The organism is Flexivirga endophytica, assembly GCF_014640635.1.
Lineage (GTDB): Bacteria > Actinomycetota > Actinomycetes > Actinomycetales > Dermatophilaceae > Flexivirga > Flexivirga endophytica.
On sequence record NZ_BMHI01000006.1, the window covers coordinates 55,349 to 113,019 of the forward strand.

Sequence of the window (57,671 nt, forward strand, 5' to 3'; positions counted from 1 at the left end):
GCCAGTGTGTCCGGCGCATCGGCGGCCCGCGCCTGCTGCAGCGCCTGTTCCCCGAGTTGTTGCGCCTCCGCGATACGACCGCTGCCCGCGACGGCGGTCGACAGGTTGGTCAGTGCGTAGATCTCGGTGATCTCGTCGTGCTCGCTGTGCGCGAGGTCGAGGGCCCGCCGCGCGGCGATCTCGGCCTCGGCGAAGCGTCCCTCCTCGGCGAGCATCTCGGACAAGTTGCTCTGTGCGTTGAGTTCACGCTGTGTCCACCCGTGGACGACGGCGAGTTCGAGAGCGCGGCGCACCAGCTCGATCGCCTCGGGGTGGTTGCCCGAACGGCTTTGCGCGACAGCGAGATTGCCGAGCGCCACGCTGAGCCGGTCCGCGTTGTCGGCGGTCATCGGCTGGTCGTCGTAGAAGGTGACGATGCGCTGCAACATGGGCAGCGCGTCGTCATACCGGCCGGTCAGGGTCGCGACGATCGCCTGGCCGTTGAGCGATGCGACCTCGCCGCGGGCGTCGCCGGTCTCGTGGTGCAGCGCAGCCGACTGCGCCAGCAACGGCTCGGCATCTCCGAAGCGAGCGGCGCGGACCAGTGTCAGGCCGAGCAGACGTCGTGCCAATGCGCGACTCGGCACGTCGCCGGTCGCTTCGGCCGACTGCAAGGCCGTGCGGTGCATGCTGGTCGTCAGGTCGAGATCGGCACGATCCCACAGCGGCCAGGATGCGGCTGCTGCGAGCCGGACGGCCAGGGCCGGTCGGTGCTCGGCCGCCCAGGCCGCCGCGGCCGCGACGTTGCGATACTCCTGATCGAACCACCGGCGTGCGTCTTCCAGGGGTTGCATCGCGGTGGGAGGCTCGTCGAGCCAGAACCAGTCACCGACTGCGTGCGGCTTGGTGGCGGCGACGGCAGCCACGCACTCGTCGAGGTAGTGGTGCAACAGGCGCTCGACTGCTCGGTTGCGGTGACTGGGACTCAGCTCCCCGATCGCACGGCGCTCGCCGAAGGCGCGGACCAAGTCGTGCATCGACCATCGTCCGGGCACGGCTTCCCGCACCAGGTGACGCTCCTCGAGTCGCCCGATCTCGCGGCGCGCACTGGGCTCGTCCACGTCCAGCATGGCGGCGCAGGCTTCGGCCGAGAAGTCTGCACCGGGGTGCAGGGAGCACAGGAGGAAGCACCGTCGTTCGGCAGCGCGCAGCGCATCGACGCTCACGCTGAGAGCACCGACCAGGTCGGCGTCCGACTGCAGCAGGTCGAGCCGTTCGCGATAGGCCAGCACATGTTCGCTCAGCTCCCAATCAGCATGTGTGCGAAGGCGATTGGCGACGATCGTCAAGGCGAGCGGTAGTGCGCCGGCCAGTGTCGCGAGGTCGGCGAGCGCGGCTCTGTCCGCCTCGGTCGACGCGCGCCGCGCGGACAGGTGGGTGAGCAGCTCGACGGCTTCGGCATCGTCCAGCTCGTGCACCGTCATCGACCGTTGCCACGGGCCGGGCAGTGCATGCCGGGAGGTCACGATGACACGAGCGCTGCCGTCGGGCGGCAGCAACGGCACGAGTTGCTCGGTCGACGCGGCATTGTCCAGGACGAGCACGACCGGACGGGTCCGCAGCGCTGCGGCGAACGCGCCCGCCCGATCGTCCACATCGGGTTGCACGCCGAGCGCGTGCAGGAACGCCCGGAGCACCGATTGCGGATCAGCGGGCTCGGGGCCCGCGCCGAGCAGATCGACATACAGGCCGGTGGTGCTGTCACCCGATGCGATCATGCGGTGTGCCGCGGTCAGCGCGAGCGCCGACTTGCCGCTGCCGGCCAGCCCGCCGATGAAGGTCGGACCCGCCGACTCGAGCAACTCCTCGAGTTCCTGCGCCCGTCCGACATACGCCTCCGGCGCTGCTGGCAGCGCCACATCGGGCGCGGCCGAGCGCAGCGCCCGAGCGGGGGACATAGCGCGGCGTGTCGCCTGGCGCCATACGGAGGCCTGCTGGTCCGACGCCCCGAGAGCGCGTGCGATTTCGACGACCAGATCGACGTCCACCCGCCGCCGCCCGGGGCGGAAGTAGTCGTAGACGGTCACGCGGCCGATGGCCGCTTCATGTGCGGGTACGCCGCGTTCGAGGCGGGCCGCCCGCATCCGCGATGCGATCTGAGCGTATGACGGCAGGCCCGCCCAGTCCCGCAACGAGCCGAGGGCGGCGGCGATGTCGTCCCAGGAGGTCACCACGCCGGGCGTCGGCGGACGATCGACGCGCTCCTCGGTCATCGGATCCTCGATCTGTTCGGGTTTGTTCGGGGAAGCAGCCGGCTCGGGTGTTGGTCGCGATGCTAACGACTCAGGGGCCGAGGTGTCGGCCGGCTTTCGACAATCGCTGGAACAAGGGGAAACACATGTCTGCACTGTCACGTCGTCAACTCGCCAAGAGTGCCGCCTGGTCCGTGCCTGTGGTCGCGGTAGCGGCAGCGGCGCCCGCCGCATCTGCGTCGACCGCCGAGTTCGACCTCGCCGTCGCCGCGGGATGCCTACCTACCGGTGACATGTTCGGCTCCGTCTTCGCCTACTTCGAGCTCACCGTGGGAGCGACACCGGTGCCTGCCGGGCGCAGTTTCGTTCTGCGCCAACAAATTCCGGGGCGGGCAAGCAACCTGACCGTGGGGTCGATCATGACGGACCTCAACGGCGGCACCGACGGCATCGCCGACGTGGTCGTGTCGGCCGACGCCTCCCAGGCGACCTTCGTCACGACACGCGAGATCACCGCCGCGACGCGGTTGCACGTCTACGTCTACAAGATCCTCGGCACAGAGGGGGAGACGACCACGTTTTCCATGACCAACCCCGACGCGAACACGGCGAACAACACCGCGGGCGTCGAACGGACCTTCAACGACCCCGACGCCGTCTGCTACCTGAGTTGAGCCGATTGGGTGGAACGAAGAGCGAAGGAGTGGTGACTGGCCACGAGAAGTGGACCGTATGACGAGAAGACACCTGCGCAGCTCTGCGAAGAACTGAGAAGCACAAGGATCAGGCCGTCGGCTCACGCCATTTGCGCTCGAAGGGTAGTCGCCACGCGTTGGGGGCGATGAGCTGGTGGATCTGGTTGGGACCCCAGGAACCGGGTGCGTAGGGCCGCACCGGCTGCGGGTTGTCCAGCAGCGGCTGGCTGATCTCCCACAGCCGCTCGATGCCGTCGGCAGTGGTGAAGAGGGTGCGGTCACCGCGGACGGCGTCGTAGATGAGACGTTCGTAGGCCTCCAGCACCGAGCCCGCCCAATCGGTGTCCTGCACGGCGAACTGCATCGACACCTTGTCCAGCCGGAAGCCCGGCCCGGGCCGCTTTCCGTAGAACGACAACGAGACTCGTGCCTCGTCGGCGAGGTCGAAGGTGAGGTGGTCCGGGCCCTGCTGCGCAACGCCCGACCCGGCCGGGAACATCGACTTCGGCGGCTCCTTGAACGCGATCGAGATGATCCGCTGGCCCTCGGCGAGCTTCTTGCCGGTGCGCAGGTAGAACGGCACGCCGGCCCAGCGCCAGTTGTCGATCTCGCACTTGAGCGCGACGAAGGTCTCGGTCTCGGACTCGGCGCCGACGCCCTTCTCGTCGCGGTAGCCCTGGTACTGGCCGCGCACGACATTGGCCGGGTCGAGCGGCAGCATCGACCGGAAGACCTTGTTCTTCTCCTCGGTGATGGACTCCGGCAGCAGCGAGGTCGGCGGCTCCATCGCCGTGAACGCCAACACCTGGAAGAGGTGGGTGACGACCATGTCCCGGTAGGCGCCGGTGCCCTCGTAGAAGCCGGCGCGGCCCTCCAACCCCAGCACCTCCGGCACGTCGATCTGCACGTGGTCGATGAAGTTGCGGTGCCAGATCGGCTCGAAGAGACCGTTGGCGAAGCGGAACGCAAGGATGTTGAGTGCTGCTTCCTTCCCCAGGAAGTGGTCGATGCGGTAGACCTGCTCCTCGTCGAAGACCGCGTGCACGGCGGCGTTCAGCTTGACCGCGCTCGCCAGGTCGGTGCCGAAGGGCTTCTCCATGATGACCCGGGAGCCCTTGACCAGGTCGGCGGCTTCCAGCGTCTGCACGACGTCGAGCGCTGCCTTGGGCGGCACGCTCAGATAGTGCAGTCGCTGCACCGGCGGCGCCATGTCCTGCTCCGCCTCGGTGATGACGTTGCGCAACGCCGCGGGGCCGGCCGACCCCGGGACGTAGTAGAGGCGCTTGGCGAACGCGTCCCACACCTTCGTGTCGGTCGGATGCTTGCCGAACTCGGCGATCGCCTTCTTCGCGAACTCCACGAACTCCTCGCGGCTCATGTCCTCCAGTGAGGTGCCGATCACTCGCAGGTCGGCGAGCAGGTGCGTGTCGAAGAGGTGGAACAGCCCCGGTAGGAGCTTGCGTCGCGAGAGGTCTCCGGTGGCACCGAAGAGCACGAACGTTGTCGAGTCCTGCAGAGCGTCTGCCGTCATACCCCCACCTTGTACCCTCTGCGACCGGCCTGGGAAGTCGCCCCGCACATGTCCGTGACCCGACCGACGGGTGGCGTTATGCCGCGCTGGCGTTGCCGCGGCCCCGTTTGATGTAGACCCACCCGAGGCTGCCGAGGACGGCTCCGGCGACGCACGTCCACGGCCACCAGTCCCGGCCGTCACCGTGCAGCGCGGGTATGACGAGGGTCGACACCAGTGCGATCACCCACAGTGCGGTGCCGATCTCCACCACCCGCAACACATCGACCTTGACCGGGAGCAGGTCGTCGGCGGAAGGCCCGGTGGGCTCCTCGGGCGTCGGCTCGTTCACGACAGGAAGCCTATGGCACCCCCGAAGCCGTCGACTCGCAGCCGCCGAACCCGGCGACGTCGCTATAGGCTCGGATTCCATGTGGTTCGGGGTATTGGGCCCGCTACAGGTCCATGACGACGGAGGCTCGCCGGTCGAGATCCCTCCGACCAAGCCCGCGCGACTGCTCGCCATACTCCTCGCGGCCGATCGGCACGAGATGTCGGTGGACCGCATCATCGAGGTGCTCTGGGCCGGCCGCCCGCCGCAGTCCGCGCGGTCCAACGTGCAGGTCTACGTCCACCGGTTGCGCCGGTTGCTCGGGGACGGCCGGCTGGCGCACAGCGACGGCAGATATCGATTGCTCGTGCAGCCGCACGAGATCGACTCGAGCCGCTTCGAGGCGATGCTCACGGCCGAGGAAGCCCGCGAAGGGATCGCGCTCTGGCGCGGCGAGGCGTATGACGGCATGACCGACCTCGAGGTCGTGCGCGAGGAGGCCGATCGGCTCGCCGAGCTCCGCCTCGGAGCGCTCGAGGCACGCATCGACGACGACCTGCGCCAAGGGCTGCACGCCCGGCTGGTGCCCGAGTTGCAGCAGTTGACCGCGCGCCACCCGCTGCGCGAACGCTTCGTCGAGCAGCAGATGCTCGCGCTGCACCGCTCCGGCCGGGTGACCGAGGCGCTCGACGCCTACCGCGGCCTGCGGTCGCAGTTGGTCGAAGAGGTCGGCGTCGAGCCCCGCCGGCCGGTGCAGGACCTGCACCAGCGGATCCTCAACGAGGACCCGAACCTCGCCCCGCCGGCCGCCGCGGCGACAAGCAGGACGCGACCCGTTCCCGCCGAACTGCCGCCCGCCGACAGCAGTTTCACCGGCCGGACGGGAGACCTCGACGCCATCGGCAAGAACCTCGCGGGCGCTCGCGGCCGCGCCGTCCCGATCGTCGCGGTGGCCGGCCCGGGCGGCGTCGGCAAGTCCGCGCTCGCGTTGCAAGCCGCGCACAGCGTCTCCGCGGACTTCCCGGACGGCCAGCTCTATCTCAACCTGCGCGGAGCCACACCGGGGGAGCGGCCGCTGGGGGTCTGGGAGGCACTCGACCGTCTGCTGCGCTCCCTCGGCGACGCCGACTTCGAGACGCCCCGGGACATCGCCGAGGCATCGGCCCGGTTGCGCACGCTGACCGCCGACCGCCGGCTCCTGGTCGTCCTCGACGACGCGGTCGACGAGGCGCAGGTGCGCTCACTGCTGCCGGGCGGCACCCGGTCGGCGGCGCTGATCACCAGCCGCAGCGTGCTGACGGCGCTGGACGGAGCGTCCAGTTTCCAGCTCGGTGCCCTCAGCGGACCGGACTCGGTCGACCTGCTCGAACGCGTCGCCGGCGCGGGGAGGTTGCGTGCCGAGCCGGCGGAGGCCGAAGAGCTGGCCCGGTTGTGCGACTTCCTGCCGCTGGCCCTACGGATCGCCGGCGGCAAGCTGGTGCGTCGACCGCACTGGCCGGTGGCCGAACTCGTGCGTCGTATGTCGGACGAGCAACGCCGCCTGGACGAGCTGGAAGTGCCGGATCGGGCCGTGCGCACCAGTTTCGAGGTCAGCTACTCCGACATACCCGCCAAGCCGGCGCGCGCGTTCCGGCTGCTGGGGTTGCTGCCCGGGGTGGACGCCGGGGTGCCGGTGACCGCCGCGTTGGCCGGCTGCACCGAGCGCGAGGCGGAGGCGACCCTCGACCAGTTGGTGGACGCGCAACTGGCCGAGTCGCGGACGCCGGGCAGATACCGATTGCATGATTTGCTGCGGCTTTTCGCGCGTGAGCAGGCCGAGCAGCAGGACCCGGAGGAGGCTCGGGACGGTGCGGTGCGGCGAGCCCTGGAGTGGTATCTCGGCACCGGGCTGAGTGCGGAGCTGCACCAGTCGCCGGAGAGCTGGCGGTGGCGGTTCGCGCCCTCGGGGCTGGAGAACACCGGGCACCGGCTCACCGGCGACGCGCAGATCGGTGAGTGGCTGTCGCGCGAGATCACCAACCTGGTGGCCGCGGCGCGGCGGGCCGCGACGCTGCCCGGGGACGGTCCACGACTGGCAGCGGCGTTCGCCGCCGTGCTCTTCGCGCCGATGAACACCCGCGGCCGGTGGTACGAGCTGCAAGAGCTGATCGTCGCCGGGCTGGAAGCTCTCGGTGATGACGACGCGAGCGATCACCGAGCGCTGCTGGAGAACGACCTGGGCTGGATCAATGCGTTGCTCGGCAGTCCCGCCCAGGCCGTGCCGCATCTGGAGCGTGCGCTCGCGCACTGGCGGAAGGTCGGCCAGCGCAGGGGCGAGGCCACCACCCTGCGCGTGTTCGCCCGTGCCCTCAGTGGCACCGGCCAGGGCCTCGAGAGCATCGAATGTGCCCGCAGCGCGCTGGCGATCTTCCGGGAGCTCGAGGTCCGCGAAGGCCAACTCGACTGCCTGATCGCGATCGGCCTACAGGCGGCGGCGTTGGGCGATCTCGAAGCGGCGATCGCGGCGCATGAGGAAGGCATCGCGATGGCCGAAGGGTATGGCGACCTCTGGCACGCCGGGGTGCTCGTCGGCAACGTCGCGGACCTGCACCGGCGATCCGGTGATCTCACGCGAGCGGTCACTCAGTTCGAGCGAGCGCTGCGGATGGACCGCGACTCCGGCAACGCCCGCACCTATTTCGAGGCCGAACACCTCTGGGGCCTCGGCCGCGCCCGGCACGAGCAGGGTGACGGCCGGACCGCACGCGGGTGCTGGGACCGGTCGGCCAAGATCCTCTACGAGCTCGGCCTCATCGGCAGCGAGGAGTACGACTCCCTGCTGGCCGAGCCGGTGCCCGCCACCCCGGACGTAATCGCCCGCCAGCTCTGAACGCCGCCGGTGTAGCGCGGATGAACCAGCGATAAAGCGCCTCCTCTCAGGCTGCGTGGATCACCACACGGAGCCACAGGGGGACTCACGCATGACCACGAGCGACACCACGACCACTGAATACGTCTTCGACAGCCCGTCGGTCCAGGGGCGTCAGCAGTTGAACCACCTGCAGACACTGCTGGACCCGATCACCACGGGCGTCCTCGACGACATCGGCGTCTGGCCCGGCAACCGGTGCCTGGACCTGGGGTCAGGAGGAGGATCGATCGCCCGATGGCTCGCCGACCGGGTCGGGCCGACGGGTCAGGTCGTCGCCGTGGACCTCGACACCGAGCAGATTGATGTGCCGTCCAGAGTCCAGGTCCACGGGCACGACATCAGGGACGGCCTGCCGGTCGACGGCCCGTTCGACCTGATCCACGCACGACTGGTGCTGATGCACCTGCCCAACAGGGAAGGCATCCTCCGCGACCTCGTCGACGCACTCGCTCCCGGCGGCTGGCTCGTCCTGGGCGAGACGCCCGACCGACCGCAGGAGGTCCTCGCCGCGCCCACTGCAGCCGACGCCGAACTGGCGGACCGCGTGCTGCGCACCGGCCTGCGCGTGGTTTCCGCGGCGGGTGTCGCACTCGACTGGGCGTATGCCGTCGAGCAGCGCATGGCGGCCGCCGGTTTGGTGAGCATCCGCGGCAACGAGTACAGCCCGATGGTGACTGGCAGTGACGCCGGTGCACTCCTCATGGGCACCTACGTCGCACAGGTCAAGCCGTTGCTCCTGGACGCGGGGCTGACTGAGGACGAACTGTTCCGCTACCACGCGTTGATGCGCGATCCGCGGTTCCGGGCCTGGCCGTTCCTGCGCCTGGTCACGACCGCCGGCCGTAAGCGGGCCGGGGACGCGGAGCAGACGCGATGACGGGAGACACCATGACGAGCGACTACATCTTCGACAGCGCGTCGCCCCAAGGTCGGCAACAGGTCGGCCACATAGAGCAGATCTTCGACCCGATCACGACTCGATTCCTCGACGATGTCGGGGTCACGCCAGGCGCACGGTGCGTGGAGGTCGGGCCTGGGTCGGGATCGATCTGCCGTTGGCTGGCCGATCGGGTCGGCGCGGCTGGTCGGGTCGTCGCCGTCGACGTCGCCCACCGCGCAACTCGACGTACCGGCACAGGTGGAGGTCTATCGGCACGACATCGGTGCGGGTGTGCCCACGGACGGCCCGTTCGACCTGATCCATGCCCGCTTCGTGTTGATGCACCTACGAGACCGGGAGAACCTTCTCCGGATGCTGGTCGACGCGCTGGCGCCCGGCGGGCTGCTCGTTCTCGGCGAGTCTCCCAATCGGCCGCAGGAGGTCCTGTCCGCGCCGAGCGACGCCGATGCGGAACTGGCGCACCGCGTCGTCGGCGCGGGAGTGAGGCTCACCGGACGGGTCAGCACCGCCTGGGAGTGGGCCCACGAGGTGGAGCAGCATTTCGTGGCTGCTGGGCTGCGAGACATCCGCGGCTTCGAGTACACGCCGATGGTGACCGGTGGCGACGCTGCGGCGCTGTTGGTGAGCACACATGTCGCACAGGCCGAGCCGCTACTGCTCAAGGAAGGCGTCACCCGGGACGAGATCAGCCGGTTCCATCTGTTGATGCGCGATTCACGGTTCCGGGCCTGGCCGTTCATGCGGATGGTCATGACCGCCGGCCGTAAGCCGCTCGACACGGAGGTGGGCCGATGAGCGAGCGCAGCGAGCGACACATTGGACTGAGCCGGCGGATGTTCTCGTTGGTCGCAGTCCTGGCACTGGCACTCACCGCCGCCGTGTTGCCTGGCTCGGGCCGAGCCACTGCGGTGGCGAGTCCCAATCGTGGTCACCTCGTCACAATGTGCTTGGCGCCCAAGGCTTTTCCGAGCTTCGAGCACACCGTGCGCGTGCCGGCGTTCCTCGTGGCGACTCTGCTGCGGACGACGGCGTCATACCGAGGGCCGTGTGCGGCGTATGGCGAGTCGGCCCCGCGCGGTGACGGGCGACTGACGGCATACAGCCAGCAGGAGCACGGCAAGCCCGCCGCGATCGGCGTCGTCCTGCCGACGTCGACGCTGCGCGGGTTGCCGCACGATCCGCCGACCGACGGCAAGTGGTGCTACGACAAGAACGGCGACGGCACGGTCGACCCGATGATGGAGTGCGCCAACGGTTACGGCAGCGTGCTGGACCTGGACGGGAGTTTCCGACGTGACGTCGAGACGCCGTTCAAGTACCTGATGATCGACTGGAACCCGCACGGGCACGGCCCGCCGAACGTCTATGACCGGCCGCACTTCGACGCCCACTTCTACCTGCAGGCCGACGCCTCACGCCGCGCCATCCGTCCGGGGCCGTGCCCGGAGCTGGTCAACTGCGAGGACTTCGAGCTCGGCAAGAAACTACCGGCCGCGAAGTACCGGCCGAGTGATTTCGAGGATCTGGACGCTCAGTCACCCGGGATGGGCAACCACCTGATCGACCGGACCGGGCCGGAATTCCACGGCAAGCCCTTCACCCACACGTTCATCTACGGCACCTGGGATCGCGACGTGACCTTCTACGAGCCGATGATCACCGAGCAGTACCTGGACGAGCTCGCGGACGGGACACGCGATGACGCCTGCGTGCCGATCAAACAGGCGGAGGCGTTCCAGCAATCCGGTTGGTATCCAACGCGATACTGCATGCGCCATCGCGACAATCGGGACGAGATCACCATCTCGCTCGAGGGGTTCGTCCACCGCGCGGCGAGCTGAGTGTCATGGGGGATGTGATCGCACTTGGGGGAGTGCGCGGATGCCGACCAGCAACACGTTGATCACCTTCATGGGTGCGGCGCTCGCCGTGCTGCTGGTCCCCGGCCCGTCCGTCGCGTATGTGATGTCACGCAGCATCGCGCACGGTCGGGCGGCCGGGCTGGTCTCGATGCTCGGCCTGGAGACGGGTGCGATGCTGCACATGTGTGCCGCCGCCGGAGGCGTGGCCGCGCTCGTGGCAGCATCGCATCCGGTCTACGCGGCACTGCGGTATGGCGGGGCCGCCTACCTGGTGTTCCTCGGGATTCGCGAGATTCGAGCAGCAGTCGGGCCGGAGGGGGCATCGGCGGAAGGCGTCGTGACGAGGGGCCGCCTCTACCGTGACGGTGTCCTGGTGGACCTGCTGAACCCGAAGTCGGCGCTGTTCTTCCTGGCCTTCCTGCCCCAATTCGTCGAACCGGTGCGGGGATCCATGTCCGGTCAGGTGATGGTGCTGGGGTGCTGCTTCGTCGTGCTGGCCGTCGTCTGCGACACGAGCTACGCGTTGATCGCCGGCTCGTTCAGCCGGCGGTTGAAGGCGTCGGTGCGTGCGCAGTTGCTGGTCAATCGCGCGACCGGTTGCGTCTTCATCGCGCTCGGCGTGTTCGCGTGCGCCGCGTGAGGAAGTGAGTGTCCGGTCGCAGGTACCCTGCTGCCCATGAGTTCACCCGCCCTCGCGCCGAACGCGTTGGACCGTTTCTTCAAGATCACCGAGCGGGGGTCGACAGTCAGCCGCGAGATCCGAGGTGGTCTCGTCACCTTCTTCGCGATGGCCTACATCATCGTGCTGAACCCGTTGATCATCGGCACGGTCAAGGACGACGGTGGTCACGGCTCGTTCCTGGGCGGAGGAAGCGACCCGCAGCTGGCGAAGGTCGCGGCGGCCACGTCACTGGTCGCGGGCGTGATGACCATCCTGATGGGCGCGATTGCGAACTATCCGATGGCGATCGCAACAGGCCTGGGGCTCAACGCTTTCGTGACGTTCTCCATCGCCGCGCTGCCCGATATGACCTGGGCCGACGCGATGGGCCTGGTCGTGCTCGAGGGCATCGTCATGCTGGTGCTGGTGCTCTCGGGCTTCCGGGTCGCGGCGTTCAAGGCGCTGCCACCGCCGATGAAGACCGCGATCAGCGTCGGCATCGGCCTGTTCATCACCTTCGTCGCGTTCTTCGATTCGGGCTTCATCCGAGCGGGTGCGGGCACGCCGGTCGAGCTGGGCGTCAACGGTAGGTTGGACGGCTGGCCGTTGCTGGTCTTCTGCGTCGGACTGATCACCGTGATCGCCCTTTACGTGCGGAAGATCAAGGGCGCCATACTGATTGCGATCCTGGGCACCACCGTGCTGGCAGTCATCGTCCAGGCGATCTGGAAACCCGGCAGCCAGAACCCGAAGAACCCGACCGGCTGGGGGCTCAACGTCCCGAAGCTGCCGACCGACTGGATCGCGACGCCGGACTTCGGGTTGCTCGGCGACTTCAGCCTCTTCGGATCGTTCGGCAAGATCAGCGTCATCACCGCGCTCCTGTTGATCTTCTCCCTCGTGCTGGCGGACTTCTTCGACACCATGGGCACAATGGTCGCCATCGGCAGCAAAGGTGACCTGCTGGACGAGACCGGCACCCCGGTCGACGCGCAGAAGATCCTGGTCGTCGACTCTGTCGCCGCAGCCGCCGGCGGTATGGCGTCGGTCAGCTCCAACACCGGCTACATCGAATCCTCCGCAGGAGTCAGCGAGGGCGCCCGCACCGGTCTTTCCGCGGTGGTCACCGGCGCGCTGTTCCTGCTGGCGACCTTCCTGTCGCCGGTGGTCGAGGTGGTGCCCTACGAGGCCGCCACCCCGGCACTGGTGCTGGTCGGCTTCCTGATGATGCAGCAGGTCGGCGGCATCGACTGGCACGACTGGGACATCGCGATCCCGGCGTTCCTCATCATCGTGCTGATGCCGTTCTCCTACTCGATCACCGTCGGCATCGGCGCCGGCTGCATCGCGTTCGTGGTCGTGAAGCTGGCGCGCGGCAGGGTGAAGCAGGTGCCGCCGCTGATGTGGCTGATCGCAGGGCTTTTCGTGATCTACTTCGCGATCGCCCCCGTGCAGGACGTCCTCGACAAGATCTTCTGACCCGCGTGGTGCGGCTCCGTGTGGGCCCGACCGGACCCAACCAGCGACCGTTGCCGGTTGTGTGCACGCGGTCTCGATACGGGATCACCATGGGGGCTTGCCCTACCCGACCGGATGCTCGGGCTAGCCCGACATACAGCTGACCGGTCCACGGGATCGGTTCCGGAACGCCAGGTTCCTAGCGTTGTGGCATGGCATATTCACTGTTGATGAGCGACGAGGTGGCGACCGGGACGGAGCCGTTCGAAGACGTCGGCCGCGGCCGGCTGCCGAGGCTGGTGCGTCGGACGCTGACCAGCACTCTGTATCTGCTGATCGCCTGGCCGTTCCAACTCGCGGTCTTCATCCTGAATGTCACGCTGGTGTCGACGGCCACGTCGATCCTGTTGGCACCGTTGTCCGTTCCGCTGGCGATCGCTGTCGCGAGCAAGTCCTCGGCGATCGAGCGCCGGATGGTCTCGGGCTGGGTCGGTCTCGAGGCGCCACCGGTACGACGACTGGCTCGCGCGCAGGGTGAGCGCTTCACGGACTACGCAGTGCGCGTCGTCAGCAACCCGAACGTCTGGCTCGAGGTCGTCTGGACCCTGGTCGCCTGGGTCGTCTCCACGATCACCTGGGTGCTGACCATCACCTGGTGGTCGATCGCGGTGGCGGCCACCACGTGGCCGGCATACGGCTGGATCACCCACGGCCACAACGGCAATCAGGACCCGGCCGACCTCGTGGGGCTGCATTCCTTCCTCCCAGCTGCGGCTGCGTATGTCGGCATCGGACTGATCTTCCTGATCACCACGCCGTTGGTGATCATCGGCCTGGCACGCGCGCAGGGGTTGGTGTCCACCGCGTTGCTCGGGCGGGCCCAGCAGGAGGCGAAGATCGCCGAGCTCACCGAGACCCGGGCGGCGGCGCGGGTCGCCGAGTCCGCGCAGCTGTCCAGGCTGGAGCGAGACATCCACGACGGCCCGCAGCAGCGGTTGGTCCGGCTGAAGATGGACCTCGCCCGGATGGAGCGGCAGGTCGGTGAGGACTCGCACGCGATCCTCGGACTGCGCGCCGCGATCGCCTCGACACAGGAGACGCTGGACGAGCTGCGCGCACTCTCCAAGGGCATCGCGCCACCGGTGCTCGCCGACCGTGGCCTCGTCGCCGCGGTCCGCGAAGCGGCGGGGCGTGCGACGATCCCCGTCACGGTGGAGGCCGACCTGCGCCAGGTGGTGTTGCCGCCGCACCTCGAGCAGTCCGCGTACTTCGTGGTCTCCGAGGCACTCACCAACATGGCCAAGCACAGTGAGGCGCGCTGCGGTCTGGTTTCGTTGCAGATCAACGGTATTGACCTAGTGGTGTCCATCACCGATGACGGGCGGGGCGGCGCGCACCTGTCGAAGGGCAGCGGCCTGGTCGGGCTGCAGAGCCGAGTCCGCTCGGTCGGCGGCACGCTGACCATCGACTCTCCGGTGGGTGGACCGACCACGGTGCTGGCGGTGTTTCCCCTAACCTGACGTCATGCGGATCGTGGTGGCTGATGACTCGACGCTGCTACGAGAGGGAGTGCAGCTCATCCTCGGCGACGCCGGGCACGAGGTGGTCGCCGGTGTGGGCGACGGCACCGCACTGGTGGAGGCCGCGTTGCGGGAGCGCCCGGACCTGGTGATCACCGACGTGCGTATGCCGCCCAGCGGCACCGACGAGGGATTGCGGGCGGCCGTGCGGATCCGTCAGGGGTGGGCCGATGCGCCGATCCTGGTGCTCTCGCAGTACGTAGTCGAGGCGTATGTCGACGAGCTGCTCGCCGCCGGTGCCGGATCGATCGGCTACCTGCTCAAGGACCGGGTGGGTGACATCGACGAGTTCCTCGCCGCTGTCGAGTCGGTCGCCCACGGCGGCACCGTGTTGGACCCTCAGGTCATCTCGCAGTTGATGACGAGGCGCCGAGATCCGTTGGCATCGTTGACTCCTCGCGAAGGCGAGGTGCTGTCGCTGATGGCGCAGGGCATGTCCAACGCGGCGATAGCGGCGCGACTGGTCGTCACATCCGGCGCCGTGGAGAAGCACACCCAGCGCATCTTCGCCAAGCTGCAACTGTCGCCGGAGGACACCGCCGGTCATCGCCGCGTGCTGGCCGTTCTAGCGTTCCTGCGGGACTGACGTCGTTCAGCCGAACAGCGCCTCCTGGAAGACGTTCGGGGCTTCGGACATCTTCCGGAGTGTCGTCGCGCTGCCCTTGGTCACTGCGGCCACCTGCTCGAGCCCCTTGTAGTTCCCGCCGGGGTCGAGCAGCACCATGCTGAGTGTGACGGGCTTCTTCGGGTCGTAATACTTGGCGACATACGCCTTGACCTGTGCCAGTGTGACGTGGTTGCCGGCGTCCTCGTTGGCGCCGTCGGACAGCACGATCACGCGGTTGGCCCTGCCGGGGGTGTAGTGGTCGACTGCGTACTTGTAGGCGCGCTCGATCGCCAGATAGACGGGGGTGCCGCCGCCGGGCTTGGCCCGGTCGAGTGCCGCGTGGATGTCTTTGATGTGTGCGGGGCTGTCGAGCGCCAGCGGCACGTCGTCGAAGACCGGCCCCTTGGCGCGGTTGGCGAAGAACCACATGGTCGACCGCTGCTGCGGCGACGCGAGGGTGAAGGCGAGCTTGAGCAGTTGCTGCATCATCACCACCTTCGGCGTCTTGGTGCCGGGGAACTTCTCGGTCATCGAACCGGACAGGTCCAGCAGCGCCACCGTGGAGTTGCGTCGGTGTGCAGTCTGCCACGCGCTGCGTGCTGTCTTGAACGAATCTGCAGTGACGGCAGCTGGTTTCGCCAGATCGCTGGCTCCGTCGATGCCGGGGCGTTCTCCGGTGCGGCTGCGATAACCGCTCGCGCGCAGCGCCTGTTGACCCGCCGGCGACCGCAGGTGCGTGAGGAGCACCTGGAACTTCGACTTGCTGAAACCGTTTGCCGGGGTGGCCACGATCGGCACGGCGGCGGCCCCGCCCAGCAGTGGCACGCCGACGAGTTGGTTGGCACCGGTTCGCGCGTTGTGGGCGGCGACTTCGCGCTCGGTGCTCAGCACGGCGCTCGCGGTCTTGGCGAAGGCTGCGGTGTCGGGTGCGTTCAACAGGTCACGTGCGGCCGAGTCGGACTTCTCCACGACCGTGAGTTGCTCGACGTGGACCATGGCGAACGTCGCGGGGGTCGGATGCGTGTAATCGGGCGTCTTGCCGACAGGTTTTCCGTTGACGGCCGTCAGCAGTGCGCCATACCCGATCGCGCCGGTGGCGGACGTCGCCGGATCGGGAATGGCGAGCCGGAAGTCTCCCCACTCGGCGTGCCCCTCGGTGGACCAGGTGTTCTTGCGGTTGAACCAACCCTGCAGGTTGTCGGTGGTCGGTGCTCCGAAGGCAGTCGCCATCGCCGACGGCATCGCCAGCACGACCGGGCTCGTGGCGACCAGCGCCGGGTCGTCGTTGGACGTCCCCGGCCGCAGCTCGACGTCCGCGTCACCGGCCGTCTTTGCCGGGGCGATGCGGTATGCCGGGCCGATCGTGTCCGCCAGTCTGTTGATCAGGCTCGTATCGCTGGTGCCGGTCCAGACCTGCACCACTTGGGCGTTCGCGCCGCTGGACGGCTTCGTCGTGGTCGTTCCCGCGGTGCTCGACCGAGTCGCGGAGCGGGTGTCGTCCTGCCAGGGCCGGGTGACGGCCACCGCCGTGCCGGCGACCGCGAGCACGCAGACTGCGGCGACGATCGCTGCCATCGCACCGCGGTTGCGCGAGTCCGCCACTCGGTGCCGGATCTGCGTGGAACCAGCCGGCTGGCTCGATCGATGACGACCTTGTCTGCGGCTCATGGGGGGCCGTCCTTCAACGCGCGTGCTTTCAGGCCCACAAGTCGTTGGCCGCGATTAGAAAATAGACGACGTCACTGGAGTATGGTGCGGCGTTTCATTTTCCTGTCCGAAACGTAACCAGCCTCGGTCAGTCGGTCGCGTGGATGTCGTCGGCGTCGATGATGCGGTAGGCGTAGCCCTGCTCGGCCAGGAAGCGCTGCCGGTGGGCAGCGAATTCCGCGTCGACGGTGTCGCGGGTGACGACGGCGTAGAAGTGCGCGGTGCGGCCATCGCCTTTCGGCCGCAGCACGCGGCCCAGTCGCTGGGCCTCCTCCTGGCGGGAGCCGAACGTCCCGGAGACCTGGATGGCCACGCTCGCCTCGGGCAGGTCGATCGAGAAGTTGGCGACTTTGCTGACCACCAGCTTGTTGATCTCGCCGTCGCGGAACTGCTGAAAGAGCTTCTGCCGCTGGGCGACCCGGGTCTCACCGGTGATCAGATCGGCGCCAAGCCGCTCGGACAGTGCGTCCAGCTGGTCGAGGTACTGTCCGATGATCAGCGTCGGCTGGCCGTCGTGTTGGCGGACGAGCTTCTCGACGACCGCTTCCTTGACCGGCGCGCACGACGCGAAGCGGTAACGGTCGTCGGGTTCCGTTGTGGCATAGGCCATTCGGTCGCTGTCGGACAGCGTCACCCGCACCTCGACACAGTCGGCGGGCGCGATGTAGCCCTGCGTCTCGATGTCCTTCCAAGGGGCGTCATACCGCTTGGGGCCGATGAGGGAGAACACGTCGGACTCCCGGCCGTCCTCGCGCACGAGGGTGGCGGTCAGGCCGAGCCGACGCCGGGCCTGTAGGTCGGCAGTCATCCGGAAGATCGGCGCGGGGAGGAGATGCACCTCGTCATACAGGATCAGCCCCCAGTCGCGGGCGTCCAGCAGCTCGAGGTGGGGGAAGACGCCCTTGCGCTTGTGCGTGAGCACTTGGTAGGTCGCGATGGTGACCGGCCGGATCTCCTTGCGGGCGCCGGAGTATTCGCCGATCTCGTCCTCGGTGAGGCTGGTGCGGGCCAGCAACTCGTCGCGCCACTGCCGGGCGGAGACCGTGTTGGTGACCAGGATGAGGGTCGTCGCCTTGGCCTCGGCCATCGCGCCGGCGCCGACGAGCGTTTTGCCTGCGCCACAAGGGAGTACGACGACACCGGACCCGCCGTGCCAGAACCCGTCGACAGCCTGCTGCTGGTAGGGACGCAGTGACCACCCCTCCTCGTTGAGCGAGATCGCGTGGGCCTCGCCATCGACGTATCCGGCATCGTCCTCCGCCGGCCAGCCGACCTTGATGAGCTGCTGCTTGATGGCACCGCGCTCGGAGGGGTGCACCAGGACACTCGAGTCGTCGAGGCGGTCGCCGATCATCGGCGCGATCTTCTTGTGCCGCAGCACTTCGGTGAGCACCGCCGTGTCCGTGGTGGTCAGGATGAGCCGGCCTTCGTCGTCCTTGCGCAGCGACAGCCGTCCATAGCGGTCCATCGTCTCGGCGATGTCGATCAGCAGGGGATTGGGCACGGGGTAGCGGCTGTAGCGGATCAGCGCATCCACGACCTGCTCGGCGTCATGGCCTGCGGCGCGGGCATTCCACAGCCCGAGCGGGGTCACCCGGTAGGTGTGCATGTGCTCCGGCGCGCGCTCCAACTCGGCGAACGGCGCGATGGCACGGCGCGCCTCCGTCGCCAGAGGGTGGTCGACCTCCAGCAGCACGGTTTTGTCGCTCTGGACGATCAGTGGTCCGTCGGTCACGCGGTGTTCCCTTCAAGAAGTAGCCGATTAAAGGTAACCACCGCGAGCGGCGACTTCTTCCGTCGGGAGACCACTGTCGCTCTGCGCGGGTCAGCACCGTTCGGTCGTGTAGTGCGAGACCAGGGCCTTGGCGGACGCCTCACCCTCGTCGATCGCGACCTGATATTGCTCGCGCAACATCGTGGCCATCGTGCCGGTGTAGGCGATGAACAGTGCGCTGGCCAGTGACTTGGCTCTCCGTCCGGCGAGTAGCCGGGAGTGCTCGAGCAGCCGGTCGCGTAGTAGTTGCGTCTCTTCGGTGAGGACCGTCGTCAACTGCGCACTCGGTTGCGGTATGGCGGCAGCGGCACCACTGAACGCGCACCACCGCTCGGTCAGGTGATCGCGTTGGTAGACACGAAGCGCCGGCCAGAGCGCGAGGAGTCGCCCCGCATCAGTGGTCGCGCGGGAGATCTCGTCGTCCCAGACCGCTGTCCACACGCGCAGCCGTCGTTGCAGCGCCGCGGTGATCAGCCCCTCCTTGTTGCCGAAGTGGGAGTAGAGGCTCGGCGGCGACGCGCCGGCCCGCCGCAGGATGACGTCGACCGGGGTCGAGACGGAACCGTCCATGAAGAGGACCTCGTCGGCCGCATCAAGCAGCCGATCACGCACCGGGGCTGTTCTCACACCACAATCATAACGCGCGTTATGCTATAACGGTCGTTATCGAATAAGGAGTGCGAATCCGCCTGCGACTCGGCGGTCGAGCGCACACCGACAGCACCAGCGAGAGTCACGGAGGACACCTGTGTCGAGCATGTTCATCGATGGGCAATGGTGCGAAGCCGCATCAGGGCAACAGCGCGAGATCACCTGCCCGGCCGATGGATCCGTCGTCGCGACCGTTCCTGAGGGCGACGCCACCGACGCAGCACGGGCAGTCGACGCGGCGCGTCGCGCGTTCGACGCAGGGGAGTGGCCCGCCACGAGTTCGTCGGAGCGCGCTCGCCTACTGCACCAGCTGGCCGACCGGCTGGAGCAGGAGAAGGACGAGGTCGCCCGTCTCGAGTCGCTCGACACCGGCAAGCGGATGCTGGAGTCCCGGATCGACATGGACGACATCGTCGGGGTGTTCCGCCACTTCACCTCGCTCGCCCAGGCGCACGCCGGCCGCGTCGTCGACACCGGGATGGCGCAGGTTTCCAGCCGGGTCGTCACGGAGCCGGTGGGGGTCTGCGCCCTGATCACGCCGTGGAACTACCCGCTGCTGCAGACCGCCTGGAAGGTCGCACCCGCGCTTGCCGCCGGCAACACCTTCGTGCTCAAGCCGAGCGAGCTCACCCCGCAGACCGCCTGTTGGCTGGTCGGGACGTTGAGCGACCTGGGCCTGGCGCCCGGTGTGGCGAACCTGGTGCTCGGCAGCGGTGCCGCGGTGGGTGGACCGTTGACGACCTCGCCGCTGGTCGACATGGTGTCCTTCACCGGCGGAGTGGAGACCGGACGAACCATCATGGCTGCCGCGGCCGGCACCGTGAAGCGGGTCGCGCTCGAACTCGGCGGCAAGAACCCCAACGTGATCTTCGCCGACGCCGATCTGCCCGCAGCGATCGACAACGCGGTGACTGCGGTGTTCCTCGACTCCGGGCAGGTCTGCTCGGCCGGGACGCGACTGGTGGTCGAGGAGTCCGTGCGCGACCGGGTGGTCGACGAGATCATCCGGCGTGCCGGGCACATCCGTCTCGGGGGACCGTTCGACGAGCGCGCCGAGTCCGGTCCGTTGATCAGCGAGGACCACCTCCGCAAGGTCCACTCCTACGTCCAGGCCGCCGTGCGTCAGGGTGCCCGACTGCGTTGTGGCGGGGAGCGCGCCGGCGGAGAGCTCGCCGGAGGCTCCTATTACCTGCCGACGGTGCTGGACGACTGCAACGGCGCGATGGACTGCGTGCACGACGAGTCGTTCGGCCCGGTGCTCACCGTCGAGACCTTCTCCGGTGCCACCCGGGACGAGGCCGAGGACGCCGCCACCCGGATCGCCAACGACACCGTCTACGGGCTGGCCGGAGCCGTGTGGACGAGCGACGCCGGACGCGCGGAGCGTATGGCGGGCCGACTGCGGCACGGCACCGTGTGGATCAACGACTACCACCCCTATGTGCCACAGGCCGAGTGGGGCGGCATGAAGCAGTCCGGGATCGGTCGCGAACTCGGCATCGACGGGCTGGCCGAATACCAGGAGACCAAACACATCTGGCACAACACCCGCCCCGCTCCGGCGGGTTGGTTCGCCATACCCGAGAACGACTGAGTTCCGTTCGGCACCAGGCTCATCGACCTCCAGGAGGAAGACGCATCATGAAGCAGAGCTACGACTACGTCATCGTCGGCGGTGGGTCCGCCGGGTCCGCGCTGGCCAACCGGTTGAGCGCCGACGAATCAACCTCCGTGCTCGTCCTCGAAGCGGGGCGTTCGGACTTCGTCTTCGACCCGCTGATCCACATGCCGGCGGCGCTGATGTTCCCGGCCGGGAACCCGCTCTACGACTGGGCGTACGAGACGGAGCCCGAGCCGTTCATGAACGGCCGGCGGGTCGCGCACGCACGCGGCAAGGTGCTCGGCGGCTCCAGCTCGATCAACGGGATGATCTTCCAGCGCGGCAACCCGGGCGACTACGACAAGTGGGCCACGTTCGACGGGATGCAGGACTGGGACTATGCACACTGCCTGCCTTACTTCAAGCGTATGGAGTCCTGTATGGCGGGCGCCGACACCTGGCGCGGCGGGTCAGGCCCCCTCAAGATGGAACGCGGCCCGGCCAGCAGCCCGCTCTTCCAGGCGTTCTTCGAGGCGACCGAGCAGGCGGGATATCCCCGCACCGACGACGTGAACGGTTACCGGCAGGAAGGCTTCGCGCCCTTCGACCGCAACGTGTTCCACGGCAGCCGGATGAGCGCTTCCCGCTCCTACCTGTGGCCGGTCCGTGGCCGGCCGAACCTCGACATCGCAACGCTGGCCACGGTGACCGGGCTGCGCTGGCAGGGTGATCGGGTCACCGGGGTCGACTTCGTGCGAGCCGGGCGCCGGCGCCATACAGTGCAAGCGGGAGAGGTCATTCTGTGCGGGGGCGCATTCAACTCACCGCAGTTGTTGCAGCTCGCCGGGGTCGGGGACCCCGAGACGTTGCGGTCCGCCGGGGTCACCCCGCGGGTCGAGCTGCCGGGCGTGGGCGAGAACCTCCAGGACCACCTGGAGGTCTACCTGCAGCACAGCTGCGTCCAGCCGGTGTCGATCGCGCCGTGGCTGAAGAAGTGGAAGGCGCCATACATCGGTGCCGAATGGCTGTTCAACCGCGGCGTCGGCACCTCCAACCACTTCGAGGGCGGTGGCTTCATCCGCACCAACGACGAGGTCGCCTACCCGAACCTGATGTTCCACTTCCTGCCGATCGCGGTGCGGTATGACGGCAGCGCGCCCGAGGGCGGCCACGGCTACCAGGTGCACGTCGGCCCGATGAACTCCGACGTGCGCGGCCATGTCCGCATCAAGGACGCCGATCCGCGGCACAAGCCCGCCATTCGCTTCAACTACCTCTCGACCGAGCGCGACCGGCAGGAGTGGGTCGAGGTGATCCGCGCCGCGCGGCACATCCTCGCCCAGCCCGCGTTCGCCACGTTCGACGGTGGCGAGCTCTCGCCCGGACCATCGGTGCAGACCGATGAGGAGATCATCGACTGGGTGGCCCAGGACGCGGAAACCGCTCTGCATCCTTCGTGTTCGGCGAAGATGGGCACCGACGACCAAGCGGTCGTCGACCCCGCGTCGATGCGGGTGCAGGGCACCGAGGGTCTACGCGTCGTCGACGCGTCGGTGTTCCCGACCATCACCAACGGCAACATCTTCGCGCCGGTGATGATGGTCGCCGAGAAGGCGGCCGACCTGATCGCCGGGAACACTCCGCTGGCTCCCGAGCACGCGCCCGTCTACCGCGCCGGTGCGGGTATGCCGATCCATCCACAGGGCGACCCGCGCAACCAGGCATGGGATGCCAAGACGGCAGTGCCCAGTGCGGAGCAGGCCATCACGGGGGTGACCCGATGAGCATCGATCAGACCGACGCCCCGCAGACGTCGGCCGTCGACGAGCCCGTCGGCGGACCGATCACGAAGTGGCCCGTGCTGATCGTGTCCGGCGTCTTCACCGCGGTGGTCGCCGGGTGGGCACTGGTGGACACCGACTCCGCCGGCACATTGCTCGGTGACGCGGTGTCCTGGATCGCCAACGGATTCGGCTGGTTCTACATCGCCCTGGCCACGACCGTGCTGGTGTTCGTGGTGTATGTCGGCGTGCGGTACCCGAAGGTGCGCCTCGGCAAGGACTCGGATCGCCCTGAGTTCTCGACGTTCTCGTGGGCCTGTATGCTCTTCGCCGCCGGCATCGGTACCGATGTGATGTTCTTCGCGGTCGCCGAACCCGCCACGCAGTACCTGCACCCACCGCAGGGCAAGGGCGGAACTCTGGACGCGGCACGGGAATCGACCGTGTGGACGTTGTTCCACTACGGCATCACCGGCTGGGCCATGTACACCCTGATGGGGATCGCGCTGGGCTACTTCGCGCACCGCAAGGGGCTGCCGCTGGCGGTCCGCTCGGCGCTGTATCCGGTGCTGGGCAAGCGGATTCGGGGCCGGATGGGCGATGCCGTCGACATCGCCACCGTGCTGGGCACGATCTTCGGGGTCGCGACGTCGCTCGGCATCGGCGTGGTCATGTTGAACGTCGGGCTCGACGTGCTGTTCGGCATCGACCAGGGCCTGCCCGCTCAGATCTGCCTGGTCGCGCTCGCCGTGTTCATGGCGACGGTCTCCGCGATCTCCGGTGTCGACAAGGGAATTCGCTTCCTGTCGCAGCTGAACGTGCTCCTCGCGATCGGTCTCGCCCTGTGGGTGCTGGTCACCGGAAGCACCGCATTCCTGCTGCGCGCCCTCGTGATGAACGTCGGCGACTTCGTCTCGATGTTCCCCGGTATGACGATGGACACGATGGCTTATGACCATCCGAAGGACTGGATGAGCGCGTGGACGCTCTTCTTCTGGGCGTGGTGGATCGCCTGGGCGTCCTTCGTCGGGATGTTCCTCGCCCGGATCTCCAAGGGCCGCACCATCGGACAGTTCGTGTTCGGGACGCTGAGCATCCCGTTCCTCTACATCATCATGTGGGTGTCGATCTTCGGTAACAGTGCGGTCAAACGGATCCGCGACGGTGACGGCAGTTTCGGCAGTCGCGCGGTGAACTCGCCCGAGCAGGGGTTCTTCGACCTGCTGCAGCAGTACCCGTTGCCGCTCTTCCTCGTCGGCCTCGCCACGTTCGTCGGCCTGCTGTTCTATGTCACCAGCGCTGACTCGGGAGCGCTGGTGATGGCGAACCTCTCCTCGGACCTTCCCGACTCGGAGGTGGACGCGAAGCCGTGGATGCGGATCCTGTGGGCCACCGCCACCGGCGTGCTGACGGTCGCGATGCTGGTGGTCGGCGGGATCCCTGCGCTGCAGAACGCCACCATCATCATGGGGCTACCCTTCGCAGTGGTGATGATCCTCGTGATGCTCGGGCTGCACCGCGCGTTGGAGACCGAACGCCTGCAGGCCACCGCGTTCCGGACCTCGTTGCCCGCCACCGCGATCGGCGGCCCGGACCTGCGACGGCCGGGCACCTGGCGGAGCCGAATCACCCGGTCCTTGGGTGCGGTCAGCATCAAGCAGGCATCCCGGCGGCTGGACACCGTGGTGCTGCCTGCCCTGAACGAAGTGGTCGACGAGTTGGTGCAGCGAGGTGTCGACGCGCGGATCGTCACCGCCGACCCGGCGCCTGGTCCGATCGTGCACGCCGTGACGCTGGAAGTGCCGGGGACCGAAGCGGGCACGTCGTTCAGCTATGCCGTGCGGGTCCGGCGGGCGAAGGCACCGTCATACGGCTCGCGAATGATCGAGGCGGACGACACCACGGCCAGCCTCGAGGTGGTGCTGCCCGGCGGCGGTACCTATGACGTCCTCGACTATTCCGCGGACCGGATCTGTCACGACGTGCTGGACCACTACCAGTGGTGGTCGTCGTCGCAGGCCGCAGCCGCCGACGCGCTGGCCTGAGCCCCGCCGCCGGTCAACTGGCGAAAACGCCGACTTCCGTGGTCGGTAGCCCGGCCAGTTGGTCCGGCGGCACCAGGCACTTGCTGCGGCGCAGGCCCGAGCCGATGACCACGGGGGCCGGTGCGTTCGCGACGCGTTCGTCGACGAGCACCGGCCAGCCGGTGGGCAGCCCGACGGGGGTGATCCCGCCATACTCCATCCCGCTCAGGTGTACGGCGTCGTCCATCGGTGCGAACGAGCACTTGCGCACGTCGAGGAACTTGCGCACCGCCTTGTTGACGTCGGCGCGGGTGGTCGCGAGGACGACCACTGCGGCATACCGGGTCGTCTCGCCGCGACGGCCCGCGACGACGACGCAGTTCGCCGACAGCTCCGGCGCCGAGTCGTATGCCGAGCAGAATGCGGCCGTGTCGGCGAGCTCCGGGTCGATCTCGCTGACCTCCAGACCGGGGACGGCGTCGAGCGCCGCGACGACCGGCTTCGCCAGGAGGTCGCTGCGGTCGGCTCCGGCGTGCCAGGTCAGGGTGCCGCGTCCGTCGAGTCCATCAGCCATGCCGCCACCATAGGCGCGCCACGCCGAGAGGACAGGGGATGTACCGAGAGGAGAGGGCATTCAGCCTGAATTTGCCTGAATCGCCTGTCCTTTCGATGAACGGGTGTCCTCTCGGCGAGGGGGCTCGGCGCGCAGCGGCTCAGGCGCGGAACCGGTCGAACACCCGATACATGAAGTCCGTCCCCTTGTTGAGGGCGTCGACGTAGATCCGCTCGTCGTTGCCGTGCATCGCGACGAGCTGGTCGTTGTCGATGACGTAGGGGTAGACGCCATACCCGGGGATGTCGTGCTCGCGCCAGGGCCCGAGGCTGGTGCCCGCCTCGAACAGTGCCGGCGCGAAGACCGCCTCGGGGTAGGTCTGGGCCGAGGCTTTCGAAATCGCTTGGTAGAGAGGCGTATCGATGTCCGCGGCAGGGGTGGCCCAGGTGTCGTCGAGCTGGTCCAGGTAGTCGGCCTCGGACACGCCTTCGGGCGCTGCCAGCTTGACGACGATGCCGCGGCGCTTCATCTTCTGCCGCACCGTCGCCAGGAAGTCGCGCGGCTTCTCGCCACCGGGTATGCCGCGACAGTTGACGCGGACGTGCGCCTCCGACGGGATGACGTTCTCCTTGTAACCCGAGTCCTCGATGACGTATGCCGCCGTCGTGTGCAACAGGGCGTGGTGCAGGTAGGGGTAGTCCGAACCCTTCACCATCAGTGCCGCGGTGCGCTCCAGCTGATGCTGGTTGTGGGCGCGCAGCATCATCCGGATGGCGCGTCCCCAACGCCGGTCGTCGGTGGCGTCGGCCAACGCTCCGAAGTACTCCCGTGTCACGTCGGTGAGGTGGACCGGGGCGTCATACTCCCCGAGCTCGGCGACCGCGCGCGACAGGCCGACGATGGCCGAGTCGGGCATCGGCTTCGACGAGTGGGTCGCAGTCCCCTCGGCATACAGGTCGAGGTTGAAGTAGACCTTGTCCTGCCGGGTGACGGTGATCAGCATCGGTGTGGTCTTGTCGGACTGGGCGATGAACCAGCCGCCCTCGGTGAGGACCATGCCGCAGTCGAGCTTGTCCCAGTGGTTCTCCGCCAGCCACCCGGACCCGTAGTCACCGGCTTCCTCGTCGCAGTCGGTCAGCACGATGATGTCGCGCTCGAACTTGCCGCCTTCGCCCAGATGGCGCAACAGCGCACTGATGGTGGCGGAGTTGGTGCCCTTCATGTCGAGGGCCCCGCGACCCCAGATCTGGCCGTCCTTCACCACGCCGGCGAAGGGATCGACCGACCAGTGGTCCTTCTCCACCGGCACGACGTCGGAGTGTCCGAGGAGGAGCACCGGCGCGGCGGACGTGGTGCCCTTGATGCGCGCCAGGAGGTGGACGTTGTCCGGCTGCGGTGTCGGGATGATCTCGGACGAGACACCGGCGGCGTCCCACAGGCCTTTGACCATCTCGGCATACGGCCTGGTCTTGCCGCCCTTACCGAAGTTCTGGGTGTCGAAGCTGATCATCTTCTTCAGCAGTGCCAACGGATCGTCGTCCGCTGCGGTGGCGCCCTTCAGGCCGTTCCGCAATGTCGCGGCGGACGCGGTCTGGTCGCCGCCGAGGAGTGTCTCGCCGGAAGCGACGCCCGCAGCGACCACGGCAGCTATGCAGCCGGCGCGGGCCAGGAATCCTCTGCGGTTGAGCGTGCGTTGCCGGGTGGTTTGCTCGATGTTGTGCTCGATGTCGTCAGTCACGGTCGGCTCCTTGCTCCAGGGGGGAGAGTGGTGCAGGTCACTTTCCGGCAGGGTCCGGACCGGCAGGGTCAAGGCGGGTTCAAGTTCGGTCAGTGGTCCTGCTCGTGAGACGAGCGGTTGCTCCGGTGCGACGAATGACCGGGACCTGTCGCGTTGCTCGCGCCGAGCCCGCCATACGTGCGCCGGATCACACGGTGCGACGATGGGGGCATGGAGCTGCCACAGGTTGCGTCAATGGCGACGATGCCCGAGGCGATCACGATCTACGAGGTCGGAGCGCGCGACGGTCTGCAGAACGAGAAGACAGTGGTCCCGGTGGAGGTCAAGGCGACCTTCATCCGGCGTCTGATCGACGCCGGGCTCGAGACCGTCGAGCTGACGTCGTTCGTGCCGCCGTCCTGGATCCCGCAGCTCGCGGACGCCACGGAGTTGATGGAGCTGCTCGACGACGTCGGCAAAGGCCCGAAGCGGCCCGTGCTGGTGCCCAACGAGCGCGGCCTCGACAATGCGATCGCGGCCGGCGTCGGCGCGGTGGCGGTGTTCGGATCGGCGACCGAGACCTTCGCCCGCAAGAACCTCAACCGGTCGGTCGACGAGTCGTTGGCGATGTTCGCGCCCGTCGTGTCGCGGGCGCAGGAAGCCGGCCTGTGGGTGCGCGGCTACGTCTCGATGTGCTTCGGCGACCCCTGGGAGGGGCCGGTGCCGATCGCGCAGGTCGTCGACGTATGTCGCAAGCTGATGGACCTCGGGTGCGACCAGCTGAGCCTGGGCGACACCATCGGCGTCGCGACTCCCGGCCACGTGACCGCGTTGCTGGCGGCGTTGGACGACAAGGGAATCGGCAGCGATCGCATCGGCGTCCACTTCCACGACACCTACGGGCAGGCGCTGTCCAACACCGTGACCGCGCTGAGTCATGGCATCCGCGTCGTCGACGCCTCGACCGGTGGCCTCGGCGGTTGCCCCTACGCCAAGTCGGCTACGGGCAACCTGGCGACCGAGGACCTGGTCTGGATGTGCCGCGGCCTGGGCATCGAGACCGGCGTCGACCTGGAGAAGCTGGTCGAGACGTCGGTGTGGATGGCCGAGCAACTGCGGCGGCCGTCGCCGTCCCGTGTCGTGAAGGCGCTCGCAGGTTGAGTGGACCCGGCCACAGTCGACGCACGGACGCGTAGGTTGAGCAACAGTCAGACATCCGCGGGGGCGGAGAAAGCTATGAGGAGTTCACACATGAAGTCTGGTGTCATCGCCGACAACTTCGATCATTCGGTGCGGCCGCAGGACGACCTGTTCGGCCACGTCAACGGTGCCTGGATCGAGAAGACCGAGATCCCGTCCGACCGCGGGCGCTACGGCACCTTCGACCGGCTGCGGGAGAGCGCGGAGGAAGCAGTCCACGCGCTCATCGAGGAGGCCGCGGAATCAGCGTCCGAGCCGGGCACCCCACGTCGTCAGGTCGGTGACCTCTTCGCATCCTTCATGGACACCGAGCGCATCGAGAAGGCCGGCGCGGGAGCGCTCGCCGACGATCTCGCGCTCGTCGACGCCGTGGCGTCGACATCCGACCTCGTCCGCGTCTGCGGGCAGCTCAGCCGCCGCGGGGTCGACACTTTCCTCGGCTTCTATTCCATTGCGGACGCGAAGGATTCGGCGCACAACATCCTCTACGTCATGCAGGCCGGCATCGGTCTGCCGGACGAGTCCTACTACCGCGAGGACGAGCACGCCGAGGTGCGGGAGAAGTATGTCGCCCACATCGGCCGGTTGCTCGATCTCGCCGGGCTCGACGCCGGGCAGGCCGACACGATCATGGCCCTCGAGACCCGCATCGCGAAGGCGCACTGGGACCGGGTCGCCTCGCGCGACGCCGTCAAGACATACAACAAGCTGTCCCGTGCGGAGCTTGAGAAGCTCACCCCCGGACTGGAGTGGGACGCGTGGCTCGAGGGGGTCGGCGGCGAGGCTCGGATCCTGGACCCGGTCAACGTCGAACAGCCTTCGTTCCTGACCGGATTCGCCGAGGCGTTGAGCGAGGAGTCGCTCGACGCGTGGAAGTCATGGCTCACCTGGCGACTGGTGTCGGACCGGGCGCCATACCTGCACCAGGCGATGGTGGACGAGCGGTTCGACTTCGCCGGCCGCACGCTGTCCGGCATACCCGAGAACCGCGAGCGGTGGAAGCGCGGCGTCGCGCTGGTCGAGTCGCTCATCGGCGAGGCCGCCGGTCAACTGTATGTCGAGCGGCACTTCCCGCCGCACGCCAAGGCCCGCATGGAGAAGTTGGTCGCCAACCTGGTCGAGGCCTACCGCCGCAACTTCGAGACGCTGTCCTGGATGACCGAGACGACCCGCGCGAAGGCGTTGGAGAAGCTGGCGAAGTTCACTCCGAAGATCGGTTACCCGGAGTCGTGGAAAGACTACTCCGACATCGAGATTCGGCATGATGACCTGATCGGCAACATCGCCGCCGCGACCGCGTGGGAGGTCGACCGGATGCTCCGCCGGGTCGGTGACGAGGTCGACGCGGGCGAGTGGTTCATGACCCCGCAGACGGTGAACGCCTACTACATGCCGGTGATGAACGAGATCGTCTTCCCGGCCGCCATTCTGCAGCCGCCGTTCTTCGACGTCGACGCTGAGGACGCGGTCAACTACGGCGGCATCGGTGGCGTGATCGGTCACGAGATCGGCCACGGCTTCGACGACCAGGGTTCGCGGTATGACGGCGACGGCAACCTCGTCGACTGGTGGACCGACGACGACCGCAAGCGCTTCGATGCGTTGTCGCAGAAGCTGATCGAGCAGTTCAACCAGGTCGAGGGCCGTGACGCTCCGGGCAACAAGGTCAACGGCGCGCTGACGATCGGTGAGAACATCGGCGACCTCGGCGGGCTGACGATCGGCTACAAGGCATTGCAGGTCGCGCAGGAGACGCAGAAGTCGCCCGAGCTCGACGGCTTCACGCCGGAGCAGCGCTTCTTCCTCGGCTGGGCGCAGGTCTGGTGTGGCAAGGCCCGTGAGGCGGAGGCCAAGCGGCTGCTCACGATCGACCCGCACTCGCCGGCCGACGCCCGAGCCAACGTCGCTCGCAACCTGCACGAATTCGCCTCTGCCTTCGGTGTTTCCGAGTCCGACGGGATGCACCTGCCGGAAGAGGCGCAGGTCCGCATCTTCTGATGCCGCAGCCGGTGTTGCGAACCGAGCGGTTGCTGATGCTGCCGCTCGGTGACGAGCACTTGGAGCTCGAGGTCGAACTCGACTCCGACGCAGAAGTGTTGCGTTATCTGTGGGGCCGGGCGCGTGACCGTGACGAGGTGGTCGCTTCGCATGCGGAGCGGATGGGTCTCGGGCGGCAGGTGGACGGTCTCGGGTACTGGATGGCGTTTCGTCATACAAGCGGGGATGCTGCAGGGCCAGGCGAATTCATCGGATTGATGATGCTGCCGCCCGACCACGCCGACGGGCGGGATGCCGATCCTGAAGATGCGGCGCTGGGCTATCGGATCCTGCGGCGGCACTGGCGCCATGGTTACGCGAGCGAGGCGTCGGTCGAGCTACTGCGGCACGCCTTCGAGACCGTCGGCGTGCCGCGGGTTGTCGCCGACACGATGGCGGTCAACACCGGATCGCGGGCGGTCATGGAGAAGGTCGGGATGCGTTATGTGCGCACGTATTTCGTCGACTTCGACGATCCACTTCCCGGCACGGAGCAGGGCGAGGTGTTGTACGAGATCACCCGCAAGGACTGGCTGCGCGGCGCGTAGTGGGCGACCTCGAGCCGGTCGCTCGTGCCTCACGACCTCCTCGGCCACCGCAGGGAAACGGCCCGGTCAGCTGACGCTGACCGGGCCGCCCCAGCTGCGTCAGGACAGGTTCGTCGTGACGTCGTCCAGCACGAAGGACGTCTGCAGGGAGCTGTCCTCGGTGCTGGTGAAGGTGAGATTCACGATCTGACCGGCGTATGCCGACAGGTTGATCGTGTGCTTGGTGTAACCACTCGCGGCGTTCGCGTTGGAGTAGGTCGCGAGCGTCGTGGAGCCGGACTTCACGGCCAACTTGTCGTATGCGGTGGTGCCGTACTCATCGGTGTCGATGTGCAGGTAGAACGACAGGCTCGCGTTGCAGCCGGACGGGATCGCGATGCTCTGCGACAGCGTGTCGGTGTGCGACTGGCCGTAGCCGTCGAGCCAGGCGTCATACGAACCACCGTGGGTCGCCTCGTAGGCGCCCCACTGGCCGATGATCTGGTCGTTGCTCTGGGTCCAGCCGGTCGCGCCCGACTCGAAGCCGGAGTTCTTGACGAGTTGCGCGGTGCACGAGCCACCGCTGGAGCTGGTGATCGTCCAGGTGAAGGTCGCCGTGCCGGACTTCCCGGCCGAGTCCGTCGCCGTCGCCTTGACGGTGTAGGTGCCGGCCGTGGTCGGCGTGCCGGAGATCAGTCCGGAGTTGCTGATCGACAGGCCGGTCGGCAGGCCGCTCGCGCTCCAGGTGTATGGCGCAGTGCCGCCACTCGCCGCGAGCTGCAGCGAGGCCGCGGTGTTGACCGGGCTGCTCTTGCTGCCCGGGTTGTTGACCGTCACCCCGGAGGTGGTGCCGCCGCCGAAGCCGGCCACGCCGTTGGGGGTTCCGTTGCCGGTCGGGCCGTCCCAGCCGACGCCGGCGTTGCACAGCACGGTGCCGCAGCTGCCGTTGTTGCCGCTGGTGACGTCGTTGAAATCACCGGTGTGCGAGTAGGACAGGTCGTTGCCGTAGGTGGAGTTGCCCGCTGCGCCGGCGACGGCCGCCGTTGCGGCCAGCAACGGAGAGGCGAGGCTGGTGCCGCCATACACGCTCCAGCCGTTGCCGCCGTAGGTCTGGTAGACGGCCAGGCCGGTCGCCGGGTCGGCGTCCATCGAGACGTCGGCCTCGGCGCGCTTGCTGCACCCGGTGCTGACGCCGGTCTGGAAGGACGGCTTGGCCACGTATGCCGAGCAACCGGATCCGGTGCCTTCGGAAGTGCTTGTCTTCCAGACCGATTCGCTCCATCCGCGGCTGGTGCCGCTGTTGCGGGAGAGCGAGGTGCCGCCGACCGCGGTCACGTATGCCGACGTCGCGGGGTACTCCGCGCCGTAGTCACTGTCGCCGGTGCTCGCGGTGATGACGGTGCCGGAGTGCTTGAAGTACTGGCTGTCGGCGGTGGTGGTGCTGCTGTCCTCGCTGCCGCCGTAGCTGTTCGAGACGTACTTGGCACCCTGCGAAACCGCTTGATTCACAGCGGTTCCGAGGTCGTCCATGCTGGCGGTGTTCGCCTCCACCAGCAGGATGTGGCAGGCGGGGCAGGCCGCGCTGACGGCGTCCAGGTCGAGCGAGATCTCGCCGGCCCAGCCGCTGTCCGGCGTCGGCAGGCTGTTGGTGGAGCCGCTCTGGCTCATCTTGGTGAAGCACCCGTTGGCCGTGGTGCACGGCGACAGTCCGTACTGCTGGCGGTAGGCCGCCAGGTCGGACTCGGCGTTCGGGTCGTCATACGCGTCGACGATCGCGACCGTCGTGCCGGCTCCGGCGGACGGCAGGTTGTAGGCGGACTGGATGTCGCTCGGGCCGTAGCCCGACGGCGTCGCGTTCGGTGTCACTGCGTGCGGGACGATGCGGTTGGGTTCGAACGCGTTGGTCTGCTTCAGAGCGAAGCACTTGGCGATGCCCTTTGCAACGTGCTGGGAACACACGTGTTCGACCTTCACCGACCCCTTCACCGGGGTGCCGGTGACGGCGGTCGTGGACGACGTGGCGTGCGTTGCCTTGTGGGCCGGCTGCACGGAGCCGTGGTCCGGATGCGCATACGCCGTTCCGCCGGTCATGGCGAGAGGCAACGCGGCGACAACTCCGAAAAGTGCGACGCCGGCTGCTTTTCGCCGGTTGTGTCGCAGCTTGGTTGACGACATCAGGTGTCCTTTCAGGTAACCTTCAGACTTGTCACCACTTGGTAGTGGTGGCAACCGGGGAACTTACTCCCGACCGTTACCTGCAAGGGGTCAAGAGATGGCAAGGGTTTGGTCAAAGCTGCGGGCAGCCGGATGATGGTCGCCATGTCGTCCGACCTCGCCGAGATCCTCCGTGTGTTGCGTGACCTGGGGCTCACGTCATACGAAGCAAAGGCGTATGCCGTTCTGGTGCAACGAAATACGGCGACTGCCGTTGAGCTCGCACGAGGTGCGCGGATCCCTCGGCAGCGGATCTATGACGTGGTCGACGGGCTCGTGCAGCGCGGGCTCGCCCGTCCGGTCAGCGGCCAGGTGGTCTCGTTCGCGGCCACGGACCCACGCGTAGCCATCTCCGGCCTGGTGGCCGAACACCGCCAGCGGTTCAGCGCTCTCGCGCTGAACGCCGCCGACGCGTCGGAGGAGTTGGCCGGCCTGTGGCACAGCGGTCAGCAGGAGCAGACCCCGCTCGCCTTCGTGGAGTTCCTGCGGGACCCCGCGAGCCTCGGCGCGCGCTTCCTCGAGTTGCAGAGCCGCGCCACCACCTCGATGTTGCTCTTCACCCGCAAGCCGTATGTCGTCGAGGACAACCAGCCGGGGTTGGACGCCACGCGACGGATCACGGAGTCGGGCGGTGACGTGCGCTGCTGTTACGAGAAGGAAGTCCTCGACTCGGACGAGTCAGTCCAGGATCTCAAGCAATTCGCGGAGGCCGGCGAGCAGGGGCGCATCGTCGACAAGGTGCCCATGAAGCTGTGTCTGGTCAACGGCACCCACGCGCTCTTCTCGCTGACTGATCCCGTCGCGGGTGGCCTCACTGCCACCAACGTGCTGGTCGAGCATCCCGATCTGGCCACGTCACTGACCTATGCGTTCGAGACGTTGTGGAGCACCGGCCGACCGGTCCTCGACGTTGCGCGGGAGGCCGGCTACCAGGTCTGAGCGACCTTTCGAGACGCTCGTCCCTCGCTCCTCAAGGAACGCCCTTGTCATGCGGGTGCGACGCCGGTGATGCGATGGATCGAGAAGGTCCGCGACTCCGAGCCGCCCTTGCCGACGGATCCGGTGACCCGACCGCCGTCGGCCCGCTGCGGCCGGAACAAGGTGCGGTGCAGCACGCCGCCGGGGTCGGAGTAACCGATCCACACCGCCGACCCGTCCGCGGCTGCGTTCTGAAGCATCGCCAGCGTCACCGTCGGATCCGTCGAGGGGATGCGCGGACCCGAGCCGTTCGCCGACCGCCCGGCGGCCGCCGTCTCGCCTCGGCGGGCGCGCGCGATGACCTCGTCGATGACTTCGCTCGTGACGGCGTCGAGACGAGGCGGCCCGCTCACTGCCGGGGCAGCGGCGCGTGCGTGGCCACCACCGACATGGATGACGTGTCCGTCCTGGCCCTCCGCGACCGGTGAATAGCCGTGCTGCCGCAGCATTTCCAGCACGGTGGCAGGGTGCGCAGGCGACACCACGACGGTCGGTGCGATCTTGCGCAACTGCAGGGCAGACAGGTTGCGGTCGCTGCTCATCGCGTCGAGCATGGCGATGTCGTCATTGCGCAGGTAGCAGCCGGCCGTGCCGACCCTGGTCTGTCCGTGGCGGCGTGCGACGTCCGAGATCAGATACTCCAACGGCTGGGGCAGCGGGGTCGGGCTCGCCACCGTGAGTTGCTCGGTCAGCTCGCTCGCAGACCGCCCAGCGTCCAGTGCGCGTCGGATGCTCTTGTCGGTGAAGCGGTAAACCGTTGCCCCACCGCGGGACTCGACGTCCGCAGCCGCCTGCATCAACGAGTGCAGTTGCTCGGTCAGCGGGCCGGGGGCCACCGCCGTCAGGTCGGCCTGCAGCAACAGGTGATCGACCGGGGCCGGCATCGCCGAGTCCATCGCTGCCGCGGCGCCACCGCCGGCCAGCAGTGCCCGTCCGGGCGTCGACAGCACCCCGCGCCCGGTCACCCCGAGCCAGGCGGCCTCACGCAGCACCTCATCGGCCCGGGTGGGCGCGCCCTCCGGCAGGCGAAGCGGGCGCTGCCAGTGCAGCACGGCATCGACGTACTCGGTTGGTACCCCTACGGATCGGTCGATGCCGGCCAGGATTTCGAGGACGTCGTGACGTCGGGTCCGCATCATCGGCCAACCCACCTCGGTGCTCAGGACGTTGATCGTGCCCTGGTCGGACGACGTGCCGGCCAACGAGGGCGCACGCGAGCTGTCCAGCCATGCGGTCGCGAGGGTGGCCCAGCGGGACGCCCGGCCCGAGTCGGCCCAGTCGTCATAGGCGGCGGTGGGCAGCCAACTGGGTTCGAAGTCACCGTCGTTCGCGATGAGCCGGGCGGCATACGCGATCTCGATGACGAAGGCTGCCAGCTCGAGATCGGCATCGAGCGCGGAGGCGGCCGCGCGGTGGTCACGCACGCTCAGCCCGCCGGAGCGGAGCACACGAGGGGGCGAGGTGTCCCACGAGCGGACGAGGGCGTCGACCCGCCAGAGAATGTCGAGCGCCGCGCCGGCCGCATCCGCGTCCACGTCGTGCGCGGGCAGTTCGCGGGTCGGAGCCGTCGGCGGCGTGACCCCGTCCTCGTAGAGCTGTCCGCCCCGCAGCGCCAAGCCCACCTCGCGTGGGATGACGCCGCCCCCGTCGTCGGCGCGGACGACGATCCCGGCGGTGATCAACTCATCGAGCACCGAGGTCGCCGCGGGCCCGTCGAAGCTGGCTCGCGGATGCCGCCATCGCAACCGGTCAATGGTGGCCTTCGCACCACCGCTCAGGCTCTCGTATGCCGCTGGCGCGTCGGCGCTGCGGTCGGGAACGCCGAGTTCGCGAGCGGGCGGACCGAGCCGGGCGGGGCTGCTGAGGATCTCGGCCACGGCCCGCGCCGGGCGGAAACCCTCCGGGCTGCGCCACAGCAGGGCCTCGTCCCACAACGTGCGGCATACGGCCTGGACGTTCCGTTTGGTGGTCTTCAGCAACTTCGGCGCAGCGTCCGCGCCGTCGACGAGCACCGCTTCGAGCACGCGGAGCCGGTCGGCCGACAGTCGGTCGAGCGCGCGCTGCACGCTGCCGCGGGTGGCCGCTCGAGCCGCCAGTGACGTCAGATCGGCGGGGGCCGGGCGGGTCAGGTCCGGTCGCGCCGCGAGCAACACGCGCAACTGGGCGTCAGTACGCGCGCGAAGGTCGTCGGCGAAACTGCGGGCGGACTTCGGCACCGCACCAGGATAGGGCGGCCGGGTCTGGCGAACGACGGCGCGAGGCTGTCGGCCGGAATGTCCGGCCTTCGGCGACGCAGTGCCACGACGATGCGCTCTGACCTACTGTGAGAGGCGTCACGTCGCCAGTCGTAGGAGGTCCTCCGATGCCCGCTGCCAGTCGCCCGTCATACGCCAGTGGAACCTCGCAGGTGCCGTTGCTCGGCGACACGATCGGCGACAACCTGCGCCGCACGGTCGAGCTTTTCCCGGAACGCGACGCGATGGTCGACATGCCGAGTGGGCGTCGGTGGACCTACGCCGAGTTCGACGCTGCGGTCGACGACGTTGCGCGCGGCCTGATGGCTGCCGGGGTCGAGAAGGGCGACCGGGTGGGCATCTGGTCGCCCAACTGCCCCGAGTGGACCCTGGTGCAATACGCCACGGCGCGGATCGGCGCGATCATGGTGTGCGTCAACCCGGCATACCGATCCCACGAGTTGTCGTATGTCGTCAAGCAATCCGGTATGCGGATGATCGTCAGCGCGCAGACGCACAAGACGTCCGACTACCGGTCGATGGTCGAGCAGGTGCGCGGTGAGTGCCGTGACCTGCAGCAAGTGGTCTACATCGGCGACCCGACGTGGGACGACCTGGTTGCCGGTGCGAGCCGGGTGACGGTCGAAGAGCTGACCCGGCGAGCTGACGGGCTCTCCGCGGACAACCCGATCAACATCCAATACACATCTGGCACAACGGGATTCCCCAAAGGCGCCACGCTCTCGCACCACAACATCCTCAACAATGGCTATTTCGTCGGTGAGCTGGTCAACTACACCGAGCAGGACCGCATCTGCCTGCCGGTGCCCTTCTACCACTGCTTCGGCATGGTGATGGGCAACCTCGCGGCGACCTCACACGGTGCCTGCATGGTGATCCCGGCGCCGTCCTTCGAGGCCGAAGCGACCCTGAAAGCCGTTTCGGCGGAAGGCTGCACGTCGCTGTATGGCGTCCCCACGATGTTCATCGCCGAGCTCGCGCTGATCGATCAGGGCGAGCAGACCTTCGACCTGAGCACGCTGCGCACCGGCATCATGGCCGGCTCGCCGTGCCCGGTAGAGGTGATGAAGCGGGTGATCGCGGAGATGAACATGAGCGAGGTCGCGATCTGCTACGGCATGACCGAGACGTCGCCGGTGTCGACGATGACCCGCACCGACGACACGCTGGCCCGGCGCACCGAGACGACCGGCCGGGTGATGCCTCACCTGGAGGTCAAGATCGTCGACCCCGCAACGGGTTTGACGGTGCCGCAGGGCGGCACCGGCGAGCTGTGCACCCGCGGCTACAGCGTGATGCTTGGCTACTGGGAGCAGCCGGACAAGACGGCCGAGGCGATCGACACCGCGCGGTGGATGCACACCGGCGACCTCGCGACGATGGATGACGACGGTTACGTCAATGTCGTCGGTCGCATCAAGGACCTGGTGATCCGCGGCGGTGAAAACGTCTACCCGCGCGAGATCGAGGAGTTCCTCTACACGCATCCGAGGATCGCCGACGTGCAGGTCATCGGCGTGCCGGACGAGAAGTACGGCGAGGAGCTGATGGCGTGGATCATCATGCGGTCAGGGGAGGAGCCGGTCGACGCCGACGCCATACGGGAGTTCTGCAGTGGGCGGCTCGCGCACTACAAGATCCCGCGCTACGTGCACGTGACCGAGGAGTTCCCAATGACGGTGACGGGCAAGATCCGCAAGGTCGAGATGCGTGAGGCTGCGCGTAAGATCCTCGGTAATGACTGAGGAACAACAGATTTCGCCGTCGGGCGAGCAATGGGAGATCAGTCACGGGGAGCAGCGGCTCACCGTGGTGGGCGTCGGTGGCGGCATACGCTCGTATGACATGGGCGGTCGCCCCGTGCTGCACGGCTACCCGGTCGACGCGAAGGCCGACGCCGGTCGTGGACAACTGCTGATGCCGTGGCCCAATCGGATCGCCGACGGCAGATACACCTTCGCAGGCAAGCAGCAGCAGTTGCCGCTGACCGAGCCGGCGCGGCTCAACGCGTCTCACGGCCTGGTCCGGTGGGAGCAGTGGTCGCTCGTCGAGCAGAGCGATTCGACTGTGACTGTTGGTTTTCGGCTGATGCCGAGCCCGGGGTGGGGCGCCATACTCGATCTGCGGGTGCGCTACGAGCTCGGTGATGATGGGCTGACGGTGACCCCGAGTGCGACCAACGTCGGGTCGACGCGCGCACCGTTCGGGTTCGGCGCGCATCCCTACCTGACCGTCGGCGAGGACGCGGTCGACGAGCTGACGCTGTCCCTGCCCGCGACCGAATACCTCACGGTCGATGACCGACTGCTGCCGACCGGGACCAAGTCGGTCGAGGGCAGCGACTACGACTTCCGCGAGCCCCGACCGATCGGAGACGCGGTGGTCGACACGGCGTTCACCGGGCTGACCGCGGAGGCGGACGGCCGCTGGCGGGTCACGATCAGCACCGCCGAGCGCAGCACCACGTTGTGGGCGCAGGCCGAGAAGTTCGGCTACACGCAGGTTTTCACCGGCGACTCGCTACCTCCGGCGCGCGCCCGTCGCGCCGGTGTCGCCGTCGAGCCGATGAGTTGCCCCGCCGGCGCCTTCGCCACCGGCGAGTCACTCGTGGTGCTCGAGCCGGGGGACACCTGGACCGGCCAGTGGGGCATCGCGCACCGCGGCTGACGCCGATATTGACGGCAACCCCCATTTGCCGAGAGGACAGGCAAATGTCGACGGGACAGGGGATTGCGCCCGACTTTGGCCCGATTCCCCTATCCACTCGTTGATCCGCTGTCCTCTCGGCAAGGGGGTGGTGCGCTGCTTCGTCCCTAGGGGGTTGCCTTGGGGGCGAGGGCGGCGGCTGCGGCGGCGCCGAGCTCGGCGCGGAACTCCCGCTGCCCGGCGCGCGAGATACGCACCTCACACACGCGAATCCCCTTGCCCGGCTTGGCGATTCGATCAGCGAGCGCGTCCGCATCGTCGACATACTCGTGCTCGATGCCGTGCGCGGCGCACAGCGCGCTGATGTCGGTGTCGGTCGGGGTGGCGAAGATCCGCTCGAACGGACCGGCCAGCGCCTCCTTGCCGGGCTCTAGGGTGCCGAAGATGCCGCCGCCGTTGTCGTTCATGACCACGATCGTCAGGTCGGGGCGGGCCTCGTGCGGGCCGATCAGCAACGCGTTGGTGTCGTGCAGGAACGTCAGGTCACCGACCAGCGCGGCTGCGGGATGTGGTGCGCGGGCGAGCGCGAAGCCGATGGCGGACGAGACGACGCCGTCGATACCGGCGAGCCCGCGGTTGCCGACCGCGACGACCCCGTGGGTGATCTCCCGCGGATCGCGCGCCAGGTCCAGGTCGCGAGCGGTGTTGGAGGATCCGACATACAGACCGGCGTCCGCGGGCAGATTGTGCACCACGGTGCGGGCGACTGCCGGCCCGCTCGGCCAGCTTGCCTCGATCAGCGGTACCGCCGCGGCCGCGACGACCTGGCCGGCGGTGCGCCACTGCGACGCCCACGCCCGGTCGACGCAGGACGCGACGGCCTGGTGGCTGCGTTCGATGTCGTCCCAGTCGTGCACGCGGCGTACGACGTGGCCGGGGTCGGCCCACGAGGTCAGCGGCGTGACGGCCTCGACCGTGACTGCCGGATTGCGCAGCAGCCGGGCGACTTCGCGGTCGAGGGTGACGCGACCGCCGATCAGCACGCGCTCTGGAAGGTGATCGTCGACCCATTCGTGTGCGCGCAGTAGCAAGGGCCCGTTCGGGGTGACGCGACCGCGGCGGTAGGCGCCGAACGGCTCGGCCATGATCGGCCAGCCGGCAGCATCCGCGAGCTCGGCCAGCTCGGAGGACTGCTGCGAAGCGGGCAAGTCACCCAGCAGCACCAGGGTCCGCGGCACCGGCGCGATTCCGGAGCCGGTGACGACACCGCGCCGGGCGTGGGAGTCCGGCCGGCGCAGGCTCAGCCATGCCTCGCCGTGCGGTCGCCCGGTCAGTGGCTCCGGCCAGTCGGTGGCGTCGTCGTCCAACGTGTCCGGCACCAGCGGATCGCGCAACGGCACGTTGAGGTGGACCGGACCCGGGTCGCCGGATGGGTAACCGCGGGACTCGGCCACCGCGCGGCCGATGACCGACCGCCAGATCGCCTGCTGATCGGGCCGACGCTCCGGGGTGCCGAACTCGTGGAACCACCGGGTCGCACCGGCGAAGAGCTTCACCTGGTCGGTGGTCTGGTTGGCGCCGGTGCCGCGCAGCTCCTGTGGTCGGTCCGCGGTCAGCAGGATCATCGGGACGTAGCCGTGGTGGGCCTCGAGCACGGCGGGATAGAGGTTCGCCACGGCTGTGCCACTGGTGGTGATGACCGGAACCGGCATACGGGATGCCTTGGCCAAGCCGAGGGCGAGGTATGCCGCGGACCGCTCGTCGACCCGCACGTGCAGGCGCACGCGCCCGGCCCGCTCTGCGGCCTCGGCGGCATACGCCAGCGGCGCGGAGCGCGACCCCGGCGCCAGGACGATCTCGCGCACACCCTGGCGGATGAGCTCGTCCAGCAACACGGTCGCGATGGCAGCGGAAGGATTCACGTGTGCCATCCTCCCGCACCGGTCGGCGGCGCTGTCAGGCGACGGTGGCTGCCGCTTCTTCGGGCGCCGGCCGGTCCCGGGCGAGCACGTCGGCGGGCACTTCCCGCGCGAGGAAGGCCTCGGCCGCGCGGACGGCCGGATGCATTCCGGCGGTAGCGAACACGACGATCGCCGCGATCGCCAGCCACCCGGGACCGTGCCAGCTGAGCGCCAGGAACGTGTATGCCGCAGGTGCCCACCGACCGCCGAGCGTCGCGAAGACCTCCTGCACGCCGCCGTATTCGCCACGACGCCGCGGATCCATCAGCTCGGCCTGGAACGCCCAACTGCTGGCGGAGATCGCCAACTCCGCGCCCGTCACGGTGACATGGCCCAGCCAGACCAACGTGACGGTCAGCAGCCCGGACGTGCTGTGCGTGCCCATCGTGATCAAGCAGGACAGCACGAAGAACGCACCGGAGATCCGCACGGCCTTCAGCGCATCGGCGAGCGTGTGTATGCCGCGCGTCGTGTATGCCGGCAGGAAGATGCACATCACCGTGTTGGTGCCGAAGAGCCACGCCAGCAACCAGTGCGGCGAGTCCGTTGCCTCGACCAGCCAGAGCGGGATCACGACGTTGAGCAACACCTGGTTGGTCCACATCGTGCCGCTGAAGAAGCTGACGCCCATCCAGCCGAAATTGTGCAGCGGACCCTTGCCGGGGATCGGCTCTGCTTTGATCTTGCGGTCCCGCTTCGCGGCGCGCTCGTCGTGCGAGGCGCGCGGCAGTCGAGCGATCCAGAAGGCGTTGATCAGCCCGATCACCAACGTCAGCAACGGCATCCAGCGCAGCACGGTCAGATTGTCGAAGGCGAGAGCGACGCCGCCGATGATCGCGCCGAGCGTGAAGCCGACGTTGAGCGCGGAGTACATGTAGGCCTGGGTGCGGACCCGCTCCTGCTCGGGCATCACGTCCAGGATGTAGGCATTGCGGCCGGCGCCGGCGGCGTTCTCGATGATCTCGAAGAGGATCACCATCAGCAGGTATGCCGAGAAGCCCGTCATGAACGGCCACAGCCCGAACATCAGCGCCGCGAGCAGCGCGCCCGCCGACCACATGCGCTTCGGACCGAGCACGTCCACGACGCGACCGGCCGGGTACGCGACGAGGAACGACACCACACCGGCGATCGTCAGGCCGAGCCCGACCTGAGCCGCCGACAGCCCGACGACCTGGGTGAAGAAGACGGCGCTGCCGGTCAGGAAGGTGCCTTCACCGGTCGCGAACAGCAAGGACTGCAGCGATAACCGGCGCGACAGGGGAGTCGGCGGTATCAGCTGCGTCAGCCCGTTGCGGGTGCGAGCGAAGGCTGGTTTCGGCACATCGTTCAGAAGACCACGACGCACCGACATGCGTCACCCGATTTTCGCTCAGCCACCCCACGCCGAGTGACGGCTTCCTCGGCGAGCGACGGCGCCATACAACCGTCATTCGGCGAAGAAGCCGTCATTCGCGGAGCGGGTGGGAGGGGGGTCAGGCGCCCTCGGCGACGAGTGCGGCCAGCGTGCCGCCGAGCTCGGTGAGAGCGTCCCGCTCGTCGTCGGACTCCACCCGCAAAATCTCCACCGGCTCGGCCGCGAGACGCCATTCGAGCCCGGTGGTGATCGACTCCAGCGACCGCCGCGCGCCGGTGGTGTCCGAGCGCCCGTGGATCCAGAAGGAGAACGGCCGGCGCGACACCTTGCCGCGGGTGTCGTCATACGTGGAGTCGAAGGCGTGCTTCATGGCGCCCGACATGTAGCCGAAGTTCGCCGGAGTGCCGAGCAGGTAGCCGTCCGCGGTCAGGAAGTCGTCGATCGTCACCGACAACGCCTCGACGACGCGTATGTCGACGGGCGGTAGCTCCTCGTGTCGCGCGCCTGTGAGGACGGCGTCGAGCAGCGAGCGCAGCCGTGGCGTGGGCGAGTGGTGCAGGACGAGCAGTTGCGGTGTGGTCATCGACGCTGTCTCAGGATCGCCACCGAGTCGGGGCCGACCGTCACCTGCTCGGTGCCGCCACCGTCGACCGCACCGAAGGCGAGCACGACGTCACCCGGCATTGCTGCGTCATACGAGCCGAGGTTGATCAGCACGACGTGGTCACCACGGTGCACCCGGATCGTGGCGCCGTTGCGGCGCACCTCCGGGGCGTCGACGGCGCTCAACGCCGGGACGTCACGACGCAGCCGGAGCAGGGCGGCATACCACTCCAGCAGCTCGGCGTGAACGCCCATGGCGACTTCCGCCCAATCGAGCGTCGAGCTCTCGAACGTCGAAACAGCTTGCGGGTCAGGAACATTCGTGGCCCAGCCATGTGCGGCGAACTCACGTGCACGTCCCTCGGACACCGCGTGCGCCAGCTCCGGCTCCTGATGGTCGGTGAAGTACTGCCACGGCGTCGAGGCGCCCCACTCCTCGCCCATGAAGAGCATCGGCGTGTATGGCGAGGTGAGCAGCAGCGCAGCCGCGGCAGCGAGGCGGCCAGGGCTGACAAGCTGCGACAGCCGGTCACCCGTCGCGCGGTTGCCGACCTGGTCGTGTGTCTGCACGGACGCCACGAAGCGCCACGGTGGAGTGCGGTCGAGGTCGACCGGTCGCCCGTGGTGCCGGCCGCGGAAACTGGACCACGTGCCGTCGTGGAAGAACGGTGTTCGCAGCACCTTCTCCAGGGCCGCCGGATCAGCGAAATCCGAGTAATAGCCCTGGGTTTCGCCGGTCAGCGCAACATGCAGGGCGTGATGTATGTCGTCCGCCCACTGCCCACTCAGGCCGAGGCCCGACCCGGTGTCATCGCGGGGGAGCACGGTGCGCGGGTCGTTGCGGTCGGACTCGGCGATCAGGGTCAGTGGGCGGTCGAGCGAGGCGGCGAGCTCGTCGGTCCGACGCGCGAGCTCTTCGAGGACGTGCTCCGCGCGGCCGTCGTGCAACTCGTGCACCGCGTCCAGTCGCAACCCGTCGAAATGGAAGTCCCGCAACCACATCAGAGCGTTGTCGACGAGATAGGCACGCACCTCGTCACTGCCGGCGCCGTCCAGGTTGACCGCCGATCCCCACGGCGTCGCGTAGTGATCGGTGAAATAGGGACCGAACTCGGCCAGATAGTTGCCGCTCGGTCCCAGGTGGTTGTAGACCACGTCCAGCAGCACCCCGAGGCCGCGCTGGTGGCAGGCGTCGACGAACCGTTGGCAGGCGGCAGCGCCGCCGTACACCTCGTGCACGGCGTATGGCGCAACGCCGTCGTAACCCCATCCGCGCTCGCCAGGGAACGCGGCGACCGGCATCACCTCTACCAGCGAGATCCCCAGTGCGACAAGGTGATCCAGCTTCCCGATGGCCGCGTCGAAGGTGCCGTCGGCCGTGAACGTCCCGATGTGCAGCTCGTAGATCGACGCACCCCGCAACGGCTGCCCGGGCCAGGAGGAGTCCTGCCAGTCGTGTGCCGCGAGGTCGACCAGTGCGGAGCGCGCGTGCGGACCGTCCGGTTGGGAGAGGGAGCGGGGATCGGGGCGCTCGGGTCCACCGTCCAGGCAGAACGCGTAGCGGTCTCCGGGCGCAGCGTCGACGGCCGCATGCCACCAGTGGCCGTCACGGGCCATCGGCACCCGGATTTCGCCGAGCACGAGATCGACGGAGTCCCGCGCGTGCGGCGCCCAGACGGCGAGGTCGGGATGCGTCCGCCTCACGACCGCTTCTCCAGCAACGCGACCGGCCAACCGGCGAGCAGCTCGGCGAGGTTCACATGGCCCTCGCTGGTGACGGTGTCCCCGGAGACGTGGTCGAGCCACTCACCCGCAGGCAGCGTGACGGTCGCGTCGGACCAGCCGCCGGACCGCAGCAGCCGACTCGGCGCGCGTGTCGCGAGGGTCACGAACGTCTCGCGGCCGTTGCGTCCGATCGCGCCGGTCAACCGGCTCGGTGCGACCGACCTGGAGAATCCGACGAGATGCTCGGACGTCGAAGCCACTGGCTGGTATGACGATTCGGCGCTGAAGGGTCGTGGATGGTCACGACGTGCGTGCAGCGCGGCGGTCACGACCTGCAACTTCTCGGCGTCGAGCCCGGTGCCGTCCTCGACGGTCAGCAACTCCGCCCGCCGCTCGAAATCGACCGGCCTTCGATTGTCCGGATCGACCAGCGACAGGTCGACCAGCTCAGTGCCCTGATAGGTGTCGGGAATGCCGGGCATGGTCAGCTGCAGCAACTTGGCGCCGAGCGTGATCGCACGAATCGCCTTGTCATTGGCGGAGATCGCTGAGGCCAGCGCCTTCCGCACCGGACCATCGGCGGAGACCGCGAGGGCGAAGTCGATCACCCGCTGCTCGTAGGCTTCGTCGACCGACAGCCAAGTCGTCTTCAGCGAGGCCTCTCGCAGCGCCTTCTGCAGGTAGGCGGTGAGGCGTTCCTCGGACAGGTCACCGGCGCCCAGCAGTGTCTGCCAGACGAAGTGCGCGGTCCGCCCGTCGACCCGCGCCTTCTTCGCGGCGGTGCGTGTTACCCGTGAAATATCCTGCCAGGCAACAGGATCGCCACCGACGGCGAGCAGGCGGGCGCGCACGTCCTCACTGCGCTTGGTGTCGTGCGTGGACAGTGTCGTCATCGTCCCGGCTCGCGACGCACGGTGTGCCTTCGCCCAGTCGTGCAGCTCGGTCGCCGCCGACCCCGCGACGCGACTCGGGTCACTGCCGACCTCGTTCATCGCGATGAACTCGCCCCAGCGATAGAAGGTGGTGTCCTCGATGCTCTTGGCCATCACCGGCCCCCACGTCTGCTGCAGCCGCACTCCGAAGTCGATCGCTGCCGGACGGCCGTCGGTGAGCAGCGCCAACGGCAGCAACGCCGCCAGCGCCTCCTGCAGGTCCGGCCGAGCTTCCAGGGCGCGGTCGTGCGCCGCCTGCAACTGCTCCCGCTGCTGGGTGGTGGGCTTGTGACCGGGACGGACGTAGACGCGGTAGACATCACTGGCGACAAGCAGTTCGATGACTGCGCCACGCAAGTCTTCGACGGATTGCTCGGGCAGTGCTTCCTGCGACCGCCGGGTCAGTCGCTCGACCTCGGGCTGCAGTGACTCGGCGATGACCTGCCGCTTGGCGACTTCCACGGCGTGCGCGTAGTCGGGATCCCCACCTGTGGCCGTCCACGCCGCCGACAACGCGGCCACCGGCTCCGGGTCCGCGAGCGCGGACTGTATGACGCGCAGCGCGTCATACCCGATGGTGCCGGCGCACTTCCACGATCGCGGGAGCGACTCGTCCGGCTCGAGGATCTTCTCGACCCAGACCGGCGTCCCTCGTGACGCCTTGTCGCGCAGCCGGGCCAGGTAGCCGATCGGGTCGGCCAGGCCGTCGGGATGGTCGATGCGGAACCCGTCGATCAGGCCGTCGTGGTTGAGCTCCAGCAGCAGTGCGTGCGAGGCGTCGAAGACCTCCGGTTCCTCCACGCGTATGGCGATGAGCGTGTCCACCTCGAAGAACCGCCGGTAGTTGAGGACGGCGTCCTTCGCACGCCAGTGCACGAGCCGATAGTGCTGACGCTCAAGGAGTTCCGCGACATCGTCGGTGCTGTCGGTGCCGACCGACAACGGCCACTCGTGATCGAAGTAGCGCAGCACCGGCTCGTCGCCGGTCCGGTCGAGGGTGATCTCGCCATCTGCCAGCACCTCGGCGAGCGGCTTCCCGAGGAACGGCAGGCCGACGCGGCCGCCGCCGGCCTTCCAGTCGATGTCGAACCAGCCGGCGGTGCCCGCGTCGCGACCGTCCCGAAGGAGCTCCCACAGCTGACGATTCATCGATTCCGGTGCCGGGATCGCCATGTGGTTGGGCACCACGTCCACGACGAGACCGAGGCCACGACTGTGCGCCGCGGTGACCAGCTGCTCGAACGCCGCTCGCCCGCCGAGCTCATCACTGATCCGGGAGTGATCGACGACGTCATACCCGTGCATCGAACCGGGAGCGGCCTGCAGGATCGGCGAAAGGTAGAGGTGTGAGACCCCCAGCGCGGCAAGATAATCCAGCTGTGTCGCCGCGTCGGCGAAGGTGAACCCGGCGTGCAGCTGCAGCCGGTAGGTGCTGGTCACGTCGCGAGCCATGGTCCCCATCATGCCTGTGCGCCCTGCCGCCGCGGTGGCCCCACCCGCACCTCGGGGGACCGGCTTCGTCCCGAGATGTGAGTAGTTGTCGTTCTGGGCGCCCCGGAACGACAACTACTCATAACTCGGCGAGAGTCCCGCCCGCTGCCTGTGGACAACCGAAAGCACGTCAACGGTCGTGCCCAGCAGAATCCCGGGATGACCCGCCGCCCGTCGCCGCTTCCCGCGGGGTTCGGCGATGCCTTTACATATGGCGAGGCGCTCGCGCAGGGCGTCACGCCGTGCCGGCTGCGCCATACGGGCCTCGCGTCGCCGACTCGCAGCCTGCGGGTCATCGGCGATCTCGGCGATCTTCGTGATCGGGCGGCGGCGTACCTTCTCGTGCTGCCGACGTGCGCGGTGTTCTCGCATGCGACGGCGGCTCAACTTCTCGAGCTGCCCGTGCCGTCCGACGACCGGTTGCACGTGACCGTGCCGAACGGCGTCCAGGTGCGTCGCAGGGGCGTCGTTGTCCATCACGGGGAGGTCGATGACAGCCGCTCCCTCGGCGGCATACCGGTGACGTCTGCTCTTCGCACCTGGTCCGACCTGGCTGCGTTGCTGGGCGTGGACGACCTCGTGGTGCTCGGCGATGCGATCCTGCACCACTCGCCGAGCCTGGAGGCTGAGCTCCGTCGGCTGCCGGCCGAGCGCACTGGACGACGCGGTGTTCGCGCGGCGCGCTCGGCGGCGGAGCTGATCCGGGCGGATGTGTTGTCGCCGCAGGAATCGTTGTGGCGGCTGCGCTTTCACCGCGCCGGCCTCCCGGAGCCAGAACTCAATTCGACGGTCAGGGACTCGCGCGGGAGCTGGCTGGGTGTCGGCGATTTTGTATGGCGCCGTCCGCGCCTCGTCGTCGAGTACGACGGCGACTATCACTTCACCGTCGAGCAGCGGCGTCGTGATCAGGTGCGGCGTCGGGCGATGCGGGACGGCGGATGGCCGGTCATCGAGTTGAACGGCGCCGACAATCGCAACCCGGGTCCCGCCATACGAGCCGTCGCTCATGCGCTGGACCACTGAGTTATGAGAACTTGTCGTTCTGGTGCGCTCAGAACGACAAGTTCTCACAACTCGACGGCGAGAAAGTCGCGCACGCTGCTCACGAAGCGCGCTCCGACCGTAGGTGGATCGCCAGGTCCGTGCGGCCGGTGGCGTGCTCCTTGCGCAGCTGCCGATCGGCGTCATAGTCCTCCAGCATCCGCCGGTAGGGGATGGGCTCGTCCCGGTCGAGCGACGCGAGGCGCGCCCGCACCTGCTCCCGCGCGTCCTCGATGCCGGGCCAGTTCGGGGTGTCCACACCGAGGATGGCCAGTGACTTCAGTGGCGCGATGCCGGTGTACCAGAGGATGCCGTGGGTGATCGGGAAGAGCAGATCGTGGATGTTGCCGTTGAGGCCTCGTTCGCCGAAGGCCGAGTCCCGGTCGCCGGTTGTGGTGATGACCAGGCCGCGCTTGCCGGCGAACGCGCCGTCGCCATACTTGCGCGAATTGCCGTCGGCATCGTGTAGGCCGTAGGCGAAGCCCTGGGTGAAGACGCGGTCGAACCATCCCTTCAGCACCGCCGGCATGCCCGCCCACCACAGCGGGAAGACCAGCACGATCAGATCGGCACGCTCGACGAGTCCCTGGTGCCGCTCGACGACCCCGTCGATCGTGCCGTCGGTGCGGGCGTCATCGGCGTGGTCGCCGACCGGCCGGTGGAACTCGTCCAGCCCGTAGTCGCCCGGCCGGACCACCGCATCCCAGTGCAGATCATTGAGATGCAGCACATCCACGTGATGTCCCTGGGCGGTCAGCTCGGCGCTCGCGGTGCGGGTGAGGTCATCGGTCAAGGAGTGCGCGGAGGGTGCCGCCGAGATGAGAAGTGCTCGCATACCGATAACGCTACGAGCATGGTGCGCATTTCGGTAGTACGGTCTTTGATGTCACTAATGGACGTTGAGGGAACGGAGCGACAGATGCGTGACCCCGTACGCCGAGCCATGGAGATCTGCCCGATCGAGGTCGGGGTCGCGGTCGCCGGTGGCGACTGGAAGATGACGACCGTTTCGAAGCTTGCACCCGGCCCGTTGCGGTTCGGCGAGTTGCAGCGGGAGGTCGGCCCGGTCTCCGCCAAGACCCTCACCCGTCAGTTGCGTGCACTCGAGACCGACGGTGTCGTCATACGCACTGTGTATGCCGAGGTGCCCCCGCGCGTCACCTACGAGCTCACCGAAGCCGGTATGGCGCTCGCGGACATCGCCGACCAGCTCGGCAGCTGGGGCAAGAAGTATGTCGGAGACCCAGCCGACTCCGAATTACGTTCGGGTTGAACGTCATTCGGCTCTAAGGGCGCGTGAACTGGTGCGCGCAGGTGCTGGCCGTGCGCTGGTAGCCGAGCTTCTCGTAGAGACGCAAGGCACCCGACGGATTCGCCGCGTCGACGCCCAATCCTGCTGCGTCCATGCCGAATTCACTGAAGCGGCGCATGGATTCGAGGAGTAGCGCGGCGGCGACGCCCCGTCCGCGATGGCTGCGCAGGACACCCAGCTGGTCGGTGTAACCCTCGGTGTAGCCCTGCGGCTCCCAATCCTGCTCCCAGGCGTAGTTCATCGCACCACCGATCACCCGGTCGGTGCTGTCGTCGATCGCCAGCACGGTCCAGGCGGGGCGGAATGCGTGTGAGTCGATGTTCTCCTGCCACATCTCCGTGGTCGTGTCGGTGTGACCCCAGTGGTCCTGGAATGCCTCGTCCATCACCCGGTGGACCTCGTCGTTGCGCTCGATGTCCCAACCGGCGAGCCGCACTCCGGCGAGGACCGGCACCTCGATGACGCCGTCGAGCCGACGAGACATCTCGAAGAAGTAGCGTTCAGTGGGCAATTCGTTCCGGGTTGCCAGGTCGCGCACGTCTGCCTGCTCGGTCGGCACGAACATCCGCATCACGAGTGGGCCGTAGCCATCGCGTCGTGACGCGTCGTCCCAGGCGAGGCCGTGCGCCAGCTCCCACTGCAGGACCGCCCGTCCGATGCCCTCGCCACGCCGGTCCGGTCGGACCGCTCCGGCGAGGCGGACCCGGCGATGTTCGGTCATGGCCCGGTTGCACCCGGCCCACGCGGTCGCCACGACGTTCCCGTCCGCGTCGCGCGCCACGAGCGTGTCCTCCTCGGGCACCGATCGCGGGGAGTCCCAGAACTCCTCGAGATCGGCGAGCGAGGTGCGCTCGGGGTTCTCGTCATACGCCTCGCACTCGGTGTAGAACGCGGCGATGGCCGGGAGGTCCTCCCTGCCGAACGGCTGCCAGCTGATGCCGGGGAGTTCGTCCAGCGTAAGGCGGGCCACGGCCGCGGAGGGGAGCGTCATACGTTGTCCTTGTTGCCGATTCGCGCTGACTCGTCGGAAGTCAACAGCACGACGTTGCCGTCCGGGTCGTCGACCATCGCGGCATACGGGCCCTGGGTCTGTTTCGGTGCGAGCCGGCCCGTGTATCCGGCGCCGATGAGCTTGGCCCACATCGCATCGACCTCGGCGTCCTCGCCGGCGTAGAACTCCATCAGCTGTTGGTAGCCGCCGGTCGGCCGGGTCCAGGTCGGATCGGTGGTGCTTGCGAAGTCCTCGGTGAGGACGAGGCTGACCCCGCTGCTCATCCGCAGGAGCGAGACCGGCCGGTCCGTGCGCGGGTCGGGCATCGCGAGGCCCAGCGTCCGATAGAACTCCACCGATCTCGCCACGTCACGGACTTCGAGCACGACCATGCTCAGTTGCATCTCCATGTAGCCATTCTGTGTCGCTCGGCCGGTAAGTGACACCGATTTCTCTGGGCGGCGGTCGTGCACGAGTCTCCCCAGTGTCGACCTATGACCAGGTATAGCGGGCGAGGCCGTTCACGACTCGACACTGGGTCGAGGTATGCCGGGTATGGCGCCCGGGGCCGTTCACGACTCGACACTGGGTCGAGGTATGACCGGGTATGGCGCCCGGGGCCGTTCACGACTCGACACTGGGTCGAGGTATGACCGGGTATGGCGCCCGGGGCCGTGCACGGCTCGACACTGGGGAGAGATACACCCGGGCCGCGCGGTCAGCGCAGCGGTGTCGCGCCACAACTGTTGCCGCCGGACCTGACGACCGACGTGGTGCGCTGCCACGACGCGGGATCGGAGCGCTTGGTCACCGGCCGTATGACGTAACCGTTCGCTCGGTCGACACGAGTGGGCCGGAACTTCTCCGTCGAGGTGACCTTGCCCACCGCATCGCGCTTGAACGTGATGACCGCGATCATCCCGTCCTGGACGGCATCGGTCGACCGTTTTCCGCCATACGCGACGATGCCGGCAGTCTGATCGGACAGCGCGTTGCCGAGGCTGTAGTTGACCATCCGCCCGTCGATGCGCTGGCACTCCTGCACCACGTGCGGGTGGTTCCCGATGATGTAGTCCACATTCCCGGAGGAGAGCAATTCCGTTGCGAAGCGGCGCTGTTCGGAGGTTACCTTCTGGTCCTGCTCCTCGCCCCAGTGCATCGACACCAGCACGAGGTCGGCGCCGTGAGCGCGTGCCGCACGGGCGTCCTTCTCGATCCCGGAGACACCGATGACGTCATACAGATTTCCAGCGGCCCACGGCGCGGCCGGCGGGATGTGTCTGGTGTTCCCGACGGTGTTGTCGACCGTGTAGGAGTAGGACAGCTGCGCGATCGTGAAACCCTTCGCGCGGTAGATCGCCGGCTGACCGGGGTGTGCGGCGTCCGGCCCCGGCCCGGCTGCCTCGAGGCCGGCCCGCTGCATGATCGTGCGGGTGTCGCGGACTCCCGGGAGCTGCTGGTCGAACGTGTGGTTGTTCGCGGTGCTGCAGCCGTCGAAGCCCGCGCGCCGCAGCCCCGTCGCGAACGCCGCCGGCGCGCCCATGACGAACCCGTGGCTGAGGTCGGCGCCGGTCGCGCCGAGCGGTGTCTCCAACTGGCAGATGGCCACGTCCGCGTCCCGGATCGTCGGCGCCACCTGCGCGAACATCGGGTCGAAGTCCCAGCCCGGGCCCCGGCGCGCGGCGGCCAACACCGCAGGGTGCGGGATCTCGTCACCCGAGACGGCGACGGTCACCGACCCGGGCCGTCCCTTCCGGGGAGCGGGTGTCAGCGCACTCGACGTCGAGCCGGTCGCGGAGGTCGAAGATGCCTCGGGCGTATGACGACTCGTGGCGCTGGGCACAGCAGTGCGGCTGGTGCTGGTGGCTCCGTGGACGCTGGTGGACCCGGAGGTGCTACCCGTGCCGGCGTCCGGGGAACTCGACACGCCCGAGCAGCCGACGAGCGTGACAGCCACAGCGGTCGCTGCGACGAGCGATAACCGATTGCGGTACAGCCACATGCGCCGTGAGCGTATCCGACAATCCGTAGCGATTCTGCGGTAACTTCCCAGTAAGTACCGACCAGTAAGGTCAACCCCTTCATCAGGAGTGCACCCATGGGAAAGTTCGATTCACCGGTCAAGGCAGCCCCGGGCTCGGACCTCAACGCCAAGCAGGAGGGGCTGCTGTGGGCGGTCGTCACCATCGTGGCGTTCCTGCTCCTGCTCTTCCTGGACTTCATCTTCCAGCCCGACACCTCGTCGTTGCCGGGTCCGACCTGGCTGACCGGCCCGGTCGTCGGCTTCGTGATCGGCCTGATCGCCTCGCTGGTCGTCAAGCCGCGCAGCTGGCGGGTCCAGTCGTGGATCGTGCCCGGCGTGGTGCTGGTGCTGGTCATCCTGTGCGAGCTCTTCCAGGGTGACGCCCAGTGGGTCGGCCAGACCCTCGCCACCTTCTTCGTCGGCTTCGGCGGCGGCGCGCTGTTCTTCCGGGCTGCCGAGAAGCAGCACGACTACGACCACGCGAACCGCACCGCATAACCGCCGCATAACTAGGTATGACGAAAGGCCCCCGGCAGATTTGCCGGGGGCCTTTCCACGCTCCTGGTGGCGACAGCCCAGATCAACCGCACCGCACCACCAGCCGACCGGCGCGGAGACGACCGGCATGGACAACGGGCCCGAGCGAACTTGTTCGCCGGGCCCGTTGCGTATGCCGCGACGAGTCGCAGCGAGAAACTACTTCTTGACGTCGAACCGGTCGTTGTCCATGACCTTCGCCCAGGCTGCGACGAACTCGTTGACGAACTTCTCGGCCGCGTCGTCGGAGGCGTAGACCTCGGCGACCGCACGCAGCTCGGAGTTGGCGCTGAACGCCAGGTCCGCACGCGTGCCGGTCCAGGTCTGGCCCTGGGGACCGGTGCCGACGTAGGTGCCGGCCTGGTCGCCCGGCTTCCAGTCGGCGGTGATCTCGAGCAGGTTGACGAAGAAGTCGTTGGTCAACTGGCCCTCGCGGTCGGTGAAGACACCGGCCTTGTTGTCGCCGGCGTTGGCGCCGAGCACTCGCAGGCCACCGATGAGGACGGTGGTCTCCGGCGTCGAGAGGTTGAGCAGGTTGGCGCGGTCCACCAGGTGGTACTCCAGCGGCGCCTTGGTCTCACTCTCGACGTAGTTGCGGAACGCGTCGATCTTCGGCTCGAGGTAGCTGAAGGAGTCGACGTCCGTCTGCTCCTGGGTCGCGTCGCCGCGACCCGGGGTGAACGGCACCTGGACGTCGTACCCGGCGGCCTTGGCGGCCTGCTCGACACCGACGTTGCCGGCGAGGACGATCGCGTCGGCGACGGAAACGCCTGCCGCAGAAGCGATCTGCTCCAGCTTTGCGACGACCGGGCCGGTGACCGCCGGGTCGTTGACCGTCCAGCTCTTCTGCGGCTCCAGACGCAGGCGGGCACCGTTGGCGCCACCGCGCTTGTCGGAGTTGCGGTAGGAACCCGCAGCCGCCCACGCGGTCTTGACCAGCTCCTGCACCGAGAATCCGGCGCCGGCGATCTGCTGCTTGGCAGCGGCGATCGCGGCGGCGGTCGGCGCCTCGGCGGCGGGGATCGGGTCCTGCCAGATGAGCTCCTCGGTCGGCACCTCGGCACCGCGGTACCGGGTCACCGGGCCCATGTCGCGGTGAGTCAGCTTGAACCACGCGCGGGCGTAGGCGTCGGCGAAGGCCTCCGGGTCGTCCAAGAACTTCTTGGACACCTTGGCGTACTCCGGGTCGAAGCGCAGCGAGAGGTCGGTGGTGAGCATGCGCGGTTCACGCCGGCCCTCACCCTGTGCCTCCGGCACCATGTCGGCGCCGCCGTTCTTGACCGGACGCCACTGCTGCGCGCCGGCCGGGGACTTGAACAGCTCCCACTCGTAGCCGTAGAGGATGTGGAAGAACTCGTTGTCCCAACGGGTCGGGTGGTACGTCCAGGTGACCTCCAGGCCCGAGCCGATGGCGTCGTTGCCCTTGCCGCTCTTGTATGACGACTTCCAGCCCAGGCCGTTCTGCTCGAACGGAGCGGCCTCCGGCTCGGCGCCGACCTGCTCGGCGTCACCGGCGCCGTGCGTCTTGCCGAAGGTGTGACCACCGGCGATCAGCGCGACGGTCTCTTCGTCGTTCATCGCCATCCGAGCGAAGGTCTCGCGGATGTCATGCGCGGCCGCCAGCGGGTCGGGGTTGCCGCCCGGACCCTCCGGGTTGACGTAGATGAGGCCCATTTGCGTTGCAGCCAGCGGGTTTTCGAGGTCGCGGTCACCGGAGTAGCGATGGCTGTCGCCGAGCCACTCCGTCTCGGCGCCCCAGTAGATGTCGTCGTCCGGCTCCCACGCGTCGACACGGCCGCCGGCGAAGCCGAAGGTCTTGAAGCCCATGTCCTCCATGGCGGCGTTGCCGGCGAGGACCATCAGGTCACCCCAGGAGAGCGACTTGCCGTATTTCTTCTTCACCGGCCACAGCACGCGGCGGGCGCGGTCCAGCAGGACGTTGTCCGGCCAGGAGTTCAGCGGTGCGAAGCGCTGCTGCCCGGTGCCGGCGCCACCGCGGCCATCCTGCACCCGGTAGGTGCCGGCGGCGTGCCACGCCATACGGACGATCAGCGGGCCGTAGTGACCGAAGTCGGCCGGCCACCACTCCTGCGATGTCTTCAGGGTGCCGATGATGTCGGCCTTGACCTCGGCCAGGTCGAGAGCCTCGAAGGCCGCCGCGTAGTCGAACTCCTCGCCGAGCGGATTGGCCACCGCGGGGTTCTTGGCCAGGATCTTCAGGTTGAGGCGCTGCGGCCACCACTGCTGGGTGGAGTCGCCCTGCGCCGGCTGCACGAGCTCGTGCATGACCGGGCACTTGCCGTTGCCGTCGTCGCTGTCATTGATCTCTGCCAGCGGCTGCTCGTCTGTGGTGCTCATGACATCCTTTCGTAGCGGCGGGTGTCAGGCCCGCTCGGGTGAAACTTGTTGGGAACCAACGCAATCGGGGCAGTAGCCCCAGTAGATGACCTCGGCCTCGTCGATGACGAAACCGTGATCGTCGGATGCGTGCAGGCAGGGCGCGGCGCCGACGGCGCACTCGACATCGACGACCATGCCGCACGAGCGGCAGACCAGGTGGTGATGGTTGTCGTTACGGCGGAGCTCGTAACGCGCAGGGGACCCGGACGGGCGGATGCGCCGCACCAGACCGGTCTCCGTGAACGTGTTGAGACAGTCGAAGATCGCCTGCCGCGAGACACTCGGCAGCGCGTCGTGCACCGTTTCGGCCAGCAGCGCGGAGTCGGCGTGCGGGTGATCGCGCACCGATTCGAGCACCGCGATGCGCGGGCGGGTGACACGCAACCCGGCCTCACGCAGCGTCGTCTCGAAGTCCGGCATGTCGTCAACCTTACGCGTTGTTTGGACTCAGTCAAGTCTTTCTCGCGGGTAACAATTCCGGCTGAATCTTGACAAAGCCGGGGGGGTCCGCCGGAGTCGATAGCGTGCGAAGCGGGGATGAATGAGGTCCGCTGGCGGCTACACGGAGCCGTGACGCCGAACAGAAGGGGAGCATCGGTGGGTGCACTGGTATGACGAATCTGGCAAGCACTGCCCGTCGGCATCGTTGGGGACATGCGGTCCTGTTCGCGGTGACAGTGGGTCTTCTCGTGGCGGTCGTTGCTGTGGACCCGCTGCTGACGAGGTCGTTCCAGTCTGCGGTGGTCCGGTTTCATACGGACTCGCTCGGTGCTGCCAGTCAGCAGATCAGTTTTCGTGCAGTTGATGGTCGCGGTCCGTCGTTGACCAAGATCAAGCAAGGTGTGGATCCGCGCGTGAGAGCGGTGACTGGCGCTCCGATTGAGTCACGGACGGTGGGAGTCGTCTGGCCCCGGCGGCTAGAGCATGTGACCCTGCAAGCAACCCAAGGTGAGTGTGCCCACGTGCACTTGGTCTCTGGGCGGTGTCCGACGGCTCGGAACGAGGTGGCGCTGCCCGAGGCGCAGGTGAAGTCGGTGATCAAACCTCGCCTCCGACTGGGTGAGGAATTCACCGTCAAGGGCGATAGCCAACCCACGGACAACGTGGACCGTAATCCGCAAAAGCAGATGAAGTTGGTGGGAGTGTTCACCGCGGCGCCGGATGATCCGTTCTGGGGCGGGCAAAACATCGCCGGCTACAACCCGAACGCTGAAGTTGGATCGCCGGCTGCTTCGTGGTTGACGTCGGAGAAGACGTTCGCCGGGCACCCGCCGACGACGTCGGTCCCGTCGGGCAACATGACCTCGCGCGATGTGAGTTGGACAGGCATCTACAACACGGTGAGCTATCCCCTCGAGGTCGCCCGCGTCGATCCGAGCTCATTGAGCGACGCCGTCGCGGGCATTTACGCCTCCACCAAACGTCTCGGTGGCGAGATCAACGTGACCGAGGCGCTGTCCGCGGTCTATGTCGACACGCACACTGACACCGAGCAGGTCGGTCAGATTTTGCCGTTCTTGCTGGTGCAGCTCGGTGTCGTGTTGCTGATCCTGTTGGTGCAGGTGACCAGTTTCCTGGCCACGGTTCGTCGGGGCGACGCGGCGGTGTTGAAGATGCGGGGCAACGGGACCGCCGGAGTCTTGCGCCTGGGTGCCCAAGAGCTTCTGCCTGCGTGGGTGGCGGGCTTCGTCGGCGGCCTGGGCCTTGCGTATGTCGTTGACGAGCTGGTGCGTGCGCTGTGGTTGCCGGGAGGAGTGTCGGCTGCCTGGGTGTGGACGTCGTTGCTCGCGGCCATCGGGACAGTTGCACTGGCCGCGGGCGTCTGGTGTGTGTGTTGGTGGCTGATGGCCCGGGAACCGATCAGCACCTTGTTGCGTGCTCGACCGACACGACGCCGCGGGGTGCAGTTGTCGACACCCGCGGCCGTGCTGGGCGCTTTGTGCTTGGTCGGAGTGACACTCACCGCGACCAAGAGCCTCACCGGTGCACCGGTGCAGGTCACGCCGTTGCTGTTGGCGGGGCTGGTGGCGGTCATCGTCGGAGTGCTGCTGGCACCGGTCGCCGCCGCTCTGGTGCGCCGCCTACTCGGGAAGCGTCGTGCCGCCGGTGCATTGGCGGTCGCGCAGCTTGGCCGACGCGCCGGCGTGGTCACCGCGATCGCGACGTTGATCATCACCTCCGCACTGCTCACGTTGAGCGTCAGTGTCTTCGCACGTGGTGCGGACAACAGGCAAACCCGAGCGGCCGCGGATGTCGGTGCACCCGCGCTGGTGCGCCTGGATCAAAGCGCTGCCACCGTGCACCCCAGCGACCTGATGAAGGCGATCGATGCGATCGATCCGAAGCACCACGATTTCACGCCTGCGGTGCAGATCAACGCGGCGACGTCGACCAGCGAGGCCGTGCTCGGGGTCGTCCCGGCAGACATGGATCGCATCGGGTTGCGTACCGGGTTGCCGCAGCCGGTGCCATGGTCGGCGCTGGAAGGCACAGGAGCCGGATCCGATCCTGCGGCGTTGGTGGCGACGTGGACGACGAACAGTCATGTGGGGTCGACGGTGTCTGCTCCGACAATGGCCGACGTCGACGGACCGTACCGGGTCGTCGGGACCGCGCCCTACATCCCGGGTGCCGGCAGCAGGACGATCGTGGTGGACCTGGCCCAGATGGCCAAGGTTGGCGACCGCATGGACAACGTGTCGTATCAGGTGTTTTCGGCGACACAGAACCCGGCGATGCTCAAGCGTCTCGATGCTGCGGTCCGCAAGGTCGGGTTTGCGGGCACCCAGGTGCAAACCCTGCATGCGGCGCGGGCCGGCTACGACGCAACTGCGACGGCGTGGGCGATGAACCTGAGCATCGTGGTGTCTGCGTTGTCTGTGCTTGC

General features: G+C 68.0%; 43 protein-coding genes (2 of these 43 running past the window's edge). 22 read left to right on the forward strand and 21 right to left on the reverse strand.

Annotation, left to right across the window (positions count from 1 at the left end):
* A protein-coding gene (locus IEX71_RS18640) for a tetratricopeptide repeat protein (protein WP_188838585.1) crosses the window boundary here: on the reverse strand, window positions 1-2,252 show its 5' portion. The gene continues 160 nt to the left of window position 1, outside the view; the window shows 2,252 of its 2,412 coding nt (coding positions 1-2,252); it begins with the start codon at window positions 2,250-2,252; its stop codon lies beyond the left edge, outside the window.
* A gap of 125 nt (window positions 2,253-2,377) precedes the next feature.
* Here IEX71_RS18640 and IEX71_RS18645 point away from each other — a divergent pair, with 125 nt between their 5' ends.
* A complete protein-coding gene (locus IEX71_RS18645; RefSeq protein WP_188838586.1) occupies window positions 2,378-2,905 on the forward strand; it encodes a hypothetical protein in 528 nt (175 codons plus the stop codon).
* A gap of 109 nt (window positions 2,906-3,014) precedes the next feature.
* Here the strand turns inward: IEX71_RS18645 and zwf are convergent, their stop codons facing one another.
* Together zwf and IEX71_RS18655 are read right to left on the reverse strand one after the other, a co-directional pair.
* Window positions 3,015-4,457 (reverse strand): glucose-6-phosphate dehydrogenase, encoded by a 1,443-nt coding sequence (gene zwf / locus IEX71_RS18650; RefSeq protein ID WP_188838587.1) that lies wholly within the window; start codon window positions 4,455-4,457, stop codon window positions 3,015-3,017.
* A 76-nt stretch (window positions 4,458-4,533) separates the two neighbouring features.
* Window positions 4,534-4,788, reverse strand: a complete 255-nt coding sequence (locus IEX71_RS18655; protein WP_229749863.1) for a DUF2530 domain-containing protein — start codon at window positions 4,786-4,788, stop codon at window positions 4,534-4,536.
* A gap of 79 nt (window positions 4,789-4,867) precedes the next feature.
* Between IEX71_RS18655 and IEX71_RS18660 the strand changes: the two genes are divergently transcribed.
* From IEX71_RS18660 to IEX71_RS18695, 8 genes are all read left to right on the forward strand, one after another.
* A complete protein-coding gene (locus IEX71_RS18660; RefSeq protein WP_188838589.1) occupies window positions 4,868-7,636 on the forward strand; it encodes an AfsR/SARP family transcriptional regulator in 2,769 nt (922 codons plus the stop codon).
* A gap of 91 nt (window positions 7,637-7,727) precedes the next feature.
* The gene (locus tag IEX71_RS18665; RefSeq protein WP_188838590.1) at window positions 7,728-8,555 is read left to right on the forward strand and encodes a class I SAM-dependent methyltransferase; all 828 of its coding nucleotides are present in this window, start codon (window positions 7,728-7,730) and stop codon (window positions 8,553-8,555) included.
* A 114-nt stretch (window positions 8,556-8,669) separates the two neighbouring features.
* On the forward strand, window positions 8,670-9,374 hold the full coding sequence (locus tag IEX71_RS18670) for a class I SAM-dependent methyltransferase (protein WP_188838591.1): 705 nt from the start codon (window positions 8,670-8,672) through the stop codon (window positions 9,372-9,374).
* Window positions 9,371-10,420 (forward strand): hypothetical protein, encoded by a 1,050-nt coding sequence (locus IEX71_RS18675; RefSeq protein WP_188838592.1) that lies wholly within the window; start codon window positions 9,371-9,373, stop codon window positions 10,418-10,420. Before IEX71_RS18670 ends, IEX71_RS18675 begins: the two co-directional genes overlap by 4 nt.
* A 40-nt stretch (window positions 10,421-10,460) precedes the next feature.
* Window positions 10,461-11,081: a LysE family translocator gene (locus IEX71_RS18680; RefSeq protein WP_188838593.1), complete on the forward strand. Its 621-nt coding sequence runs from the start codon at window positions 10,461-10,463 to the stop codon at window positions 11,079-11,081.
* Between the two features lie 36 nt (window positions 11,082-11,117).
* Complete coding sequence (locus IEX71_RS18685; protein WP_188838594.1) at window positions 11,118-12,581, forward strand: NCS2 family permease; 1,464 nt, start codon at window positions 11,118-11,120, stop codon at window positions 12,579-12,581.
* Between the two features lie 191 nt (window positions 12,582-12,772).
* Complete coding sequence (locus tag IEX71_RS18690; RefSeq protein WP_188838595.1) at window positions 12,773-14,080, forward strand: sensor histidine kinase; 1,308 nt, start codon at window positions 12,773-12,775, stop codon at window positions 14,078-14,080.
* Window positions 14,081-14,084: 4 nt separating this feature from the next.
* Window positions 14,085-14,726, forward strand: a complete 642-nt coding sequence (locus IEX71_RS18695; protein ID WP_188838596.1) for a response regulator — start codon at window positions 14,085-14,087, stop codon at window positions 14,724-14,726.
* Between the two features lie 6 nt (window positions 14,727-14,732).
* Here IEX71_RS18695 and IEX71_RS18700 read toward each other — a convergent pair whose 3' ends face one another.
* The 3 genes from IEX71_RS18700 to IEX71_RS18710 all read right to left on the reverse strand — a co-directional run bounded on the left by IEX71_RS18700 (window position 14,733) and on the right by IEX71_RS18710 (window position 18,855).
* Complete coding sequence (locus tag IEX71_RS18700) at window positions 14,733-16,415, reverse strand: vWA domain-containing protein (protein WP_188838597.1); 1,683 nt, start codon at window positions 16,413-16,415, stop codon at window positions 14,733-14,735.
* 127 nt (window positions 16,416-16,542) lie between these two features.
* Window positions 16,543-18,189 (reverse strand): DNA repair helicase XPB, encoded by a 1,647-nt coding sequence (locus tag IEX71_RS18705; protein ID WP_188838598.1) that lies wholly within the window; start codon window positions 18,187-18,189, stop codon window positions 16,543-16,545.
* A gap of 90 nt (window positions 18,190-18,279) precedes the next feature.
* Entirely contained in the window at window positions 18,280-18,855 is a 576-nt protein-coding gene (locus IEX71_RS18710) for a TetR/AcrR family transcriptional regulator (protein WP_188838599.1), read from the reverse strand.
* A 130-nt stretch (window positions 18,856-18,985) separates the two neighbouring features.
* On the opposite strand from IEX71_RS18710, the gene IEX71_RS18715 reads away from it, so the two are divergent.
* The 3 genes from IEX71_RS18715 to betT are packed head-to-tail and all read left to right on the forward strand — an operon-like array spanning window position 18,986 to window position 24,305.
* The gene (locus IEX71_RS18715; protein WP_229749893.1) at window positions 18,986-20,473 is read left to right on the forward strand and encodes an aldehyde dehydrogenase family protein; all 1,488 of its coding nucleotides are present in this window, start codon (window positions 18,986-18,988) and stop codon (window positions 20,471-20,473) included.
* Between the two features lie 47 nt (window positions 20,474-20,520).
* Complete coding sequence (gene betA / locus IEX71_RS18720) at window positions 20,521-22,263, forward strand: choline dehydrogenase (protein WP_188838601.1); 1,743 nt, start codon at window positions 20,521-20,523, stop codon at window positions 22,261-22,263.
* Entirely contained in the window at window positions 22,260-24,305 is a 2,046-nt protein-coding gene (betT, locus tag IEX71_RS18725) for a choline BCCT transporter BetT (RefSeq protein WP_188838602.1), read from the forward strand. Before betA ends, betT begins: the two co-directional genes overlap by 4 nt.
* Window positions 24,306-24,318: 13 nt before the next feature.
* On the opposite strand, the gene IEX71_RS18730 is transcribed toward betT, so the two are convergent.
* Entirely contained in the window at window positions 24,319-24,858 is a 540-nt protein-coding gene (locus IEX71_RS18730; protein ID WP_188838603.1) for a YbaK/EbsC family protein, read from the reverse strand.
* A gap of 139 nt (window positions 24,859-24,997) precedes the next feature.
* Window positions 24,998-26,575 carry a M20/M25/M40 family metallo-hydrolase gene (locus IEX71_RS18735; protein WP_229749864.1) on the reverse strand — a complete coding sequence of 526 codons (1,578 nt, stop codon included), beginning with the start codon at window positions 26,573-26,575 and terminating at the stop codon, window positions 24,998-25,000.
* A 210-nt stretch (window positions 26,576-26,785) separates the two neighbouring features.
* Between IEX71_RS18735 and IEX71_RS18740 the strand changes: the two genes are divergently transcribed.
* The 3 genes from IEX71_RS18740 to IEX71_RS18750 all read left to right on the forward strand — a co-directional run bounded on the left by IEX71_RS18740 (window position 26,786) and on the right by IEX71_RS18750 (window position 30,339).
* Complete coding sequence (locus IEX71_RS18740) at window positions 26,786-27,715, forward strand: hydroxymethylglutaryl-CoA lyase (RefSeq protein WP_188838604.1); 930 nt, start codon at window positions 26,786-26,788, stop codon at window positions 27,713-27,715.
* A 90-nt stretch (window positions 27,716-27,805) separates the two neighbouring features.
* Window positions 27,806-29,752 (forward strand): M13 family metallopeptidase, encoded by a 1,947-nt coding sequence (locus tag IEX71_RS18745; protein ID WP_188838605.1) that lies wholly within the window; start codon window positions 27,806-27,808, stop codon window positions 29,750-29,752.
* The gene (locus IEX71_RS18750) at window positions 29,752-30,339 is read left to right on the forward strand and encodes a GNAT family N-acetyltransferase (protein WP_188838606.1); all 588 of its coding nucleotides are present in this window, start codon (window positions 29,752-29,754) and stop codon (window positions 30,337-30,339) included. Before IEX71_RS18745 ends, IEX71_RS18750 begins: the two co-directional genes overlap by 1 nt.
* A 99-nt stretch (window positions 30,340-30,438) precedes the next feature.
* Here the strand turns inward: IEX71_RS18750 and IEX71_RS18755 are convergent, their stop codons facing one another.
* Window positions 30,439-32,493 carry a putative Ig domain-containing protein gene (locus IEX71_RS18755; protein ID WP_229749865.1) on the reverse strand — a complete coding sequence of 685 codons (2,055 nt, stop codon included), beginning with the start codon at window positions 32,491-32,493 and terminating at the stop codon, window positions 30,439-30,441.
* A 144-nt stretch (window positions 32,494-32,637) separates the two neighbouring features.
* Here IEX71_RS18755 and IEX71_RS18760 point away from each other — a divergent pair, with 144 nt between their 5' ends.
* Complete coding sequence (locus IEX71_RS18760) at window positions 32,638-33,471, forward strand: TrmB family transcriptional regulator (RefSeq protein WP_188838607.1); 834 nt, start codon at window positions 32,638-32,640, stop codon at window positions 33,469-33,471.
* 47 nt (window positions 33,472-33,518) lie between these two features.
* On the opposite strand, the gene IEX71_RS18765 is transcribed toward IEX71_RS18760, so the two are convergent.
* Window positions 33,519-35,726, reverse strand: coding sequence for a helicase-associated domain-containing protein (locus tag IEX71_RS18765; RefSeq protein ID WP_188838608.1), 2,208 nt, complete (start codon window positions 35,724-35,726; stop codon window positions 33,519-33,521).
* A gap of 146 nt (window positions 35,727-35,872) precedes the next feature.
* Between IEX71_RS18765 and IEX71_RS18770 the strand changes: the two genes are divergently transcribed.
* Window positions 35,873-37,510, forward strand: a complete 1,638-nt coding sequence (locus IEX71_RS18770) for an AMP-binding protein (RefSeq protein WP_188838609.1) — start codon at window positions 35,873-35,875, stop codon at window positions 37,508-37,510.
* Window positions 37,503-38,432 (forward strand): aldose 1-epimerase family protein, encoded by a 930-nt coding sequence (locus tag IEX71_RS18775; RefSeq protein ID WP_188838610.1) that lies wholly within the window; start codon window positions 37,503-37,505, stop codon window positions 38,430-38,432. The genes IEX71_RS18770 and IEX71_RS18775 overlap by 8 nt, the downstream gene beginning before the upstream one ends.
* Window positions 38,433-38,578: 146 nt before the next feature.
* Here IEX71_RS18775 and menD read toward each other — a convergent pair whose 3' ends face one another.
* The 5 genes from menD to treY form a co-directional block, all read right to left on the reverse strand.
* Window positions 38,579-40,342, reverse strand: coding sequence for a 2-succinyl-5-enolpyruvyl-6-hydroxy-3-cyclohexene-1-carboxylic-acid synthase (menD, locus tag IEX71_RS18780; RefSeq protein WP_188838611.1), 1,764 nt, complete (start codon window positions 40,340-40,342; stop codon window positions 38,579-38,581).
* 25 nt (window positions 40,343-40,367) lie between these two features.
* Window positions 40,368-41,696, reverse strand: a complete 1,329-nt coding sequence (locus tag IEX71_RS18785; RefSeq protein ID WP_229749867.1) for an MFS transporter — start codon at window positions 41,694-41,696, stop codon at window positions 40,368-40,370.
* 151 nt (window positions 41,697-41,847) lie between these two features.
* A complete protein-coding gene (locus IEX71_RS18790) occupies window positions 41,848-42,312 on the reverse strand; it encodes a flavodoxin family protein (RefSeq protein WP_188838613.1) in 465 nt (154 codons plus the stop codon).
* Window positions 42,309-44,036: a malto-oligosyltrehalose trehalohydrolase gene (gene treZ, locus IEX71_RS18795; RefSeq protein ID WP_188838614.1), complete on the reverse strand. Its 1,728-nt coding sequence runs from the start codon at window positions 44,034-44,036 to the stop codon at window positions 42,309-42,311. Before treZ ends, IEX71_RS18790 begins: the two co-directional genes overlap by 4 nt.
* Complete coding sequence (treY, locus tag IEX71_RS18800) at window positions 44,033-46,441, reverse strand: malto-oligosyltrehalose synthase (protein WP_188838615.1); 2,409 nt, start codon at window positions 46,439-46,441, stop codon at window positions 44,033-44,035. Before treY ends, treZ begins: the two co-directional genes overlap by 4 nt.
* A gap of 198 nt (window positions 46,442-46,639) precedes the next feature.
* Here treY and IEX71_RS18805 point away from each other — a divergent pair, with 198 nt between their 5' ends.
* Window positions 46,640-47,503: a DUF559 domain-containing protein gene (locus IEX71_RS18805; protein ID WP_188838616.1), complete on the forward strand. Its 864-nt coding sequence runs from the start codon at window positions 46,640-46,642 to the stop codon at window positions 47,501-47,503.
* Window positions 47,504-47,582: 79 nt separating this feature from the next.
* Here the strand turns inward: IEX71_RS18805 and IEX71_RS18810 are convergent, their stop codons facing one another.
* Window positions 47,583-48,356 carry an NAD(P)H-dependent oxidoreductase gene (locus tag IEX71_RS18810; RefSeq protein ID WP_188838617.1) on the reverse strand — a complete coding sequence of 258 codons (774 nt, stop codon included), beginning with the start codon at window positions 48,354-48,356 and terminating at the stop codon, window positions 47,583-47,585.
* Between the two features lie 84 nt (window positions 48,357-48,440).
* Here IEX71_RS18810 and IEX71_RS18815 point away from each other — a divergent pair, with 84 nt between their 5' ends.
* Complete coding sequence (locus IEX71_RS18815) at window positions 48,441-48,794, forward strand: winged helix-turn-helix transcriptional regulator (RefSeq protein WP_188838618.1); 354 nt, start codon at window positions 48,441-48,443, stop codon at window positions 48,792-48,794.
* Between the two features lie 13 nt (window positions 48,795-48,807).
* On the opposite strand, the gene IEX71_RS18820 is transcribed toward IEX71_RS18815, so the two are convergent.
* From IEX71_RS18820 to IEX71_RS18830, 3 genes are all read right to left on the reverse strand, one after another.
* Window positions 48,808-49,824 carry a GNAT family N-acetyltransferase gene (locus tag IEX71_RS18820; protein WP_188838619.1) on the reverse strand — a complete coding sequence of 339 codons (1,017 nt, stop codon included), beginning with the start codon at window positions 49,822-49,824 and terminating at the stop codon, window positions 48,808-48,810.
* Window positions 49,821-50,234: a VOC family protein gene (locus tag IEX71_RS18825; RefSeq protein ID WP_188838620.1), complete on the reverse strand. Its 414-nt coding sequence runs from the start codon at window positions 50,232-50,234 to the stop codon at window positions 49,821-49,823. Before IEX71_RS18825 ends, IEX71_RS18820 begins: the two co-directional genes overlap by 4 nt.
* A 308-nt stretch (window positions 50,235-50,542) precedes the next feature.
* On the reverse strand, window positions 50,543-51,826 hold the full coding sequence (locus tag IEX71_RS18830; RefSeq protein ID WP_188838621.1) for a CapA family protein: 1,284 nt from the start codon (window positions 51,824-51,826) through the stop codon (window positions 50,543-50,545).
* Between the two features lie 96 nt (window positions 51,827-51,922).
* Between IEX71_RS18830 and IEX71_RS18835 the strand changes: the two genes are divergently transcribed.
* Window positions 51,923-52,345, forward strand: coding sequence for a hypothetical protein (locus IEX71_RS18835; RefSeq protein WP_188838622.1), 423 nt, complete (start codon window positions 51,923-51,925; stop codon window positions 52,343-52,345).
* A gap of 198 nt (window positions 52,346-52,543) precedes the next feature.
* Here IEX71_RS18835 and katG read toward each other — a convergent pair whose 3' ends face one another.
* Entirely contained in the window at window positions 52,544-54,742 is a 2,199-nt protein-coding gene (gene katG / locus IEX71_RS18840) for a catalase/peroxidase HPI (RefSeq protein WP_188838623.1), read from the reverse strand.
* Between the two features lie 24 nt (window positions 54,743-54,766).
* Window positions 54,767-55,204 carry a Fur family transcriptional regulator gene (locus IEX71_RS18845; RefSeq protein ID WP_188838624.1) on the reverse strand — a complete coding sequence of 146 codons (438 nt, stop codon included), beginning with the start codon at window positions 55,202-55,204 and terminating at the stop codon, window positions 54,767-54,769.
* Window positions 55,205-55,818: 614 nt separating this feature from the next.
* On the opposite strand from IEX71_RS18845, the gene IEX71_RS18850 reads away from it, so the two are divergent.
* On the forward strand, window positions 55,819-57,671 hold the 5' portion of the coding sequence (locus IEX71_RS18850; RefSeq protein ID WP_188838625.1) for an FtsX-like permease family protein. 373 nt of this gene lie beyond the right edge of the window; only the first 1,853 of its 2,226 coding nucleotides appear in the window; it begins with the start codon at window positions 55,819-55,821; its stop codon lies off the right edge, out of view.

Excerpts from the sequence above, each read along its gene's own strand:
- IEX71_RS18645 (WP_188838586.1), top strand. The coding sequence starts at position 2,378 with ATGTCTGCACTGTCACGTCGTCAACTCGCCAAGAGTGCCGCCTGGTCC.
- zwf (WP_188838587.1), bottom strand. The coding sequence starts at position 4,457 with ATGACGGCAGACGCTCTGCAGGACTCGACAACGTTCGTGCTCTTCGGT.
- IEX71_RS18660 (WP_188838589.1), top strand. The coding sequence starts at position 4,868 with ATGTGGTTCGGGGTATTGGGCCCGCTACAGGTCCATGACGACGGAGGC.
- IEX71_RS18665 (WP_188838590.1), top strand. The coding sequence starts at position 7,728 with ATGACCACGAGCGACACCACGACCACTGAATACGTCTTCGACAGCCCG.
- IEX71_RS18670 (WP_188838591.1), top strand. The coding sequence starts at position 8,670 with ATGTCGGGGTCACGCCAGGCGCACGGTGCGTGGAGGTCGGGCCTGGGT.
- IEX71_RS18675 (WP_188838592.1), top strand. The coding sequence starts at position 9,371 with ATGAGCGAGCGCAGCGAGCGACACATTGGACTGAGCCGGCGGATGTTC.
- IEX71_RS18680 (WP_188838593.1), top strand. The coding sequence starts at position 10,461 with ATGCCGACCAGCAACACGTTGATCACCTTCATGGGTGCGGCGCTCGCC.
- IEX71_RS18685 (WP_188838594.1), top strand. The coding sequence starts at position 11,118 with ATGAGTTCACCCGCCCTCGCGCCGAACGCGTTGGACCGTTTCTTCAAG.
- IEX71_RS18690 (WP_188838595.1), top strand. The coding sequence starts at position 12,773 with ATGGCATATTCACTGTTGATGAGCGACGAGGTGGCGACCGGGACGGAG.
- IEX71_RS18695 (WP_188838596.1), top strand. The coding sequence starts at position 14,085 with ATGCGGATCGTGGTGGCTGATGACTCGACGCTGCTACGAGAGGGAGTG.
- IEX71_RS18700 (WP_188838597.1), bottom strand. The coding sequence starts at position 16,415 with ATGAGCCGCAGACAAGGTCGTCATCGATCGAGCCAGCCGGCTGGTTCC.
- IEX71_RS18715 (WP_229749893.1), top strand. The coding sequence starts at position 18,986 with ATGTTCATCGATGGGCAATGGTGCGAAGCCGCATCAGGGCAACAGCGC.
- betA (WP_188838601.1), top strand. The coding sequence starts at position 20,521 with ATGAAGCAGAGCTACGACTACGTCATCGTCGGCGGTGGGTCCGCCGGG.
- betT (WP_188838602.1), top strand. The coding sequence starts at position 22,260 with ATGAGCATCGATCAGACCGACGCCCCGCAGACGTCGGCCGTCGACGAG.
- IEX71_RS18730 (WP_188838603.1), bottom strand. The coding sequence starts at position 24,858 with ATGGCTGATGGACTCGACGGACGCGGCACCCTGACCTGGCACGCCGGA.
- IEX71_RS18740 (WP_188838604.1), top strand. The coding sequence starts at position 26,786 with ATGGAGCTGCCACAGGTTGCGTCAATGGCGACGATGCCCGAGGCGATC.
- IEX71_RS18745 (WP_188838605.1), top strand. The coding sequence starts at position 27,806 with ATGAAGTCTGGTGTCATCGCCGACAACTTCGATCATTCGGTGCGGCCG.
- IEX71_RS18750 (WP_188838606.1), top strand. The coding sequence starts at position 29,752 with ATGCCGCAGCCGGTGTTGCGAACCGAGCGGTTGCTGATGCTGCCGCTC.
- IEX71_RS18755 (WP_229749865.1), bottom strand. The coding sequence starts at position 32,493 with ATGTCGTCAACCAAGCTGCGACACAACCGGCGAAAAGCAGCCGGCGTC.
- IEX71_RS18760 (WP_188838607.1), top strand. The coding sequence starts at position 32,638 with ATGTCGTCCGACCTCGCCGAGATCCTCCGTGTGTTGCGTGACCTGGGG.
- IEX71_RS18770 (WP_188838609.1), top strand. The coding sequence starts at position 35,873 with ATGCCCGCTGCCAGTCGCCCGTCATACGCCAGTGGAACCTCGCAGGTG.
- IEX71_RS18775 (WP_188838610.1), top strand. The coding sequence starts at position 37,503 with ATGACTGAGGAACAACAGATTTCGCCGTCGGGCGAGCAATGGGAGATC.
- menD (WP_188838611.1), bottom strand. The coding sequence starts at position 40,342 with ATGGCACACGTGAATCCTTCCGCTGCCATCGCGACCGTGTTGCTGGAC.
- IEX71_RS18790 (WP_188838613.1), bottom strand. The coding sequence starts at position 42,312 with ATGACCACACCGCAACTGCTCGTCCTGCACCACTCGCCCACGCCACGG.
- treY (WP_188838615.1), bottom strand. The coding sequence starts at position 46,441 with ATGGCTCGCGACGTGACCAGCACCTACCGGCTGCAGCTGCACGCCGGG.
- IEX71_RS18805 (WP_188838616.1), top strand. The coding sequence starts at position 46,640 with ATGACCCGCCGCCCGTCGCCGCTTCCCGCGGGGTTCGGCGATGCCTTT.
- IEX71_RS18810 (WP_188838617.1), bottom strand. The coding sequence starts at position 48,356 with ATGCGAGCACTTCTCATCTCGGCGGCACCCTCCGCGCACTCCTTGACC.
- IEX71_RS18815 (WP_188838618.1), top strand. The coding sequence starts at position 48,441 with ATGCGTGACCCCGTACGCCGAGCCATGGAGATCTGCCCGATCGAGGTC.
- IEX71_RS18820 (WP_188838619.1), bottom strand. The coding sequence starts at position 49,824 with ATGACGCTCCCCTCCGCGGCCGTGGCCCGCCTTACGCTGGACGAACTC.
- IEX71_RS18825 (WP_188838620.1), bottom strand. The coding sequence starts at position 50,234 with ATGGAGATGCAACTGAGCATGGTCGTGCTCGAAGTCCGTGACGTGGCG.
- IEX71_RS18830 (WP_188838621.1), bottom strand. The coding sequence starts at position 51,826 with ATGTGGCTGTACCGCAATCGGTTATCGCTCGTCGCAGCGACCGCTGTG.
- IEX71_RS18835 (WP_188838622.1), top strand. The coding sequence starts at position 51,923 with ATGGGAAAGTTCGATTCACCGGTCAAGGCAGCCCCGGGCTCGGACCTC.
- katG (WP_188838623.1), bottom strand. The coding sequence starts at position 54,742 with ATGAGCACCACAGACGAGCAGCCGCTGGCAGAGATCAATGACAGCGAC.
- IEX71_RS18845 (WP_188838624.1), bottom strand. The coding sequence starts at position 55,204 with ATGCCGGACTTCGAGACGACGCTGCGTGAGGCCGGGTTGCGTGTCACC.